Below are 57671 nucleotides of genomic sequence, written 5' to 3' on the forward strand. Positions count from 1 at the left end.
TAGTGCTTGCTGCAAATGGCGAGATCTATAATCATAAAGAATTAAGAAGTCAGTTTCCAAATTATAATTTTCAAACAAAATCTGATTGTGAAGTTATCCTTGCGCTTTATAAAGAAAAAGGAGATAGCTTTTTAGATGAATTAAACGGGATTTTTGGTTTTGCTATTTATGATGCCGAAAACGATGAGTATTTTATTGCTCGCGATCATATGGGAATTATTCCTTTATATATAGGCTGGGATCAAAACGGGACATTTTATGTAGCTTCAGAACTTAAAGCTTTGGAAGGAAAATGTACTAAGATTGAGTTATTTCCTCCCGGGCATTATTTGTCCAGTAAAAAGGAAGGTTTTCAAAAATGGTATGAGCGCGATTGGATGGAGTATGATGCCGTAAAGGATAATGAAACCAGTATTGAAGATTTAAAGGAAGCTCTTGAAAAAGCGGTGCACCGGCAGTTGATGAGTGATGTGCCTTATGGTGTTTTACTTTCAGGTGGCTTAGATTCTTCAATTACTTCTGCGGTTGCCAAATTGTATTCAGAAAAAAGAATAGAAAGCGACGATAAAGACGCGGCCTGGTGGCCAAGATTGCACTCTTTTGCCATTGGGTTAGAGGGTTCGCCAGATCTTGCGGCTGCACAAAAAGTGGCCGATCATTTAGACACGGTGCATCACGAAATAAAATTTACTATACAGGAGGGATTAGATGCGATTAAAGATGTGATTTATCATTTAGAAACTTATGATGTAACCACAATTAGGGCGTCTACTCCTATGTATTTAATGGCTAGAACTATTAAATCTTTAGGAATCAAAATGGTGCTTTCGGGAGAAGGTGCAGATGAAATATTTGGTGGATATCTTTATTTTCATAAAGCTCCCAGTGCAAAAGATTTTCACGAGGAGACCGTTCGAAAATTAGATAAATTACATCAATATGATTGTCTACGGGCTAATAAATCTCTTTGCGCCTGGGGTATAGAAGGGCGTGTTCCATTCCTGGATAAAGAATTTATGGATGTAGCCATGAGAATAAATCCTAAAGATAAAATGATTACTGGGGAACGTATTGAAAAGTGGGTGCTAAGAACAGCATTTGAAGATTATTTGCCCGAAAGCGTTGCCTGGAGACAAAAAGAACAATTTTCTGATGGGGTTGGTTATAGTTGGATAGATACTCTAAAAGAATTGGTTAATGCAGAGGTGAGCGATGAGCAGCTTAAAAATGCACACTTCAAATTTCCAATTCAGCCACCATCTAGTAAAGAAGAATATTATTACCGGTCTATTTTTACCGAACATTTCCCAAGCGATGCCGCAGCACTGTCAGTGCCATCTGTACCTTCTGTAGCTTGTAGTACACCAACCGCTTTAGAATGGGATGAGTCTTTTAAAAATATGAACGATCCATCAGGTAGAGCAGTAGCCAATGTTCATGCTGATAGTTATAAAAAAGGTTAGTAAGGACTAATTTAGAAAATTGAATTTTATTTAAAAGCTACCTAAATCTACGGGTAGCTTTTTTTATGGAGTTTTAATTCCTAGCCTGGTTTGTGAATTGTGTAACCGTAATTTATATGAATTTTCGCCAGAAAATTATGAAAGCTTTGAAAAATAGCTATTAATTCAAGGTTTTGGCCCTGGGTTGTATATAAATTCTGAATAATGATCTTCAACAAAATTATGGCTTACTTATATTTGTTCTAAATAGTCCTATAAACAGGCTTGAAAGTTTGTCCGTAAGTGATTTGGAGTGTATTTTTGCTTGTAAATTTCTATAAAATAATCAAACCAATGGGTGGATTTCTAAATTCAACCATAGCAAGAAAAGTTGCTATGGCCTTATCGGGACTTTTTCTGGTCTTATTTTTAGCTCAGCATTTCAGCATCAATTTTATTTCAGTATTCAGTAAAGACCTGTTTAATGAAATTTCTCATTTTATGGGAACCAACTTTTTTGTGCAGGCTTTGTTGCAGCCGGTCTTAATTTTCGGGGTGATTTTTCACTTTGTAATGGGTTTTATCCTGGAAGCTAAAAACCGTGGGGCAAGAGACATTAAGTATGTGAAGTTTGCCGGAAATGAAAATTCAAGCTGGGTTTCAAGAAACATGATTTACTCAGGACTTGTAGTTTTGGCTTTTTTAGCACTTCACTTTTACGATTTCTGGTTTCCGGAAATGATTCATAAATATATAGAATCGCATCCCGAAGACGCTGCTCGTTATTATGACGAGTTAGTGGCGAAATTCCAAAGCCCGGTTAGAACAATATTATACGTGGTTTCATTTGTATTTTTGGCCCTTCACCTTTATCACGGCTTTTCTTCTACTTTCCAATCTGTTGGATGGAGAAATAAGTACGCCAAAGGACTTAGAGGATTTACCAAAGCTTATGCGATCATCATACCGCTAGGATTTATTTTTATAGCCCTTTTTCACTATATTAATAACCTTTAATACGTAAGATTTATGTCAGTTTTAGATTCAAAAATACCTAAAGGGCCTCTAGCAGAAAAGTGGACCAATCATAAAAATGATATTAACCTGGTAAACCCGGCCAATAAGCGTAATATCGATGTTATCGTTATTGGGACAGGTCTTGCGGGAGGAGCTGCAGCTGCAACTCTTGCCGAATTAGGTTATAATGTAAAAACATTTTGTTACCAGGATTCTCCAAGACGTGCTCACTCTATCGCCGCCCAGGGAGGTATTAATGCCTCTAAGAATTACCAGGGAGATGGAGATTCAGATTACCGCCTATTTTACGATACTGTAAAAGGTGGGGATTACCGTTCTCGTGAAGGAAACGTTTATCGTCTTGCTGAAGTTTCAGGAAATATTATAGATCAATGTGTGGCACAGGGAGTTCCTTTTGCCCGTGAATATGGAGGTTATTTAGATAACCGTTCTTTTGGGGGTGTGCTTGTATCAAGAACTTTCTACGCTAAAGGACAAACAGGCCAACAGTTGTTGCTGGGAGCATATTCAGCAATGAATCGCCAGATTAACCGGGGTAAAATTCAGCCTTTCAACCGTCACGAAATGATGGATTTAGTATTGGTAGATGGTAAAGCTCGCGGAATTATCGCCAGAAATATGATTACCGGTGAGATTGAACGCCATTCGGCTCACGCCGTGGTATTGGCTTCCGGTGGTTATGGGAATGTTTTCTTCCTTTCTACAAACGCAATGGGAAGTAACGTGATGGCTGCGTGGCGAGCTCACCGTAGAGGTGCTTATTTTGCTAACCCCTGTTATACACAAATTCACCCAACCTGTATTCCGGTTTCCGGAGATCATCAGTCAAAATTGACTTTGATGTCTGAATCTCTTAGAAATGATGGACGAATTTGGGTACCGAAGAAAGAAGAAGACGCCAAAGCAATAAGAGAAGGTAAGAAAAAACCAACTGAACTTTCAGAAGAAGAAAGAGATTATTACTTAGAACGTCGTTATCCTGCTTTTGGTAACCTTGTGCCTCGAGATGTGGCGTCAAGGGCAGCTAAAGAGCGTTGCGATGCCGGTTACGGAGTTAATAAAACCGGACAGGCAGTTTATCTGGATTTTGCCAGTGCCATAGAGCGCTACGGAAAAGAGAAAGCTTTTACTTCAGGTAATAAGAATGCTTCCAAAGAAGAAATTACAAAACTTGGGAAAGAAGTTGTAGCTTCTAAATACGGAAACCTCTTCGATATGTATCAGAAAATCGTAGATCAAAATCCGTATGAAACCCCAATGATGATATATCCTGCGGTTCACTATACAATGGGTGGACTTTGGGTAGATTATAACCTGCAAACTACCATTCCTGGTTGTTACGCTGCCGGAGAAGCAAACTTCTCAGATCACGGAGCTAACAGGCTTGGCGCCTCTGCACTAATGCAGGGACTGGCAGATGGTTATTTTGTATTGCCTTATACTATAGGTGATTATTTATCTGATGATATTCGTACCGGAGCTATTTCTACAGATTCTGCTGAATTTGCAGAAACCGAAAAAGCAGTGAAAGAGCGAATTGATAAAATGATGAATGCCGGCGGAACGAAATCTGTAGATTCCTATCACAAGGAATTAGGGCTGATTATGTGGAACAAATGTGGAATGGCTCGTAATGCAGAAGGCTTAAAAGAAGCGATTGAAGAAATTGCTGCTTTAAGAGAAGATTTCTGGAAAAATGTAAAAGTCCCCGGAACTGCCACTTCTAAAAACGCCGAGCTTGAAAAAGCTGGTCGTGTAGCCGATTTCCTTGAACTGGGTGAATTATTCGCTAAAGATGCATTACATAGAGAAGAATCTTGTGGGGGGCATTTTAGAGAGGAATATCAAACCGAAGAAGGTGAAGCTTTAAGGGACGATGAGAACTTTAGGTATGTAGCTGCCTGGGAATATAAAGGAAAACCTGCAGATGCAGTTCTTCATAAAGAAGAATTGATATTTGAAAATATAGAATTGAAAACAAGAAGTTACAAGTAAGTTCATAGTGAATGGTTAATTGTTAATGGAGAAGATAAAATCATTCGAAGATTTAGTCTGCTGGCAAAAAGGTAGGGCTATTCGAATGGAGATTTCTAAACTTATTACACAATTTCCTGCTGAAGAAAAATTTGAATTGGTTTCTCAAATGAGAAGAGCTTCCCGATCAGTTACACATAATTTAGCTGAAGGTTACGGAAGATTTCATTTTAAGGAAAATATCCAATTCTGTAGAATTTCAAGAGGCTCACTTTATGAAATAAAAGATCAATTAATTACTGCATTTGATGAGCAGTATATTGACGAAAAAACATTTGAAAATTTAAAGAAAAAGGTTGAAGAAGGAATAGTTATTTTGAATGGCTATATTAATTATCTGAAAAAAGCAGGTAAATCCTATTAACTTTTAACACTTAACTTTTAACGATATGAAGTTAACACTTAAAATATGGCGTCAGGAAAATGCCACTGCTAAAGGAAAAATGGTAGATTATCATGTAGATGGGATAGACGGAGATATGTCTTTTCTTGAAATGCTGGATATACTTAACGAGCAGTTGGTAGAAAAAGGAGAAGATACCATTCAGTTTGATCACGATTGTCGTGAGGGAATTTGTGGTTCTTGTTCTTTGCAAATTAACGGGGAGCCTCACGGGCCAGATAAGTTAATCGCCACCTGTCAGTTGCATATGCGCTCTTTTAAAGATGGTGATACCATTTATATCGAGCCATTTAGAGCAAAAGCTTTTCCGGTAATAAAAGACCTTATTGTAGATCGTACTGCTTTTGACAGGATTCAACAAGCCTGGGGATATGTTTCGGTAAATACTTCTGGAAATACTGTAGATGCGAATACTATTCCAATTGAAAAAGAAAAAGCCGACGAATCTTTTAACGCGGCAACCTGTATTGGCTGTGGAGCTTGTGTAGCAGCTTGTAAAAATGCGAGTGCTATGTTGTTTACTTCAGCCAAAGTTTCTCAATATGCTTTGCTTCCGCAAGGGCGTGTAGAAGCTACTGAGCGAGTTAAAGCAATGGTTAGACAAATGGACGAAGAAGGATTTGGAAACTGTAGTAATACGGGAGCCTGCGAAATAGAATGTCCGAAAGGAATTTCTCTAGAGAATATCGCGCGTATGAACCGTGAATATCTTGCAGCTAGCGTAAATGGATAAAACTTCCTTAAATACAAATAAATCGATCCCAAATTCTTTTTGAATTTGGGATTTTTTATGCAACTTAATTAAAAATAGCGCAATGCCAGATTTTCAAAATCTACCTTCAAAACTTCCCGCCGGGAAAACCAGTATATTTTCAGTAATGAGCGGACTCGCAAGAAAGCATAAGGCGATAGATATTTCTCAGGGTTTTCCGAATTTTGAAACCGATAATCATTTAAAAGAGCTGGTTTGTAAAGCGATGAAAGATGGCTACAACCAGTATCCGCCAATGAATGGCATTCCTGAACTGAGGGAGCAAATTGTTAGCAAAATTGAAAATCTCTATGGAAAGAAATACGATGAAGCCTCCGAAATTATCTTCACCGCAGGAGCTACCCAGGCCCTATATTGCGCTATAAGCGCATTTGTGCATCCTGGAGATGAAGTAATTGTCTTTAAACCAGCTTACGATTCTTATGAACCAGACATTAAACTGGCTGGTGGGAAACCTGTTTTAATTGAATTAAAAGGAAAAGATTTTAAAATTGACTGGCAGGAAGTTGAAGCAAAAATCACTTCCAAAACCAGGATGATCATAATCAATACACCGCATAATCCAACAGGAACTGTTCTATCAAAAAACGATATGCTCCGTCTGGAGAAATTATTAAGAGATACCAATATTATTCTTTTAAGTGATGAGGTGTACGAGCATCTTATTTTTGATGATGAAAAGCATCAAAGTGCCTCAAAGTTCCCTGGTTTAGCTGAAAGAGCTATTGTTTGTGCTTCCTTCGGGAAAACTTTTCATAACACGGGTTGGAAAATGGGCTATTGCGTAGCGCCTGAAGTATTAATGAAGGAGATCATCAAGTTTCACCAGGCTACGGTTTTTTGCGTAAATCACCCCATGCAAAGGGCTTTTGCAGAATATTTAAAAAATCCGGATCACTATTTGAGCCTTGGAAATTTCTATCAGGAAAAGCGAGATAAGTTTTTGGAATTGATGCAAGACTCAAAATTTAAAGGAACTCCCTCAAAAGGTACCTATTTCCAGGTAATGGACTATTCAGAAATTACCGATGAACACGATGTTGATTTTGCAAAAAGATTAATTACTGAATACGGACTCGCTACGATTCCGGTTTCTGTATTTCAAAAAGATGGAAAAGATCACAAACAGTTACGTTTCTGCTTTGCAAAAACCGATGAAACCCTGGAAAAAGCAGCTGAGATTTTACATAAATTATAGCATCAAGGTTCTCTGAAAAGTATAGCTTCGTCAAGCTGAACTCGTTTCAGCTTCTAAGCTGTTTTTAATTGTCAATATCTTAGATCCCCGATCAAAAATCGAGGCAGGCTCTGAAATAAATTCAGGATGACGATTTAATTTTTTCCAAGTCACTCAAATAATTCAATGACAATAAACCTCCAAAATCAAACTTTTGAACTTCACCCCAGCGGTGCCGCTTTTTGGAAAGAAGAGGAAATCCTCTTAATAAGCGATGTGCATTTAGGAAAGATCTCTCATTTTAGGAAATTTGGAAGTGCCGTGCCTCATAAAGCGATAAAAGCAAATTTTTTAAGGCTGAGCGAAGTAGTAGGAAAGTTTCAGCCTAAAGTCGTCTGTTTTCTAGGCGATCTTTTTCATAGCGATCTGAATAGTGAGTGGAAATTATTCGAAAACTGGCTTAGTTTTGTAGAAGCCGAAGTAGTTTTAATAGCAGGAAATCACGATATAATTTCTCCCTTAAAATATGAAGAGCTGGGCGTGAAAATTCATTCAGAATGGCAGCTTAATGGTTTTTTGCTTACCCATCATCCAGAAAACAGGACAGATTTCTTTAACCTTTGCGGCCATATTCACCCTGGCTATCGATTAAATGGAAAAGGAAAACAAAGCTTGAAATTACCCTGTTTTTTCCGAAGAAAAGATCAGTTGATTTTTCCTGCTTTTGGGGAATTCACCGGGAATTTTATGATGAAGCTAAATGAAGGGGAAAAAGCATACGCAATTACCCAAAATGAAGTAATTTTAATAGAAAACAGCTAAAAATGGAAAAACGTCTTGCGATACTCAATTTTATCTCGGTAATTTTAATTATTGCGGTTAGTTATATCTCCCAAACAGGAATCATTAATGGGAATACTATGGGTAGCCTTAGTGCCGAGTATTATAATCTTTTTACTCCTGCAGGTTATGCTTTTGCCATTTGGGGAATAATCTTTCTTTCGCTTCTAGGCTTTTCCGGTTATCAACTTTTCCAGGCATTTTCAGCGAAAAATAATCTGGAGTTTTTAAAGAATTCCGGTTACTGGTTTTTAACGGCTAACCTGGCCAATGCTGCCTGGGTAATATTTTGGCTCTATGAGTTTACGGGAGTTTCAGTACTGCTCATGTTTTTAATTCTTTTCTCTCTTATAAAAATAATCCTGAAAACCAATATGGAACGCTGGGACGCTCCATTAAAAACCCTTGCTTTTAGCTGGTGGCCTATTTGCCTTTATTCAGGATGGATTGCCGTAGCCAGTATCGCAAATGTTTCGGCTTATCTTTCAAAAATAGATTGGACAGCACCGTTTTTTGGAGAAGAAATTTGGACGGTTATTATTATTGCAGTGGCTGTTTTTCTGAATATCGCTATGATCTGGCGCAGGAATATGCGTGAATTTGCTGCAGTTGGCGTTTGGGCGTTAATCGCTATTTATTTCAGACATTTTGGCGAAATCCCACTTATCGCTTATTCTGCGTTAATAGGTGCGGTTGCTATTTTTTCAAATATTATTTACCACGGCTGGTTGAATAAGGAAACAAACCCGATGTATAAATTAATGAAGCGCGATTAACTCCACTATTTCAAGGGTGAGACTTTGCTAAACCATTCCTTTAATATCGCTTGCCCAACTGGGATAAGTGAAAATCATCTTTTTTAAGGTCTCACAATCTAATTTCCCACACATCGCCATCACAAACATATTGATGATTTCGGAAGCTTCCGGGCCAACTAAATGAGCCCCAAGTACGAGTCCGGTTTTTTTATCCACCAGGGTCTTATAGGCATATATTTTCTCATTGATATGTTTTGCATTAAACCATTCGGGCACTAATTTGTGTTCCAGTTCATAATCGTATCCCTGTTCCTTAGCTTCCTTTTCTGAAAGTCCTACGGAAGCCAGTTTTGGTAGGGTAAATACTACTGTAGGTTGCGGCGGATAATCTGCTATTTTAGGCTCTTTTTTATTCAAAAGATTCGCTGCAACGATCTTTGATTCCTGTGAAGAAAGTGGCGTTAAAGGTAAGCCAGAACTTGCCGAAACATCACCACAGGCATACACGTTCTTGTTAGTGGTATTTTGAAGAAATTCGTTAACGCTAATTCCCTTTTTTGAAAAGTCAATGTTTCCTTTTTCCAAATCCAGATCTTCTATAGATGGAACGCGACCTGCAGTATTAAAAACCATTTCAGCTTTTGCTGAAACCTCTTTTCCGTTTTGATTTGCTTTTACTCTAAAGTTCTTTTGCAGTTTTTCAATTTCATTTACTTCGGCATTAAAAATAAAATCGATTCCCAGGTCTTCTTCCGAAACCTGCTGGATGTAGTTCACCATATCTTCATCGAAGTTGGAAAGCGGTCCTGGAGCAAAATCAATCATGGTTACTTTTACCCCAAAACGAGTTGCGATATGCGCGAATTCCATTCCAATATATCCCGCACCGATAAAAATCATCGTTTCGGGTAATTCTTTTAAATCGAGAAAATCTTCGCTTAAAAGAGCATATTCTTCGCCCGGGATTTTTAATGGCATAGCTTTTTGCCCGGTAGCTATAACGATCTTATCTGCGGTTACCGTTTTACCTTCAACAGAAAGCGTGTTTTCATCTAAAAATTTAGGAGATTGGTGATACATTTTGATGTCCAGGGCAGCCAGATCTTTTTCAGTGGCGGCAGGAATGGCATCTACAAATGTTTCTTTAAAAGTGATAAGATCGCTCCAATTTATTTCAGGCATTTTGGTAATTCCTTTACCCTGCATTTTAGTGGCGCGATCTATAATTTCAGTAAAACCAACTAAAACTTTTTTAGGGTCACAGCCACGATTGGGGCAGGTGCCGCCATACTCTCTGTTATCGGCTATCGCGACTTTCCATCCTGCTTTAGCGCAGTCTTTGGCAACACCTTTTCCGGCGGTCCCGGTTCCTATTACAAATACGTCAAAATGCTCAAATCCCATAATAATTATTTCTAACAGCAAATTACCTAACTTCACTTGTTTTTGCTGTTATGAAAATGGTAAAAGTGGAGTGGAGAAGAAAATCTTTGGTATTAAGAAAGCATAAATCAACTAACGTTAAAAAAATGTTGAGAGGTTGCGGGACAAAATTTCTGCAATTATCTTTGCGCCAATGAGTAAAACTATTATCGCCCAAAGCTTTGCACAATCCTCGCAACAGCAGGAATTGCGGGATTCCCTTGTCTCTTCTGAAAAAAATCGCACTAAAATTCAACTAAAAGGGCTTGTTGGTTCAGCTTTTTCTTTTGTTGCAGCCAATACATTTAAAGAAGCAGAAAAACCCTTTTTACTAATTTTTAACGATAAAGAAGAAGCGGCTTATTATTTAAACGATCTCGAGCAACTGGTAGGAGAAAAAAATGTGCTTTTTTATCCCGGCAGTTACCGCCGTCCCTATCAAATTGAGGAAACAGATAATGCAAATGTATTATTACGAGCCGAAGTTTTAAACCGAATTAATTCGCGTAAAAAACCGGCGATAATCGTTACCTATCCCGATGCTCTTTTTGAAAAAGTAGTTACTCGAAAAGAATTGGATAGAAGCACGCTAAAAATTTCTGTAGAAGATGAACTTTCTATAGATTTTGTAAACGAGGTTTTATTCGAATACAAATTCAAGCGGGTAGATTTTGTAACCGAACCGGGCGAATTCTCAGTACGTGGGGGAATTATAGATGTTTTCTCATTTAGTAACGACGAGCCTTATAGAATTGAATTCTTTGGCGACGAAGTAGACAGCATTAGAAGTTTTGATGTAGAAACCCAGCTTTCTACAGATAAAGTGAAGAAAATTTCGGTGATGCCGAATGTTGAAAATAAACACCTGGATGAAATACGGGATAGTTTTCTAAAATACATTTCAGAAAAAACAGTGGTGTTCGTTAAAAACCTCGATTTACTCACTGCACAAACCGATAAACTTTTTAGTAAGGCAGAAGAAGCTTTTGTTAAGCTTTCTGAAGATGTAAAACACAGCAAACCGAAAGAACTGTTTTGTGACGGGCAGTTAATTAAAAGTCAGCTGGAGCTTTTTTCAGTTGTTGAATTGAGCAACCAGGCATATTTAGAGCCTCAAAAAAGTATAGAATTTCAAACTAAACCCCAGCCTTCTTTCAATAAGCAATTCGATTTATTGATTGATAACTTAATTGAAAATCAGGAAAACGGATATACAAATTATATTTTCTGCGTTAGCGAACAGCAAGCCAAACGCTTCCACGATATCTTCGATGACCAGGAACGTATCGTAAAATACCAAACAATTACTTTGGCTTTATTCCAGGGCTTTATAGATGAAACCGGAAAAAATGTTTGTTATACCGATCATCAGATCTTTGAGCGTTATCATAAGTTTCATCTTAAGAACGGTTACGCTAAAAAACAGGCGATCACGCTTAAGGAACTCGGCAATCTTGAAGTGGGTGATTATGTAACCCATATTGACCACGGAATTGGAAAATTTGGCGGACTTCAGAAAATTGATGTAGAAGGAAAAAAGCAGGAAGCAATCAAGCTTTTCTACGGCGAGCGCGATATTTTATATGTGAGCATACATTCGCTGCATAAAATTTCAAAATATAACGGGAAGGATGGCAAAGAGCCCAAGATCTTTAAATTGGGAAGTAATGCCTGGAAGAAATTAAAGCAAAAGACCAAGGCGCGTGTTAAGCATATCGCCTATAATTTAATTGAACTTTACGCAAAGCGAAGATTACAGAAAGGCTTTGCCTTTGGCCCAGATTCTTACTTGCAACACGAGCTGGAAGCCTCTTTTATGTACGAAGATACTCCAGATCAAAGTACCGCTACCCAGGCGGTAAAAGAAGATATGGAAAACGAGCGCCCTATGGATCGGTTGGTTTGTGGGGATGTTGGTTTCGGGAAAACAGAGGTTGCTATTCGGGCAGCTTTTAAAGCGGTAGATAACGGTAAACAAGTTGCTGTTCTAGTGCCAACCACTATTTTGGCATTTCAACATCATGAAACTTTCTCTGAACGTTTAAAGGATTTTCCGGTAACGGTAGATTATTTAAATAGGTTTAGAACCGCTAAAGAACGGCGTGAAACTTTAGCCGATCTGGAAAACGGAAAAGTGGATATTGTTATTGGTACACACCAATTGGTAAATAAAGCGGTGAAATTCAAAGATCTTGGTTTACTAATCGTAGATGAGGAGCAAAAATTTGGGGTTTCCGTAAAAGATAAGCTAAAGACTATAAAAGAGAATGTAGATACACTTACACTCACCGCAACGCCTATTCCGCGAACACTTCAGTTCAGTTTAATGGCCGCTAGAGATTTATCTACCATCACTACTCCGCCTCCAAATAGATATCCAATTGAAACAAACGTAATTCGTTTTTCCGAAGAAACTATTCGGGATGCAGTTTCTTATGAAATTCAGCGTGGCGGACAGGTTTTCTTTATTCATAACAGAATTGAAAATATTAAAGAAGTGGCAGGGATGATTCAGCGGGTGGTGCCAGATGCTAAAATTGGTGTCGGCCATGGGCAGATGGAAGGCAAGAAGCTGGAAAAACTGATGCTAAGTTTTATCAATGGTGAATTTGATGTTTTGGTGTCTACAACGATAGTAGAAAGCGGACTTGATGTTACCAATGCAAATACGATTTTTATTAATAATGCGAATAATTTTGGGGTTTCAGATCTTCACCAAATGCGAGGTAGAGTAGGGCGAAGCAACAAGAAAGCTTTTTGTTACTTTATCACGCCTCCATATTCTGTAATGACCGAAGATGCCCGTAAAAGAATTAGTGCTTTAGAGCAGTTTTCTGAATTGGGAAGCGGTATAAATATCGCGATGAAGGATTTGGAAATTCGTGGTGCCGGGGATTTACTGGGTGGCGAGCAAAGCGGATTTATCAATGAAATTGGTTTTGATACCTACCAGAAGATTTTAAATGAAGCCATTGAAGAACTAAAAGAAAATGAATTCCAGGAGCTGTATAATGAATCTGAAAATATAGAGGATAAAACCTTTGTAAAAGATGCGCAGATCGATACCGATTTTGAAATTCTTTTCCCTGATGATTATATCAACAACATTACTGAAAGACTTAACTTATATACGCAGTTAAATAAAATCACTTCGGAAGAAGAATTGCAAAAGTTTGAAGCCGAACTTGTAGATCGTTTTGGAGAGCTACCTACCCGGGCAGTAGATTTGCTAAATAGTGTTCGTATAAAATGGATCGCTGCAAGTATAGGTCTTGAAAAGATTATATTAAAACAAGGCAAATTGATAGGCTATTTTATTTCCGATCAGCAATCAAGGTTTTATCAAACCAATACATTCACCAGGGTGCTGCAATATGTACAAACGCATAGGCAAAAATGCACTATGAAAGAGAAGAAAACAAGGAATGGTTTGCGTTTGCTCTTAACTTTCGAAAAAATCAATTCGATAGAAAGCGCTTTAAAAGTTTTGCAGCCCCTGGATTTTAGGGTGAAGGAAGAAGAGGTTGAAGCCCCCTAACCCCCGAAGGAGGAATTAAAAAAATGTTCCCCTCCTTTTTAAGGAGTGGTGGCCGAGAGGCCGGGGTGGTTGAACCCTTCCGTCATTCCTTCGGAATGTCACCTTGCCTTAAAAAGCGAAGGAGCTTTTACGTCATTCTGAACTCGTTTCAGAATCTAAGTTGTTAAATAGTTCTCTTAAACTCATAACCCAATACTTCCCCTAAATTAACCGAATTTATCTTCTTGCCTTTAGAAATCCCATTCTGGTCAAAATCGGGAGTATTCAAGTCCTTTTCTTTAGCGGTTTTAGTGTAATAGTCTTCCTTGGTTGGATGATCAGGATAGGCGGCGTTAAAAATCTTTCCCCAGGCTTCTTTTTTGATGATTTGGTTAATGATTTCAATACAATCTTCCTGCTGAATAAGATTTACCGGCGCTTTTGGATTTTTAATCCCGGTTTTGTTAGCGAGGTGATTTACCGGATGTCTTCCCGGCCCAATTAATCCGCCAAATCGAATAACTGTGGTTTGAAAATGCTCATTTTTCAATAACATTTTTTCTGAAGAAATAAGTTGTTTAGCGGCTTCTGAAGTTCCGTTAGCTTCGTTTTCTTCGGTGTATTCTGGGAAATTTTCTTCGTCTTTGTAGACTGAAGTTGAACTCACAAAAATCACTTTTTCGACTGGAGATTTTTCAAGATAATCTATAATCCTGCCTATTTTTCCTATGAAATCGACTTCTGGATCACTGCGAAGGCCTGGCGGAATGTCTATAATTAGTAATTCAGAATGCGCCAGGAAAGAAGTAAGATCACCCTGAACGCCTTCAGTAAAAATTTTAATTTGATAGGGCGTAATTTCAGCATCACGTAATTGCTGCATTTTTTCCTGGCTGGTCACAGAGCCTTTTACAGTATGTTCTTCCTTTAATTTTTTTGCGAGTGGCAATCCCAGCCAGCCGGTTCCTAATATAGATATGTTCATAAAGCCCCTCCCGGCCTCCCCAAAGGGGAGGTGTTTTTAAGTTTTAAATAAATATTCGTGTATTCGTCAAGCTGTCCCGACGCTTCGGGATGTTTCACCTTCTAATATGAGAGCATTTCTTATCAAGTTAGATCTCCGAATAAATTTCGGAGCAGGCTCTGAAATAAATTCAGGATGACGAACAATCAGCTCAAAGCTACAAAACCAAAGCCTACTCATTGCTTATGGTTTTCTTAAATATTACAGCATCGTTTAGCACAAAAGGTCTCGGAATCATAGCTTTTGGCCTTGGCTTTACATTTAAATCTTGATTTTCCAGCAAATCATAACTGGACTCGTAAAGCGTAAATTCTGGTTTTTTATCCTTTTTTAAACTGAATTCCAATCTTAAGGTATCACGACTGGAAGCGTGATAGGTAAGTAATCTATCATGCCAGCGGCGAGTATGTATATGGAATTTGTTCTGGCCAAGATAAACGCTATCGGCAGTTTTATTATTGACTTTAAAAGTTTCAAAATCGGTGCTTCGATCGGCAAAAAGTTCTATTCGATTTATATTCCGGTTAGGAGCTATTTTTAGTAAATAGGTATTAGAAGTAGCTGTAGAATCAGTTTTTTCCCAGATAATGGAAGGTCCTTTTAGATCTATTTCAGGCGCATTTGTTTTCCAGGTAAAACTCGATCCATATTTACTGCTAAGCGTATTAATTTCTGGAGGAACAATTAGTGGTTCTTCGCCAAAATATTTTTTGGTCCATTCATCGGGCATTTTATCGTAAGAATACCAATTTGTGGTTTTTTTATCGGCATCTAGAAGATAAACAAGCGAGTTTGGTTTAGGGTGTTCTTCGGTGAAATCGGCTTTAAAATGTGCGGTAATTAGAAGAATATTGAAAATTAGAAAGAAGAATACCGCAATTTTTTTATTGCTTTTAAAATAGGCAAAAACTGGTAGCAACAACTGGAATAATAAAACGGTAAGCAAAGCCGAAACAAACAAGATCTTTAAACCTAAAGCTACCGGAAACATTTTTATAAACGGCACTAAAATAAATACTGCCGGAAGACTTAAGAACGCCATTAATAAGGAATTGGGGGATTCCTGACGCATCATAATAAATAGCTGCAGTAAGCCGAAAAAACCTGGTATGATAAAATAGGCGGCGCCTTTTAGAAAGAAAGCGAGCAAAGCACAGAGCAATAGCCACAAAAATAGCGGCACAACAAATAGATTAGCCTTGTTTTCTATATGGCGAAAACGAAAATAGCTAAAAAAGGCGATCAATAAACTAAGTGAAATAAAAGCGGCGATATAATAGTAACCGTTATAGGTAAAACCCTGTTCCATTTCTGAATATTCCGGGTAGCTGTAAAGGAGGAATTTCCAAAGTAGAAAAACCAATAAACCCGAAAATACGAGGCTCACTATAAAAGGAATAATACTTCTTGAAATTTCTTTTAGCTGAAGACGATCCTTAGAAAATCCGTAGTCCAGAATGATAATAAACAGAATAAATGCGAGTATAAGCATTGGAAAAATCCAGGTAAACGGATAACTAATTATTTCCCCGCCGGGAATATTGAAAAATAATACTTCTTCTTCGGATTTAGCTTCGCTTAAATCGGCATCCTTAAAATAATCGAGTAGGGGCATTAAATAACTGCCTTGATGTGCTAAGGTTTCTTTATCTAAGTTTTTAGGGATATCAGTCGCGGTGTGATAATCAAAATGATCGTCTATAAACGCGAAATTATAACCGGGAATATCGCCCTGTTCACGCAAAACCGTAAGATCGGTGTCGTTGGGCAACATTTTATACACGCTGTAGACTAGCGAATTTGTAACGGGAAATTCGGGATTTGCTTTTTTAAAAGAATTTATAAGTCCGGCGTTACCAGAATTTGTTTCCAGGAACATAAAAGAATCGCCGTCGCTACCACGTGCTTCAAAATTAAGTGCCAGTTTCGCATCTTTTGCCCAGGGATGATCTTTTATAAAAAGTTCTGCGCCGTTTAATCCCAGTTCTTCGGCATCGGTAAACAGAATGATGATATCATTTTTGTGCTTCTTATTTTCAGCTAAAAAAGCACGGATTCCTTCTAAAATCGTTCCCACACCACTGCCGGCATCACTGGCGCCAAAAGAAGAATGCGGATTGCTGTCGTAATGCGTCATAATTACCAAAGCTTCCTCATTCCCTGTGCCTTCTATACGTGCAATGATGTTTTGAGGACGCACTAAAGTTCCGTTTTTGGTAAGACTGTAATCTTCGTGAGTTTGGGCTTGTAAACCCATTTGCTGAAGTTCGCTCACTATATAATTTCTAACCCGGCTATGCGCTTCAGTGCCTACGTAATGTGGTTTTTCTGCTATAGCTTCAACGTGCTTAAAGGCGCGTTGGGTAGAAAAAGTAGTTTCAGGGGCATTCTCGGGTTCAATGGTTTTTGGCTGACTGCTGTAAAAGCTGAACCAAACAGCAATGAGAATAAAAATAAGCGAGAAAATTGGAGGTATGTTTTTCAGCATAATTCAGAAAAGACAAAAGTTTTTATAGGATTTAAAGATACTTAAGATTTTAAGGAATAGTAATACCCCGTGGCATCCTTTCAGGATAATTAAATTTTCCCTATATTTAAGTAATTAGGAATCAAAAATTTAGGTTATGGGAATTAAAAGTTTTCAGGGAAAAAGGGCAGAGCCAGAAAAGCCAAAGAGCGCCCCGATGTTAGTTAGGGATTATATGAGTACTTCGCTTATTACCTTTCGGGAACACGAAAATATATTGGATGTTGCCGAAAAACTTACTAAAAACAAGATTTCTGGTGGATGTGTGGTAGATGAAAATAATAAACTGCTGGGGCTTATTTCTGAAGGGGATTGTATGAAACAAATTTCTGATAGTAGATATTATAATATGCCCTTAGATGACGCTACAGTAGGAAAACGTATGACCTGTAATGTTGATACCATAGATGGTAATATGAACGTAATGGATGCTGCCAAGCTTTTTATTGAAAAGCGGTTTCGGCGTTTTCCTATTGTAGAAGATGGAAAACTTATTGGGCAAATTAGTCAGAGTGATGTTTTACGGGCGGCGGTGCGCTTAAAAAGTAACAACTGGCACTTGGGCTAATTACGCTTTACCAGTGCATAAATTCCATTTTCTAAAGGAAGATATCCCTGGTCGTACACAAAATAATAGACTTTACCGGTTTTAGTTGTATAGATGCTGGTAAAATATTCAAAATTGAAACCACGCGTGAGTAATTTATTTTTACTGGTCGTGGTTTTTTCGTTTGGATTGAATTCTTCTAATATTCGATAATTCTTACGAAGCAGGTTGTTTATATTTCTAACCAGGTTTTTCCTGTCTTTGTTGAGGTTATTGTGGTGTGCATTACGGCAATAATCGCTGCAGAATTTCTTATCTACGCGACCCACAATCTTCTCGCCACATTCTAAACAGGATTTTTGCATACTACTCGATAATCGAGGATTAATATTTCCAGGCTTTACTCGAAATTAAATTTTGTTTACACAATAAATATAAATAAAAAGCTGAAGAATTGCTGAATTTCAGCTTTTTGGTCAGTTAGTTTTATTGATTTTTCCGCATTTCACTTTGCCGTATCGGCATACTATCTATAGTATTGAATAGTTTTTTTGTTGAAAGCACTTCGGTTTGAACCAGTTTTTCGCCGCCATCCAAACCAATGAGAACTACCCTGAATTCACTATCTTCAGCTTTGTGTTTTTTATAAAGTTCAGTTGAATTTTCCCAGGTTTTCTTCTTAAAACCCGTGTTGTATTTTTTAGGTAAGATTTGGTAAATTACCAGTTTTCGATCTTTTAAACCGGTTTGATCGTTTTGAAGTTCGGCAAGCTGTTTTTGAAACTTTTCATTGTCATCATCTTCAGCAATAATCAAAACCAGTCGGTCTTTCCATTGGTGCTTAGAAAGATCTTGCGCGTTTAAATTCATAGCAAAAGTGAAAATTAAAATAAATAATCTTATAGATTTTAGCATATTCTAAAATACAAAAATCTACTATACCTTCAATCTAAGCATTTCAGCACGAGCCATAAAAGAATCTTTTAAACGTTCAATTTTTGGATTTATCGTGGAGGCAAAAACAAGATACTGGCATTTTGTAATATGCTGCGGAATTCTAATTAAATCGTTATAATCGCTGTTTTTGGTTAAAAAGTCGGCGTCTTCTACCGCAAGGATCTTTAACTGACTTACATTAATCCCGGTAATTTTAAAGAGCTGAAATAATTTTTTTGGTGTAGCTATAACAATGTCTACGCCATCATAAATATCATCTTTTTGTTTGCTTATATCGGGAGCGTCATGGGCGCTATAAACACGCAAATCCATGTATTTTGTGAATTTGTTGAATTCTTCTTCGAGCGCCAGTGTAGCTTCTTTATCCTGCACAAAAATCAATGCTCTCGGTGCATCTTCAAAAGCGGCGCTTTCCAGTTTTTGAATGGTGCTTATTACCAGCGCTGTGGTTTTTCCTGAACCTTCAGGAGCTACTATAAAAAGATTTCTTCCGCTTTTTATTTTTGGTAAAATTTGTTTCTGAAAAGGAAGTGGCGTTTCAATTTCCAGTCGTTCCAGGGCTTCTTTAAGCGGAATATTCAGTTTTTTAAAAGACATAGCATTTGATTTTTTCGGTCTTTATTCTAGCATTTTTCAGCATAAAATAAGATTTTTCGAAGTTAACAAAGATAGCTTTAAATGTTAGATTCTAGTTTATGTAATAGGATTTTGATGGAGCTGCTTCTTGAATGTTGGTATTACCAATTAATTGTTTCAGATTAATCTCTATAGTTTTTGCTAGGGCTGTCACCGAAATATCAGTAGGTTTATTTTCAAAGGGATCCTGTAATAAAGTCGCTGTCATTTCCAATAAAATAAATGGGAGGGAAATAAAGAACAATACCGGAATTTCAGATACACCGCCTGTGGCAATAAGACTTATAGACAGCAAAACAATAAATAAAAAGATGAAAAAGTGGAGAAAAAGCTTGTATGTAGTAGGGAAAACTGTGTTTTTAATTCGTTCTGCTTTTCCCATAGATTCGGTTAGCCTTACAATGGTTTGGTCTATTTGCATATATTGGTAACTGTCCAGTTTTTTAGCTGAAAAAAGTGCTTTCACATCTTTCGAGTGGAAGTCGAGTAAGGCCAAAGGCAGGTTCTTATGTTTTTTGATTGCTTCGAGTTCTTCTGAAGAGATATAATCTTCAAGATTTTCATGTGGACTTAATTTTCTAAGCGATTGTCCAAGGCTGAAACACCAAGCTATTTGCCTAAGTGTTATTTCGCTTAGAGTTTTGTCATCGGCGGCAAAATGCTTAACCTGCAAAACAAGGCTTCTGGAATCGTTGACGATAGCGCCCCAAATTTTTCGGGCTTCCCACCAACGATCATAAGACTGGCTGAGTTTAAAACCCAAAACAAGGGCAATAGACGTGCCTAAAAACGCGGGGATACTTAATGGAATTGTAGGAAATGTAATTAAGAAGTTCAATCCCCAAACTGTAAAAAGAATAACTAAAATAGTAACAATGCTTATTTTAGTATTTTTTAAAATGAAACTTATTGGTAGTCGCCTGTTTATGATCATAAAAATTTTGTGCTATAAATTTAGAATTAAATCCAGTCTGGATTTTCAATAGTCAGTTTATCTTTTACTTTGCCGGTATGCCTGGTGGTCTCCGGCTCAAAAAGTAAGACCCAGGCTTCTTCCGGCGCTACGGGATTGTGTTCTACTCCTCTTGGAACGATGTACGTTTCGCCTTCATTTAAAGTTATCGTTTTATCACGGAATTCAAGCTGTAAACTTCCCTTAATAACTAAAAACATTTCATCTTCCTCTTTATGATCGTGCCATACAAATTCACCTTTTAATTTTGCTAATTTCACCTGTTGCCCATTGAGTTCGCCTACAATTTTAGGCGTCCAATATTCATTAAAAAGTTCAAATTTATCTTTTAAATTTACTTTCTCAGACTTCATAAGTATAGAATTGACTAATTAAAAATATCAAAATTACATTCGGTTTTTTATCAACTGTGGTAATTTAGCTTCAATGGGAAAGCCTTTAATGCCTTCTTTGAATTTTAGGTAGGTTTCAATTTCAGTATCACTCATTTTGTAGGTTTCTTTTAAACCTTCAATGATAATTTTTAGGTAAAATTCGTGGGGCGGGTTTATTTCATCTTTTAAGTATGCTTCATTGGTAAAAGTAAAAATTGGGCAGTTTCCATATTCGCCCAGGTAGATAATTTTACCATACCAGGAATTGTTTTTCATATCCAGGCTACGATTTTTAATTACGCGTGGGAGGTCTATATCAAAATCGCCGTCAAACTTTATTTCCTGTTTTACCAAATCAACAAACTGCTGCTCGGTAATGAGGTACATTCTACCCAGGGTTTTTGTTTTTTCATCAAAATTTGATCTAATAAATCCGGCTCCACCGCCACTCCATGTTTTGGATTTTTTAGCGAAATAAAGTTCACCGTTAATGGTAATTCCTTTAGATTTTTCGGGAAGGGTTTTGTTGGTGCAACCGGGATAAACACGCTTAGCGTTTGCCGGCCGGCCACCACCAATATAGCAACTAAAGCGTTCTTTGAGTAGGTTGGAGCCGTAACAGGCATACCAAACTTTGGGTTCTTCTTGTGGCATCTTTTTTCTACAAGAAAAGCTTTCTTATAGAGAATCGCAACCTCTAAAGTTATGTTTAAAGAAAGTTTAAGGAGCGTGCTTAGTTGATCTTATATTTAATTCCCACTTGCATTAAAATACTTACATCTTCGCCGGCAATCTGCCATCTATCACTATCTCTTAAAGAGCCTACAGGGTCAGTCCAAAATAATGTAGGTTCTATTTGCAGGGCCAAATTTTCAGTCAGTTTAGAACTGATAATTCCGGAAAAATTAACACTCATAAAATTACTGACAACTGCTGGAGACAAATTGGTTAAATCCTGCCTGAATTCCTGACGGGTATAACCAAACCCAAAATTATAACCAAAATTCCATGTGTTCTCTTCTTTAAGATGTTCTAATAAAATCATGGAAGTTAATGAAGTAACATCGCCATCAATTGGTTCATTAGAAGTTTTCCAGTTTCTTCCTTCTATTCCCGCGTTTAAATATTGAAATTTAAGTTTAAGTCCAAAATAAGAATCAGGTTTTGAATATTTTAAATCAAGATATGAACTAAATGGTAGCGAGTAATCAATATCAATACTGCTATCAGAATTTTCATACATATAAGCAGATCCGGTTCCCAGTCCGAACCCGACTTCTAAATTTTGTGATTTCCCTTCAAGTGAAGCAAATAAAAGAATTAAGGCAATTAAAGTAATATTTTTCATGTTTTTTGATAATGGAGATTTGAATGTATTTAAGCTTGTGTCTTTAGCGTACTAAGAGATAGTATGCTATTCTTTTGAAGTAAGAATTGTAAGGGTTTAAAGAAAACGATAACGTATCCCAAAGCTGCCCCTAAGGATGTCTGCATCAAGTAGAATGGGCGTAGCCTCTATATGGAAGCCGAATTTCTTTTCTTCAAATGGATAAAAGTTAAAACCAATGGGAACAACAATTCCTTCAATAAGGTTAATCCTGGCGCCAAGTCCGCCGTAAAATTCATAATCTTCCTTTTTCAGGAATTTATAGGTTAAAACTGCCTCCAGGGACATTTCTGAAATAAATTGATCGGTACCGAGTCTTAATTCTGGCGTGAGTCGCTCGCTAATTTCGTAACCTACTCCAATAGATGGAAGATTTGACTGATGATAGCTTACATTTAATTGACTGTAAGAATTGGAAATAAAGAAAATGGTAAACGCTAAAAAGAGTAGTTTTTTGTACATAGGTTTTTGATTGATGAATTAAAATTTTTTTTATTCTACGCTAAATCGAAATTTATCATTATCCTGATTTGCCAAGCTTGTGATGATTATAATATTGTTGTAATTGGTTATGTTTAGATAAAAAGATAGTGGGTTTTGCAGATAAGCTGAACCCAGGAAATAATTTCCTTTTTCTTTTAGAACGATCCCAAACTCAGTTTGAATTTGATTATCTATTTCTACAGCTGTCACTTCAATATTATACTTATAAGTAATCGACCCGGTTGTTGAAAAAAGTTCGTCTTCAGATAAAACGATTGGGGAAGGTTGACTAAAGCTATTTTCCAGGTAAAGGTTTAAACTTAAATATGCAGTTTCACTGTCTTCTCTTAACTCCTGAATATCTATTTGCTCTCCATCTTCATTGGGTAGAGTGTTTGGGATCACAGATTTAACCCATAGGGTATCCCCTTGACTAAAAAGATTGCCTTCGTTTTGAATTTCAATTAATCCTGGGGTATTAAATTCAAAACTTTCATAGTTTCTATCTTCTTCAGGTGGACAGCACATGCCGGCGCATAAAAATATCAGGGAGGTGATGAATGTAGTAATTTTCATTTCTATTTGATTGATGAATTAATGAAATTAGAGTGAAGATGATGATTTATTGATAATAATTGCAATAATAATCAATATTGTTTAGAATTCTATTGATTATTGTCTAATTTTTTGATGATTTTAGCGGGATTACCACCCACTAAAACATTTGGTGGAACATCTTTTATCACTACTGCTCCTGCTGCAATCACGCTTCCGTCACCAATACTTACTCCTGGGCAAATAATAGCGCCGCCACCTATCCACAAGCTATTGCCAATAATAACCGGTTTGCCATATTCTAAAAGCGTATCCCGGGTTTTGGCATCTAAGGGATGCGTTGCGGTATAAATGTGTACGTTTGGTGCTAAAAACACGTTGTTTCCAATATTTACTTCCACAACATCCAGGATGCAGCAATTAAAATTCATAAAAACCTGATCACCCATTTTTATGTTATATCCGTAATCACAATAAAATGGAGGCTCTATCCATAGATCTTTACCGGCTTTTTCAAATAAGGAGTAGAAGAGCTTGATTCTTTCATCTGCTTTTTCTTCACCCAGCTTATTCGCTTTTTGAAAAATAAGTCTTGCATTATACCTGTCTTTTGCGATTTCTTTTTCTTCACCCAGGTATAATTGGCCTGAAAGCATTTTTTCTTTTTCGGTCATGGTAAGTCTTAAATGTGAAATTTAATATTACGAAAAATTTCCGATTGCTTGATTCATTTCCAAACGTTTACAAACGCCTTTAAACGTAAACAAATAATTCCCAACCGATTACTACTGAATTTCCGTTCTATGTTTGTCCTGTTGAAATGAACTAACGATTTTCAGCTTTTTAAATTAATACGTTATGAGCACTATTAGAAACAAAGTACAGTTGATCGGGAATGTGGGGAGAGAGCCTGAAATCGTAAATCTGGAATCTGGAAAGAAACTGGCTAAATTCTCGGTAGCTACCAATGAGAGTTACAAAAACGGAAATGGCGAACGTATAACCGATACCCAATGGCACAATATCGTGGCCTGGGGGAAAACCGCAGAGCTGGTAGAGAAATATGTAAATAAGGGAAAAGAAGTTGGGGTAGAAGGAAAGCTTACCAGCAGAAGTTGGGATGATAAAGACGGTACTAAGCGCTATATTACTGAAGTGATTTGCAACGAGCTGCTTTTAATGGGGAAGTAAAGTGATAATTACTTTACCGAAAGTTCTAACCCGGTTCTGAAAAATGTCCAGATGCTGAGGTTCGGTTTAAAGGTGGTTTTTTTATTCAGAAAAGAAACCACCTTTTTTTCTTGCTTTCAATTAGTCAATAAACTAAAAAAGAATTTAAGATTAATTGAATTATTTTGCTTCATCGACTATATCTATCTTATTGCTTCTATCGCATTGGCGAGATATACAAAAGGTGCATTCCAGTTAATCGCGATCTCATTACTGGCATAACTGCAGCGATCATCTATGTAGGAAGTTGCCGGATATTTATGCGTATCAGTATATTTATTTTTGCAGCCTTCTTTGTCTTGTTGCCCTGGGTTTGGGCCTGCGGCCAACAATCCTGGTACGGGATCTTCAATATCATCAGATTCCGAAGGTCTGTGGTGCGGATCTCTTGTAGCTTTTTCGCCAAAACCGGTTAAAAAGGAATAGCCTGTCGCATTTCTTCCTAAAAGGTAATCAAGATTAGCATTGGCAGCATTGAGATATTTCTCATCATCTGTAATTTGAAAAGCATTTAACAGGAGTATCCCCTGGTTTGCGGCGGTTGAATTGCTCCCCCACACAAAATCTGACTCCCTGGTTCCCATAGGAATCGCATAAGCGGAAGTTTTTGAAGATGACACTAAAGCATCGCCCATTTTTGTGATCTGATTTATTATAGCATCAATATCTACAACTTCACTATTTGTATATTTATCCCTGTGCCTTACAAGCGAGTAAAGGGCAAGAGTATTTACATTTGGCCAGGCGGGAATGCCAAAATCAGTTTCTAATGAACTTTCGAGATTGGCGTCTTTATAATAGTTTTCATTTCCGGTGGTAATAAAAAGTTCCGTGGCGGCCCATTGTAATTCGTCCTTAAAATTCTGGTCTCCGTAAGCACCGGTACTTATCTTTGGATTTTTTAATTCTTCCTGGCGGTAAATTGCCTGTGGATTTTCTTTTGCCCATGTATAAGCTTTTTCGCTCATTACCAGCAAAGAATCTGATAATCCGGGTAATTCATTATAGTTTTGAAAAATTCTTGATGCCTGGGCGGTTACTGCGGCAAAATCGAGAGTAGCGGCTGTACCTTTTTGTACTACCCAGCGCTGTAAGGTGGCATCTTTTGGGGCAACTGCACCATGAAAGTTTGCGCTGGTGAGTTTGTGGTAAACACCACCGTCTTCGTCCTGCATCGTCATCATCCATCTTAGGTTGTAAAGTGTTTCATCGAGAAAATCGGGGATGTTGTTTTGACTTTCGGGAATATTCAAATTCAGGGTGTCGAGATAGTTAGGGAAATCTTCGTAAAGGGAAAGCAAAGTTCCCATTGTGATTCCGCTGTTTACAATGTACTTTCCATAATCACCTGCATCATACCAGCCTCCGGGACTTGAAATCGTAGATCCTGCAGGGCGATTCTGTGAGGCGGCAGAATTATGGATTTTCACCTTATCGTCTGGATGCCCTGCTTCTCTCGCCCATTTTCCGGCGTATTCTTCCGGTAAATCGGTAGAAGCTCTTTGATAATAAAAAGCTTTCATGCTTGCCTTCGCTGGTTCATAATGTACATTTTTTGCTATCTCAAAAGGATGGCTGGTGCCAATTCCAGATACGTGTAATACATATTTTCCTGAATTTTCTACAGAAGAAAAGTCAGCTTGTTTTACGGTTTCTTTACTATGGGGCCATTCTTTGGGTTCGCTGAGTTTGCCTGAAAATACCTCAGTTTTTTGATCTGCTGTAAGAATGGAAAAATCGGTTGCTTCTGAAGTAACAATAATAGCCTTTTTTGAAGCTTCAGGATAAAAGCCTATCTGATTTATCCGGATTTTATCTGATCCTGAATCACTTTTATTTACTTGTGCGAAAGCTGAAAAATTCAGAACAAAGCATAGAAAAGAAAACAGGAATATAGTTGAAGACTTCATAAAATTAATTTTTCGTTTTGAATATGGTTGACAACTTTAAATAGCCAGGTTTAAAGTTAATGTTCCTGAAATGTTTTTCCGCATAAGTCTGTACTTTTTAAAAGGGAAAATTTTCACTCGATAGAAAAGATTAAATGCTAAATGGGAATAGATCAGAAATAAATTTCTTTTGCTAACCTGTAAGTATTAGCATGGGCTTCAATAATCACTCTTACCTCTTTAGAATACCCTCCGCCCATACTGCATTGGACTGGAATGTCTAGATCGTGACAGGTTTGCAAAACGAACCTGTCTCTTTCTTTACAGCCATTCACAGTGCAGGAAAGTCGGCCCAGTTTATCGGTTTCCAAAATATCTACACCGCATAGGTAAAAGATGAAATCGGGTTTTTGTTCTTCTATCAAACCCGGTAAGGTATCTTTGAGTATTTTAAGATATGCTTCGTCTTCGCTACCATCAGGCACTTCAATATCGAGATCTGATTTTTCTTTTTTGAAAGGATAATTCCCTTTTCCGTGCATAGAAAAGGTGAAAACTGAAGGGTCGTCCTGAAAGATCTCAGCAGTGCCATTGCCCTGATGAACATCCAGATCTACAATGAGAATTTTTTCCGCTAACTTTTTCTGCTGAAGATACCTTGCGGCTATCGCCTGGTCATTAAGCAAACAAAAGGCTTCTGCGCGATTGGAATAAGCGTGATGAGTGCCACCGGCAATATTAAACGAAATACCATTTTCTATGGAATAATGTACGCCTTTCATTGTGCCATCGGCGATTATCATCTCTCTTTTTACTAAAGCTTCAGAAAGTGGAAATCCACTTTTCCGAATTTCTTTTTTACTAAGGTTTAGATTGCGTAAACGTTCAAAATAATCGGGGTCGTGAACATTTAGAATGTATTTTTCCTCTGGAAATTCGGGTTCAAAAAAATTATCTTCACTACAAGTCCCTTCGTGAAGTAACTGCCTGGGAAGCAATTCATATTTTTCCATTGGGAAACGATGACCTTCAGGCAGGGGATGTTTATAAATGGGATGGTAGGCGATTTTTAGCATTATTATTCAAAGAAACTGGTTACCTCATGAATTTGATGCAAAGATCAATTATTATATTGAATCTGCTGAAAGCTGCTGAATATTTTGAATCAAATCCCCGTCACTGGTAACTCCTTCTATGATTAACTGGAAATCAACTTCAGGTTTTTTAATTTTGATGACTGCGGCCTTACCTTTCTCGAAACTTACTTCCGGGATCCAATCGATAACTCCAAATTCCTGAAAAAATTCATCTGAAGTATTTTCATATTTTGGTACATAGTATTCCTTTTGTTCTGTATAGGCAAGTGGGATATCAAATGATTGAATACGATCAAAAGATATAGAGTTGAGATGGGAGCCAGGTTTGGTATACACTTTTATAGTACCATTTGCTCCCATCATTCCTTCACCCATTCCGGTTTTATTTATTTCAATATAGTCAACTTGGGTTAATGGGAAATTATAAAAGATTGAGGTGTTTAGCATAGGTGAATCGTCCAAATATAGAGTCATTGCTCTGTCTTCACCTATTTTATTTTCTCTGCGATCATCATCCCTTTCTAAGGAATTAAAATTTGTAATTTCTGATAAATATGTTTTAACCGAAAATTCTGGTTTATCAATAACAATTAAATTCTCATTTCGCAATAAATCTGCGAGATAATTAAAAATATTTAAATCTTTTTCAGAAACTACTAAAACACGTCCAAAACTTCTGTAACCTAATTGGCGGGCTCTATCAATAGGCCTTTCAACATTAGTAGAGAGTTGTACTTCGTCTAAAAGTTCTGCGTCAGTATTTAAGCCTTCATAATTGTAAAAGTTTTGAGTTTGCTCGTTACTTGAAGTGTAAATGCCAGGTGCGAGTGGGATTTGAGAAATATCAAAATCTGGAAATTTATTGGGCATAAAATAAATTTTTAGATTTGCCGGCACCAAATTATCATTAGGTTTAATCCTTGAAATTTTCAGTTTTTCACCTTGAATTGGAAAATATTCTTCTAATACGAAAGAGGTAGTGCCTTCATCAATTTCAATAACTTGTGGGATATTGGCTCCAACTCCGTGAACCATATAACGCAAATCTTTTTTATTTCGATCTTTAGGAGAAATTTCTGCCTTAAAGGAGAACCTATCGCCGGCAGTTTCTGATTGTATATTCTCATTCAGGATTTCTCCCCAATTATAACTACTCCATCCCTGTGTTAATAATAAGTTATCCAGCGCTAATTTTTTTTCAGGAGTAATATTGGTAAAGTACCATGCAGCATTTTCTATATTTCCTTTAACATAGGGTTTTAAGTGATTGTAAGATATTATATTATGATTTCTCTGGTGAGCTATAGTATTTTCTGGAAGAATTGAGATGCTTACTTTTCCTTCTTTTTCAGCTACAAAGGGTATATTGATTTCGAGGGAATCTTTTTTAGAATTTGTACTAATATTTTCTGGAGTTTCTATTTTGAAATTTTCGTGGTTAAAATATAAGCGCTCTGCTATAGGCTGCATTTTTTCATTAAAAAGCGTAAAAATATTCATTCCCGGTTCCAGTTCATTTAAATTAAAAACTACTGAAGCGTTGGTAAAGTCTTTAAATGCTATATCAAAACTGTAAAAGTTTTCACTGTCTTGTGCCACCAGGAACAATTTTTCTGATTCATAGTTAGAAAGGCTACGTTCGTTAGTTTTTATTAAAACTTCTAGTTCAGATTCCTTTTCAGAAACAGAAAGTATTAAGCCTTCGTAATCTATTTCCGGAGAAAATGCTACAGGCACTTCATTATCCATATATACAAAGACTGCGCTATATGATTTAGTCTTTTTAGGTATAAACGAGAATTTACCGATTCCAAATTTATTTAGATCAATGATACTCACTAATTGAGCATTTTCATCTTTAATAATAATTTTTCCATTTGCCAGGCCTTTTCCTAGGCTATCTGTTGCGATTACTCCAACATTGTTTATGGTATTGTCTAAGAAATGCCCACTTTCAGGTAAAAATTGAACATCGATCTTATCGGGAAAATCCCGGGATATTTTTTCTTTAGAACTAGAACTAAGAACTTTGAATTTTTCAGAAAAATGATAGGGCTCTTCAAAATTCTTCATGGATCCAGTGAAGGCCGAAATGGTATAATTACCTGCAATAAAAGAGGAATCTATATCTATAACTCCTGAAGTAATTCCATCTTCAATCAGGTACATTTCTTCCCTAATTATACTGTCCTGGTCATTTTTTACAGTAACATATAAATTCGAATTTGAAACCTCTGGCTTATGCGTAGATTCATTTAAAACGTAAGCTGCAAAACCAAGTTGTTCCCCTTTTAGGAAATGGGATTTGTTGAGATGTAAATAGGCTAACTCCTTATTTAGAAGTTTGTAATCTGCTATTTTTTCTACTAGATTCTCCTCGGTGTTTTGGCTATTTGCGTTAGTGAAAACTGCAATAATTAAGAAAAAAGGAAGTATTGATTGTAGAAATTTCTTCATAAATTAAGTTTTGATGATGAATGTTTAAAATCATCTCAAATATTATACCTTATTTAAACTATTATTAATTTATCTCTAATAAGACACTTAATTTATCATTATATATGCTATCAAGATAAGAATTGTCTGATATTTGAATGTGTTTATTTGAAATTCGTAATTTTTTAAAAACAAAAAACCTTTTGGTTTCTAAATTTTTAGAGACCAAAAGGTTGAACACTTAATTTATATTCTTAATCTCTAATTTATCGTAGTCCCGGGTTCTACACCTTCTTCATCTGGATTTACAAAAACCAGTTTTCCTCCTGAATTCTCTGTCATTAAGATCATGCCTTCGCTTTCTACACCACGCAGTTTTCTTGGAGCTAAATTCGCCAAAACGGTAACTTTCTTTCCAATAATTTCCTCCGCTTTGTAATGCTCTGCAATTCCCGAAACCACGGTTCTTTTATCCAAACCGGTATCTACTTTGATTACCATTAATTTCTTGGTTTTGGGCATTTTATGAGCTTCAATAATGGTTCCCACGCGCAAATCCATTTTAGTGAAATCTTCAAAAGTAGCAGTTTCTTTTTGAGGCTCAACTACTTTATCTACGGCAGCATTTGCAGTTTTTGTAGCTTCCAGTTTCTCTAATTGCTGCTGAATTTGCTCATCTTCAATCTTACTAAAAAGCAATTCTGCTTTGCCAATTTGATGCCCTGCCGCAAGTAAAGAATCGCGGGTAGCAATCTTATCCCATTGCGAATATTCTTCCCCGGAAAGTTTGCTTTCAGCATCGGAGAAGTTTAGCATTTTTTGAAGTTTCGCTGAAGAAAATGGTAAAAAAGGTTCGGTTAAAGTAGCTAGCGCTGAAGCTATTTGTAGCGCCACATACATTACTGTTTTTACACGTTCTGCATCGGTTTTAATCACTTTCCAGGGTTCTTCATCGGCTAAATATTTGTTTCCTAAACGAGCCAAATTCATCAATTCTCCTTGCGCTTCCCGGAAACGGTATTTTTCAATTGAACTTGCAATAACCGCGGGATATGCTTTTAGCGTGCTAATAGTTTCCTCGTCAATTTTAGAATAATCATTTGGTTCTGGAACAATTCCGGAGTAATATTTATTAGTAAGTACAATTACACGGTTAATAAAGTTCCCGAAAATTGCTACCAACTCATTATTATTCCTGGCCTGGAAATCTTTCCAGGTAAAATCGTTGTCTTTAGCTTCAGGCGCATTTGCAGTTAAAACATAACGCAAAACATCTTGCTGATCTGGGAAATCTTCCAAATACTCGTGTAACCAAACCGCCCAGTTTTTGGAGGTAGATAATTTTTTTCCTTCCAGGTTAAGAAATTCGTTTGCCGGCACATTTTCGGGCAAAATATAATCACCGTGTGCTTTAAGCATTACCGGGAAAATAATACAGTGAAAAACAATATTGTCTTTTCCTATAAAGTGCACCAGCTTGGTGTTATCATCTTTCCAGTAGGACTCCCAGTCTTTGCCTTCGCGCTCGGCCCATTCTTTGGTAGAAGAAATGTAGCCAATTGGCGCATCAAACCAAACGTAAAGCACTTTGCCTTCTCCGCCTTCAACAGGAACGGGGATTCCCCAGTCTAAATCGCGGGTTACGGCACGAGCGCGCAAACCATCATTTAACCAGGATTTTACCTGTCCATGCACATTGCTTTTCCAGTCGTGGGCGTGACCTTTTACGATCCATTCGTCCAGCCATTCCTGGTATTGATCTAAGGGTAAAAACCAGTGACGAGTTTCTTTTAAAGTGGGTACTTCCCCGGTAATCGCCGATTTTGGATTAATAAGATCTGTGGCGTTTAGCGAAGTTCCGCAGCTTTCACATTGGTCGCCGTAAGCTTCCTCGTTTCCGCATTTTGGGCAGGTTCCGGTTACAAACCTATCGGCTAGAAATTGCCCGGCTTTTTCATCGTAAAGTTGCTGGGTGGTTTCTTCGATAAACTTCCCGTCTTCATACATTTTTTTGAAAAATGCCGAAGCCGTATCGTGATGTACTTTTGCTGAAGTCCTGGAGTAATTATCAAAAGAAACCCCGAAATCCTCAAAAGATTTCCTGATGATTCCGTCGTATTTATCAACGATATCCTGCGGGGTAACTCCTTCTTTTTTAGCTTTTATGGTAATTGGTACTCCGTGCTCATCACTTCCGCAAACAAACGCAACATCATTACCCTGCATTCGCAAATAGCGGGCATAAATATCGGCTGGAACATAAACACCGGCAAGATGGCCAATATGTATGGGGCCGTTGGTGTATGGTAATGCTGCGGTAATAGTGTATCGCTGTGGAGTATTGCTCATTTATCTTAAAATTTATTGAAGGCGCAAAGGTAAGCAACTCCTTAAAAATACGCGTTAAATTCTTGTAAAACAGAAGGCGTCTGAAGGAAATGTTCCGCAATTTAGCCTTTAAATTTAGTTTGAATACCAAAAGCTTTAAATCAATAAATCTTAACCAATGAAAAAATTAAGCTTAATACTTGCAATACTTAGCCTTGTAGCCTGCGGAAGCAGTAATAAAAGCACCACAAATGATAAATTTGTAGCCGAAAATCTTACAAATTATGATGCTGAAGATTTAAATGAAAATTATCCTGATGCAAATATGTATGAAGATTCTGGACTGTTTGAAGAAGGGACTGTAGAGCGTGCATATACTGTAATGTATCCCGATACACCAGATGAATTGCATATTACCTGGAAAACTGAGGGGCGTGAAGAAATATTTGATATTCGATTTTCGGAAAATGGGAAATGGAAATCTGCTGAAGGCATTAAAATTGGAACTCCTTATGAGGCTTTAAAGGAAATCAACGGAGAAAAAATTTCTTTCTATGGATTTGGATGGGACTACGGCGGTGCCGTTATGTGGAACGACGGGAAACTGGAAAATTCTAAATTAAGAGTATTCCTGGCGCCCGACGGCGAAGTAGCCGATAAGTTTTATGGTGACCGTATAATTGAAGCGAGTGATGAAGAGATTGAAAGTTTAGATTTAAAAGTTACCAGTATTATGCTGGTGAATTAGTTTTTTTTACGGGAAATCCCTCTATATAAAAATCTGGAATTAATCCTAAATTCACTTATGGCTCAGCATAACGCTTTGGGGGAATTGGGTGAACGCCTCGCTTTAGAACACCTTTTAAAACAAGGTTATGAAATCCTGGCTGAAAATTATGTTTATAACAAAGCGGAAATAGACATTTTAGCCCGGAAACATAGTACTTTGGTAGTAGTAGAAGTTAAAACAAGAAGCACACCCGATTTTGGGGACCCACAAAGTTTTGTGAAGCCTAAACAAATTCGGCAGCTCGTAAAAGCTGCCGATTTTTATTTAAATGATAATCAGTTAGACCTGGAAGTACGGTTTGATATTGTTGCAATAATAAAAAACAAAGCCGGGATACAGGTAGAGCATCTTGAAGATGCCTTTTTGCATTTTGAGTGAACCAATTTATTCCAAATAAAAAGGCCTCACAGTCCCGTTAACGATCGGGACTGTGAGGCCTATACTTGTATAAAAATACTTCCGAAAAAATATTACCAGATTTTCACTCGATCTTCCGGCGCTAGATACATTTTATCTCCTTCTTTAATATCAAATGCGGTATAAAAAGCATCGATATTTTGAAGTGGTACATATGCTCTGTACATTCCTGGAGAATGAGGATCGGTTTTGATCCTGTTTTTCAAGGCTTCTTCACGCATTTTGGTTCTCCAAACGGTTGCCCAGGACATAAAGAAACGTTGTTCTGGCGTGTAACCATCTATTTTACCAGGATCTCCGTGCTCTTCTAAATGAATTTGTAACCCGTCGTAAGCAGCGTTAACGCCACCAAGGTCACCAATATTTTCACCTAAAGTAAATTGACCGTTGATGAAAACGCTATCTAACACTTCAATATTGCTGTATTGATCGGCAAGGTCTTTTCCAAGCGCTTCAAATTGCTCAAGATCTTCATCTGTCCACCAGTTATTCAGGTTTCCTTCTGAATCAAAACGAGATCCGCTATCGTCAAATCCGTGAGAAATTTCGTGGCCAATTACAGCACCAATTCCGCCATAATTTATAGCAGCATCAGCTTTGTAATCGTAAAACGGTGGCTGAAGAATAGCCGCTGGGAATACGATCTCGTTATAGCTAGGGTTGTAATATGCATTCACGGTTTGCGGAGGCATAAACCATTCGGTTTTGTCTACCGGCTGACCAAGATCGGCCATATTATCGGCTACTCTCCATTTGCTGGAGTTCATCATATTTTGAAAATATGATCCGCCATCTTCACTGCTTGAAATTTCAAGATCGCTATAGTCTTTCCATTCATCAGGATACCCTACTTTAATAGTGGTGGTTCCTAATTTCTCTTTAGCTTTTTCTTTAGTGTCTTCACTCATCCAGCTAAGATTATTTATCCTGTTCTCATAAGCTTTCACCAAGTTTCCAATCATTTCCTGGGCTTTTTCTTTAGCTTCAGCAGGGAAATGTTTGTCTACATATAATTTACCTAATGCTTCTCCTAAAGTACCATTTACAGTTTGTAAAGCACGTTCTTTTCTAGGACGCTGCTCTTGTGCACCTTGTAAAGTCTTGCTGTAAAACTCCCAATTTGCAGTTTCAATTTCTGTAGAAAGAGTGCTGGTAGCATCGTTAAAAATGCTCCATTTTAGGTAATCTTTCCAGTCGTTAACAGAATTTTCAGCAAACACATTCTGAAGTGATTCCATATATTTTGGTTGAGAAACGATAATGGTATCAAGATCTATAGCGCCAATTTTTTCAAAATAAGTGCTCCACTTGATGGCAGGCACCATGTTTTCAAGTTCGGTTACAGTTTTTGGGTTGTAAGTTTTGCGGGCATCACGACGTTCAACCTTATCCAATTGAGGTTGTGCCAGGCTGGTTTCAAAAGCAAGAATTCGCTCTGCAGCGTCTGCAGCTTCCTCTTCAGAATAATCTATATACTGAAGCATTCTTGTGATGTGCTCTTTGTATTTTTCTCTTTTCTCTTTTGAATCTGAATCATCAGCTACGTAGTAATCGCGATCTGGTAATCCTAAACCGGCGGGGTAAAGATAAGCAGCGTTCATATTGCTGTCTTTAGCATCAGATCTAACTCCGAAAGAGAAAAATCCTGCGCCACCGTATTGTTGCATTTCGGTAAGGAATTCCTGTAAATCTTCTTTATTTTCAATAGCGTCTACTTTAGCCAAATATGGTTTTACGGGCTCAACGCCTTTTTCATTTCTGGCAACGGTATCCATAATGGTTTTGTAAAGATGAACCGCTTTTGCCTGATCGCTAGAAGGATCTAAGCTATCGTTTGCTGAAGCACCTTCAAGTAAAGCCAGGGCATCCTCATCGGTACGTTCACGAAGTTCCATAAAACTTCCCCAGGTAGTCTGGTCTGAAGGGATTTCGGTAGAATCTACCCATTTCCCATTTACATATCTAAAGAAATCTTCTTTAGCGCTCACGGTGGTATCCATATACGCCAGGTTAATCCCGTGAATTTCTTCTTTTTCAGTTTGTTCTTTTTCGTTATCCTGGCAACTGCTTAAAGTAGCAGCTCCTAAAACCGATAGGAACATTACTTTGGTTAATTTTTTCATGTGTGGTTTAAATTGTTATGAAATTTCCGGCTAAAGTACTAAAAAGATGAATATTTAGCTGAAATTATTTAGGCTAAGAAATAGCTGAATAATAGAACCAAATTTTCGATTTCTGGAAACGAAATTGTTAAAGGCAAACTTTTTGAAGTTATTGCTCTTTTAATTCTGAAATAAGGTTATCGTCAAATTTCTTTTTGATTGCGGTCACTTCTTCTACATTTTTATTAGGAATAGCTATAGAAAGTACGTAGTGAGCAATTTTCCAGCCTTCTTTAGTCTTTTGTAAAACACCAGACCCACGGCAAATTCCCATTTGCGTATCAAGAAGTTCATCAAACCAGGCGGTTTTGCTGTTTTCTTCGGTATAAATATTTCGTTCTAAAGTTGTAAAACTCCAGGCTTTTCCCCGGTCAAAATAAGGCTTTGAGAATTCTCGAAAATCATCATTCTGCCAGTTTTCGGTAGCATCGGTGCCTATAAAAACGCCTTCTGCAGTCATAAGACTAAAGTACTTCTCAAAATTGGCTTCAGCGGCAGCCTTGTGCCATTGAGTTAAAACCTTGTCTATCTTAGGTTTTTCCTGAGCTGCTATATTTAAACTGAAAACCAGGAAAAGGAGCGCGATAATTTTTTTCATTTTGAAGAATTTTCATTGAAGATATCAATTTTTCTGCACTCAGGATTCACACAAGAGCTATTGTATTTATGTCTGGGGAAGAGAATCTATAGAAATGGTATCTCTCTCGGCCTTAAATTCATCTAATTCATCTTCAAAATCTTCCAGTGTTTTTAAGAAAAGTTCATTAAGCTGAATCTTGAAATTATTGAATTCATCTGGGATTTCCTGGGCAACTTCAATTATTGCATCAGCATCTAATTGTCTACGGTGAGAAAGTTGGTCCAAAACTTTTGCTTTGGTGACTAATACATTAGCCCGAGCTCTAACAGCATTTGAACTTAAAGAATCTGGAATGCTGGTATTAAGTGACTCCATTACCTGGGCGATAGGGCGGGAGCTTTCTATAGTTTGCTGCAACGTAGCATTTTTAAGTTGGTCTACTTCGTTTTGTGCGGCAATATAAGCCAACCATTCTATGGCATGTTTTCGGGCTTCGGGGAGTAAAATGACTTCTTCGTTAGTGGCTTCAATTTGTTGATTTAAGGCAATAGAATCTAATTGCCTCGCTGCTGTGTCCTTATTTTGAGTTTTTTCCTCACAAGACCACAGGATGAGTATAACTATTATAAAAACCAATTTCTTCATACATGACAAAGTTAACCTAAAATAAGCCAGTTTTAATAATTTTCCAGACTTGAAGTATATGCTCAGTAAAAGATTTCTAATAAAAGTAAAGGTTTCGCCGATTTCATTGCGAAAACCTCTATGTAAATAAATATATTTGCGGAAAAATCAATACGATGGCCGGGAAAATTTTAATTATTGGTGCTTGTGGACAAATTGGAACCGAGTTAACGCTGAAATTACGTGATCTCTACGGAAACGATCGGGTAGTGGCTAGTGATATTAGGGAAGGAAATGAGGAATTAATGAATTCCGGACCTTTTGAAATTGCCGATGCGACTGATGCTCCAGTAATTGAATCCATTATTGATAAATACGGAATCTCAGAGGTTTACCTTATGGCCGCCATGCTTAGCGCAACTGCCGAAAAAGCCCCGATGAAAGCGTGGAATCTTAATATGGATTCGCTTTTTCATATTTTAAACTTTGCAAAAGATAAAAAGATTGAGAAGGTATTTTGGCCTTCCAGTATTGCAGTTTTTGGCCCTACAACTCCTAAAAACGATACCCCACAAACTACTATTATGGAACCTTCTACGGTTTACGGGATTAGTAAGCAAACCGGGGAAAGATGGTGTGAATATTTTCACGATAAATATGGGGTAGATGTAAGAAGTTTGCGTTATCCCGGCATTATAAGTTATAAAACTCTTCCCGGTGGCGGAACTACAGATTACGCGATAGAAATTTTTCACGAAGCGCTTAAGAATAAAGCCTACACTTCATTTTTAGCTGAAGACACCGGTCTGCCAATGATGTATATGGACGATGCGATTAAAGCTACCGTAGATATTATGGAAGCTCCTTCAGAAAAAATAAAGGTGCGATCTTCTTATAATCTTTCGGCTTTGAGTTTTACCCCAAAGGTTCTTGCCGAGGCTATTCAGAAGGAAATTCCTGACTTCAATATCTCCTACGACCCAGATTTTAGACAAAAAATAGCCGATTCCTGGCCATCTAGCATAGATGATTCTGAAGCCAGAAAAGACTGGCAATGGAAACACGATTTTGACATGCAAAGCTTGGTTAAGGAAATGCTTGCCGGAGTTTCTGAACAACTGAATACCGCGAAATAACTCGATAATCGAGACTCGATATAGCCCCGTTAGCTTGTTGACGTATGGTTTATTTCTTTTTTTTCTTCATTTTATTAAGCCAGATTATGGTTCCGGTAATTGGTAAACTGGTGGCGATTAAGCAGGCCAGAAAATAAAGAATTTTTGAAAAAGTCCCGAATATTTCTCCTGTGTGAATTGGCTTTATTAATGAAGCTACCTGAACGTTCGCAGGTTTTTCTGAAAAAAGTTCTTTTTTAAGTATTTTCCCGTCTCTATCTATCACCAACATATCGTAAGTGTTAGGTGACCAGTTGCCAGATTCATATTTTCTAATGGAAAAAACACCGTTTTCGTCCTGCGGAAATGAAATTGAAGTCTCCCCGGGATAATCCAGGTTTTGATTAGAAATATTAATGATCTCTGCAAGTTCCAGGGTTTTAGAATCGGCATTGGTTTCTGAAGCAATTTTAGGTCCGCCGCGACCACCAAAAACCTGGGTTCCCAGAACCTGACTACCGAGGTCTTTATACCAATCAAAAGACCAGAATAGTCCGGTTAGCGTCATTACAATTAATAATAGGCAGGAATAGAAACCAAGGGTATTATGCAGATCGTGGTTAATCCTTTTCCAGTTAGCAGACCATTTAATTTTAAAGCCCGGTTTTAAGGTTTTCCACTTTATTTTTTTCTTCGGAAACCAAAGTACCACTCCGCTTATAGATAGAAATAGAAAGATAATGGTTGCAATTCCCACGATAGGTCTTCCAATAGCAGAATCGAATAACAACCAGCGATGCATTCTAAACATAGTAAAGAAAAATTCATCTGCAGGATTTTCACCTAGTTGTTGGTAATCCCCGGTATATTGATTTACATAAAAAGTGGTGCCACGTCTATCTTCCGACGAAGTTTTTACCTTGAATTCATAAGCTTTATTGGGATTTTTAGGTAACGTGAGCCCGGTAACCGCTCCTTCTTTTTCAAGGTTTTGCTGCAAATTTTCAATAGCAATTAGTTTACCTTGTTGCGGGTCTACTTTTAATTCTTCAGCAAAAAGCGATTTTATTTCGGTTTGGAAGGTTAAGATAGTTCCGCTTAGGCAAACTAAGAAAAGGATAATCCCGCTGCCAAGCCCTAACCATAAATGCAGATCGTTTAATAATTTTCTAAAAGTATATTTTTTCTTTTTTTGCTTCTTCTTTGTCATGGATTTTGGTATAAAACTTAAAATAAGACTGACCGGAAAAAAAATTCCGGTCAGCCCTTTTTGGCAAATTCAAATATTTATTAGGTGATTAAAATGCTCCTATAAAATGGCTTCCTTCAACGTTTACCAGTTCGGCTCCTTTAGTTACCTCACCGGTTTGGGTATCTATTACATAAATATTTCCGTTTTCTCCTACGGGAGCTTCGGTTACATAAATTTCATCGCCATCTACTACAAATCCCTGGTATTGGAATAGGTAGAAATCTTCGCTATATGGGATTTCATTTATTTTTTGTGCAGTTTTTGCTTCTAAATCTACCAGGGCGAAGTATCCCTGGGCTCCAGCTACACCTTCAGCAGAACCTGCGTGACGATAAGCTACAACCGCTTTTCCGCTTGCGGTAGGTCTCCAGGCAAGAATATAAGCGTCTTCAACACCTAATGCTTCGTCTAAATTAAACACGTATGAATCATCATACTGATTATTGGCGCCTATTTTTAAGATATGAGAACCGTTTGGATCTCCCTGGTTTGCCTGGTAAACACTTCCATTTACTAAGAACGCGTTAATGCTACGGTATCCGTTGGTGTTTCCTTTTCCAACTTCAGAAGTAATAATAGTTGGGTTTTCTAAAGAAGGGTAGTCCAAAACGATGGTTTTAGAACCTAAAACTTCACCATTTCTATCTGTTTCTCCGGTTTCCGGATCTACTTTACTTATACGGGCGCCAATGTATAATTTATCTCCTGTAGCATTTAAGGTTGGCATATCAATCCTGCCAATGTAATATCCTTGAGCTTCCAGTTCTTCGCTTAGTTGAAGACTTGATTCTTTAAATTCTTTTATTACCGAATTTTGTAAATCTAAGGTGACAATCCCCATAGTAGCTTGGGTACGAAGATAATTATCCTCATCATCAAACTGGTGCTCGGTATCTACATATACAGCGGCTCCTGTTTGGTCTCCGTCAAATAATTTAATCCATCTTGGAGCAGAACCTACATAAGGAGCAATGCTAATTTCGCTTCCGGTTTTTTCAAAATTTTGACCTCCATTTACATTGTATTTTGTGTAATTTCCTCCAGTATCGCCGGCGTAGCTAATATTGAATATTGTGCTGCCGTCTTCAGAAGATTGCAACCTTGCAGTTCTGTTAGAAGGTACTATAAATCCGTTATCAAAAGGTTCTATAGATACGTTTGGATCTTTAGCGTCTTCACTACTTATGGAGTAGATTAGTGTGCCTCCATTACCATCTCCAGGATTTTCTCCCATTCTGGCTGCAGCAACGGTAATCCATCTACCCTCTTCGTTTTCACCTGGTTCCTGGCCTGGGTCTATAGGAGAATCATCGCTACTACAAGAAGTCAGTAAGCCTGTTGCCATGGCTATTGTTGCAAAAGTTTTAATGCTGAAAAAATTACGTTTCATACTATTATTTTTAATAATTGGTTAAAATTTATTGATTGAATAATTTAATTTTAGGTAAAAGGCCCTTCCCGGTTTTTGCACCGATAAATTGTCGTAAACAGGTTTGTCAAAGATGTTTTTTATATCAAAACTCATTACAAAATTTTGGTTGGGGAAGGTGTAACTAAGGCCAATATCCTGCGCTAATTGCTGAGGTACCTTAAAGAAATCGTCTCCTACAGTGTTGGATCCCTGCGGAACCAGATATGAAAATTCATCGGTAAAGTACATGGTGTAGAATAGGTTTAGCCGGGAGTTTTTCTGAATTAAATTTTTAATTGAATAGCGTAAGTTTCCATTCATAGTAAAAAATGGAGTGTTGGGGACGTCTATTTCTACGCCCCGGTTTTCAATTTTTAAATCGAATCGGGATATATTAAAATTGAGTCCGAAATTATTATTATAGGTATAACCCAACTGTGCGTCTATACCTTTTGAAGTACCGCTACCCTGGTTTACATACACAATTAATTCTTCATCTACATTTAGGGAAGTCTCTATAGGTAAACCAATTCTATCTTTAATATTTCTGGTAAAAAAATTTGTTGAAGCATTAAATTGATGCTTATTGAAGTTAAATGAGCCTAGTTTAACTCCTAAATTATAATTGTTACTTTGCTCGGGATTAATGCTTGCGTTGGCTACCACATTATCACCATCGTTACCAAATATTTCGGTTTCGTTTGGCAGTCGCACTGCTTTTTCTGCAGAAGCCAATAAGGTGATAGTAGAGCTAAGCTCGTAAGAAGCTGCAAAACCATAGCCTTCATATTTTTTGTTACTGCTTATAACATCATCTACAATTTCCCTGCTTCCATCTGGATTTCTTTGAATTTCGGGATCTACACTTATGCTTTTCTGTTGATAATATTTTCCGAATAAATTGGTTTTTAATCTGTCATTAAAAGCATTTAATTCATAAGTTATCGAAAGTATGTTTTTGTGTAAATCTCTTGTTCCTACAAAGGTATTTTCTAATACAGATTGTAGTTCGTCCCTATCTTCTCTATCAATTCCGCTATAAACGTGGTTAGCTAAAATTGTGTGGTTATCGCTAATAGCGTAGGCCAAACCAGTTCTAATGGAGGCCACGTTACGATTAATTTTTGCAAGCGTTGGACCGCCTTCTTGCTGCGAGCCCCAGGTATATTTGTATTCGTTTCCTCTAAAATCTATCGCTCTTTCGCCGTTCCAGCTATAAGCCCAGGGCACCGTATCATTCACCTGGCGATTTCGCTTTCCATAATATCCGGTTACAGTTACATCTAAACCTGGAGTAATTAAATCTTCTTTTTGATAAGTTAAATTGGCAAGGGCCGCGTCAGATTCAAGAAATCTTCCTTCGTATGGCATGATGGTCATGAATGCGCCATGTTGCACTTCTTTGTAATCATCAGAACCTGTAAAACCTACAAAAAACTGGTCGGCCCATGTTACATCTGTATATCCTACCTGAACCGTACCCCCGGTAGACCTGTAGGCATCGTTAAAACGTCTCGCGGTAATTGGGGTTTGCTGGCCACCTAAACCGGTTACTACAATACTTCGGCCTGAAACTTCATAATCATTATCAGAATAGTTATGAAAGGCAGAGGCTTTTACGGTTAAACCAGAATTATCAAACCTGTACAACCCATTTACATTGGTTTGAAAAGTATTGAATGAGCCGTATGACACAGAAGCGTTAATATTTTCACTCGACTGTTTATTAAGCACAATATTGATAGCACCGCCCAGGGCATCGTCGGCTAAATGGCCGGGAACAACGCCTTTGTAAACTTCAATTCGCTCGATCATTGATGGCGGAATGCTGTTTAGGTTATAGGACGAACCAAATGTGAAAATTGGAATTCCATCTATAAAAATACGTACGGCACTTCCCGATAATCCATTTAAACTGTATTCTGCACGGGAGCCTAAGCCACCATTTTGCCGAATTTTTACTCCAACCGTAGTGTTTAGTAATTCGTTTGTCTGAATATTTCTAATACTTGCCTCGCCGGTTTCTAAAACATTAAGGGCAAAACCTTTTTTCTCCATTTTGGTTTTAAAAGATTCTGCCCTGAGATGTACCTCGCCTAGTTCGTTTTCAGCGGTATTTATTTTTATGTTGTGTTTTAAATTTGTGGGATTTACAGCTATTTGATGATGGGCTATAAAATTACCTTTACGAATTTCCAGTAAAAAAACTCCGCGCTGTAAATTCTTTATTTGATATTTTCCTTCGGAATCTGATTGCGTGCTTTTACTCTGATTGAGATTGGAAGCTGTAATATTTGCGCCCTTTAGTACTTCCCCGTTTTCATCTTCAATTATTCCAGAAATATCGAAGTTTTTATCTTCCTTTTGCTGAGCATATATGGTGAAAATACTGGCTGAAAGCAACAGTAAAATAAAGCTTGTTGTAAATTTTGGGATCACAATTTAAATTTATTATTCTTATTTAAACTAATTTTAAATAACTTGCGACAAATTTATATTTTGAAGTGGTAAGCCTGTTTCGGTTTTGGAAATAAAAATTACGGAAAACGTATTATGTATATTGAGTCTAAATTAAAAGAGTTTGAAAAAACCTTATTTTCTATAGATGTATCAGAAGAAAGTCATCAAAATATTTTACAGCAAGAGGTTGTGAAATATTCTATTCAGTGGCTCAAAACAAACAGTAAAATTCAGTTTACAAAAGGATTATTTATTATAGAAGCTAACTTTGATAATATCAGAGAATTAACCGATATTTTTAGCATTAGCGGGGAGTATATTCAAATATCCTATTTAGGGAAGGGAGATTCGCAGTTAATTTCCTCTAAGGAAGAAAAACCTGTAGGAATGGGATGTGTTAATTGCTGTTATGACCGTGATACAGTTACAACCATTAAAATGCCAGCGAATATCCCAACGCATTATCAGGCGCTTTTCCTTTCAAAAGAATATTACTTAAAACTCTTTACTAACGAAGGCTGGGTTGTTGAAAATTCTTTTCACAGGAAAGTAAAAAATGGAGAATTTTTAAAATTTGGAGCTTATAAATTTCCTATAGATTATAATTTATATCATATTTTAAATGAGATCACAAAAAACGATTGGAATACCGATTTTAAAAAATATTATCTTGAATTAAGGCTTAAAGAATTGTTTCTCTCTTTACATTTTTGCCAGCAGGAATTGTGCAATGGAGTAGTAAAAGGAATTAGCGAAGAAAACCAGGAGAAAATAAGAACCGCTCACGCTTATTTAATAGAAAACTTTAAAAATCCCCCAACTATAAAATTACTGGCCAGGAAAGTACTTTTAAATGAGCTTCAGCTCAAGAAAGACTTTAAAAAAATGTATGGAAAAACAATTAGGAGTTACATAATCGAGTTAAAAATGGAGAAAGCTAAGGAGCTTTTAGGTAAATATACAGTAAGCGAAATGGCTGGAATTGTGGGATATAAAAGTGTGCCTCATTTTATAAATACTTTTAAAAAATGCTATGGTTATACCCCAAAACAAGGTTTGAATCAGTAAAAATTTAGGCATAAAAAAAGCCGCTATCATAGCGGCTTTTCAAGTTCTTGAAATAGGATAATATATATTATTCTATAACGCGTACTTCAGCAGCGTTAACTCCTTTTCTACCTTCTACTTCAACGTACTCAACTTTATCACCTTCGTTCAAGCTCTCGCCATCTAAACCAGTAATGTGTACGAAGATGTCTCTTCCTGTTTCGTCGTTGGTAATGAATCCGTATCCTTTTGATTCATTGAAAAATTTAACTGTACCTTCCATTGTAATAATAAAATAAATAATTAATAAAGGACAAAGTTAGTACAATATTATTGAAGACAATGCAAGAATATTAATTTTCTTTTGAAAGTATTCTAAAACAGATACTTAATCTAAACCTTTATCACGCATTCTATCCATGTTCTTTTTAGTGAGAGTGTAGTCCTCAAGGCGTTTTCCTTTCCATCTCACATACAGGAAAATTGGCATTAAAATAAATGCGCTGGCCAGAACTGCAAGTCCAATTATTTGGTCGCCCAGCAATACATCTTCATAAGTACGGTAATAAAAACCTACACCAATAGCAATTAATATTAAGACTACTAAAATCTTTAAAATGGTATTCATAGTTAAACGGTTACTTCAATTAATTTTTGGCGATAGGCGGTTAGCATCTTGGATTTAGAGATGAAACCTATATATTTTTCATCTTCTACCACCGGAAGATTCCAGGCATTTGTTTCCTGAAATTTGCTCATTATATCTTTTGGGCGATCTTTTCTTAGATCTATTATTTCGGGAGCTCGTTGCATTATATCGCTCACTTTTACTTCATTGTACATCTTTTGATCAAACATTATTGGCCGAATATCATCTAAGAGAATGATTCCTAAAAAGTTACGATTTTCATCAATAACCGGAAAAAGATTTCTAGAGGATTTTATGACACCCTCGTGAATAACATCACCAAGATTCATATCAATATTAAGGGTTACAAAGTTCTTTTCTATAATTTGCTGAATATTCAATAGGGTTAATACGGCCTGATCTTTATTATGAGTTAGCAACTCTCCACGTTGAGCAAGTTCCATGGTATAAACAGAATGCGGCTGAAACCTACTGGTTACTACAAAAGATATGGCTGCCGTGATCATTAAGGGGACAAAAAGTTCGTAGCCGCCGGTAAGTTCAGCAATTAGGAAAATTGCGGTAAGCGGTGCGTGCATTACCCCTGCCATAACCCCGGCCATTCCCACTAAAGTGAAATTGCTCACTGAAATAGGATTTTTTAGTAACCCAAGATTATTGACAATAAGGGCGAAACAATGCCCCATGGCGCTTCCCATAAATAAAACGGGAGCAAAAATACCTCCGATTCCTCCTGCGCCAAGGGTGAGTGAAGTGGCTATAATTTTAAAAATCACAAGACCTGCCAGTAAAACAATTACTACCCAAATATTATCTAAATAAGCATCAAAAAGATTGGTTTGCAGGGCAAACATATAATTTTCCTGAAGTAAATTGTTGATTACGTCGTAACCTTCACCGTATAGCGGTGGTATAAAGAATATGAGAACACCTAAACCAAGACCACCGGCAAGCAATCTAAGAAAGCCAGACTTTATTTTCCGGAATAATTCAGCGAATTTAAAGTAAACTTTTCCGAAGTAAATTGAGCAAACTGCAGCCAGTACACCTAATAGCACATAAAAAGGAACTTCAGATATATCAAACTGATCGCTTAATTGGTAATGTAAAATGATATCGTTCCCAAAAAAGAAATAGGAGGTAAGGATTGCAGAAACCGAAGCAATTAACAACGGAATCATAGAAACTAAGGTAAGATCCAGGCTAAATATTTCTATAGCAAAAATGATGGCAGCAATTGGTGCTTTAAATAAAGAGGACATCGCGCCTGCAGCCGCACAACCTATTAAAAGCGTGCGCGTGGCCTGGTTCATTTTAAATAGACGCGATAAATTAGAGCTTAAAGAAGCACCTGTTGCAACGGTGGGGGCTTCCAATCCTACCGATCCTCCAAATCCTACAGTAAGTGGTGCTGTAATTAAGGAAGCATAAGATTGAAATCTACGCATAATTCCCTGTCTTTTAGAAATAGCGTGCAAAACCGTGGGGATACCATTTCCTATATCCTTTTTCACCACAAATTTTATAATAAAAATGGTAAGTGCAATTCCTAAAATTGGAAAGATAAAATAGAACGCATTATGATAGGTTACAATAAATTCGTCTTCCAGTAAACGCTGAATATAATGAGTGAGATTCTTAATGCTTACTGCTACAAGACCCGCCAGGAAACCAATAAGCGAACTTAAAACCATCAAAAATTGTTGATGGCTAAGATGCCTGGTGCTCCAGTCTGAAAACTGGGTTAAAAGTGCTGTAACTTTACTGCTCACTCAAATTTTGTTTGAAGTGAAGATAAAAAAATCCCGAAGTGAAAACGGGATTTTTTATCAATTATAATTTTACTCGATAATCGAGATTTAAATGCATAGCCTTTATAATTATATGGATAATTTGGAATTGAAAAACTTTTTCGCATACATATCTTTTGGGGCCCGCTTTAAGCTATTTTAATTTTACCTGAAGATGAAGTTCTTTAAGTTGAGTTTCATCCAGTTTTGCGGGTGCATCTATCATTACATCCCTACCATTATTGTTTTTAGGGAAAGCAATAAAATCTCTAATGCTTTCCTGTCCACCTAAGATGGCTACTAACCTATCAAATCCGAAAGCGATCCCACCGTGTGGTGGTGCTCCATATTGAAAGGCATCCATTAAAAAGCCGAATTGTGCTTTAGCTTCTTCTGGAGTAAAACCAAGATAATCAAACATTTTAGCCTGGGTTTCCTTATCATGAATTCTAATAGAACCACCGCCAATTTCGTTTCCGTTCAATACTAAATCATAGGCATTGGCACGAACTTCTCCCGGTTTTGTTGCTAAAAGTTCAAAATCTTCTTTTTTCGGGGAAGTAAATGGGTGGTGCATCGCGTGAAAACGATTGGTTTCTTCATCCCATTCTAAAAGTGGGAAATCTACCACCCAAAGCGGAGCGAATTCATCAGCTTTTCTCAAGCCTAATTCGTTTCCTAAATGCATTCTCAATGCACTTAACTGAGTTCTGGTTTTGTTAGCATCACCGGCCATAACCAAAATAAGGTCTCCCGGTTTTGCATTAGTTTCTTCTGCCCAGGTTTTTAGATCTTCTTCTGAATAAAATTTATCTACTGAAGATTTTAAAGTTCCATCTTCATTATATTTTGCCCAAACAAGTCCATTGGCACCTACCTGTGGTCTTTTAACCCAGGAGATTAATTTGTCTATTTCCTTTCTTGTGAAAGAAGCCGCTTTCGGAACCGCAATTCCCACAACTAATTCCTGCTGATCGAAAACATTAAAACCTTTGTTTTTAGCGAGATCGTTTAGTTCGGCAAACTCCATCCCAAATCGAATATCTGGCTTGTCGTTACCGTATTTTTTCATCGCTTCAGCGTAGGTCATTCTCGGAAATTTCTCAACTTCCACGTCGTTGATTTCTTTCAATAAATGACGAGTCAAGCCTTCAAAAATATTTAAAATATCTTCCTGTTCTACGAAAGCCATTTCGCAGTCTATTTGTGTGAATTCTGGCTGCCTGTCGGCTCTAAGATCTTCATCTCTAAAACATTTTACGATCTGGAAATATTTATCCATACCGCCAACCATAAGCAATTGCTTAAAGGTTTGTGGAGATTGTGGCAGAGCATAAAACTGACCTTCGTTCATTCTGCTTGGTACTACAAAATCACGTGCACCTTCAGGAGTAGATTTTATTAAATAAGGAGTTTCCACTTCAATAAAATCCTGGTCAGAAAGATAATTTCTCACTTCCATTCCAACCTTATGACGAAATTTCAGTTTATTTTTTACCGGATTTCTTCTAATATCGAGATAGCGATATTTCATTCTTAGATCTTCACCTCCATCGGTTTCGTCTTCAATAGTGAAGGGAGGAGTAAGGGAAGTATTAAGGATATTAACTTTAGCAACTAAAACCTCAATCTCACCGGTTGGAATATTCGTATTTTTAGATTCTCGCTCTATAACTTCGCCGGTTATCTGAATCACGAATTCCCGCCCCAGTTTTTGGGCTTTTTCCATAAGTTCTTTTGAAGAACGCTCTTCATCAAAAATAAGCTGGGTGATGCCGTAACGATCGCGCAAATCTACCCAAACCATGAAACCTTTGTCTCTTATTTTTTGAACCCAGCCTGAAAGTTTTACTTCCTGGCCAATTGAAGCTGCATTTAATTCCCCGCAGTTATGACTTCTATACATATTATTCCTGAAATTTTAAGTAGCGCAAAAGTAAGAAGTTCTTATGGGTTTCCAGATAAAATAGGCTTAGAAAATGCTTGCTATAATTAGCCTGTTAGCTGAAATATTAAGAATTAAATATTTGTATTGTAGTATTTTAGATGTTCAGTGTTAACTTAATGTTATGTGATTGTTGCTTTAAAGTAAACTTTTGATTATATTTGGAAAGTAAGATTAAAGAAAAAGACTATGAAAAAGATTAAAAACATATTAATGGCTGCTATTTTTACTTTTGGTGCAGCTGCTTTGGCGCAGGAAAATCCAGAGCCAAAATTTGAAAAAGATGGAGACCTTATAAAAGGTACTTTTTATTTTGAAGATGGTTCTGTTCAACAAATAGGAACTTATAAAGATGGAAAGCTTCACGGTGAATGGATTTCTTATGATACCAATGGTAAAAAGCAAAGCATTGCTACCTATACTGAAGGTGAGAAAACCGGAAAATGGTTCTTTTGGTCTTCAGATAAATTAACTGAAGTAGATTACGATAATAACAAAATCGCCGGTGTTAATACCTGGAAAAGCGATGGTACTTTAGCTGATAACTAGAAGTTAATCTCAAAAATATGCAAAAAGGCTGTTTGAAAAGACGGCCTTTTTTATGATCTCAAGTTTAATCCTGCTTCACTGCTATTGCATCTACAGGATCTTCGAATGCAATAAAGAGCACACAGGGAGCATCTCCACATTTTGCTGAATGAGCTTTATTTGCAGGTCCGTAAGCATAGGAGCCTTCTTTTAAAGTTTTGGTTTGCTCTCCCTCATAAGTTACTTCTAACTTACCCGAAATAAGGATCATTCGTTCTGGCGAAGTGTGGGTGTGAGCCGGTATTTCGGCATAAGCCGGAATTTTAAAGAAGATATCTGCATTTTTTTCAGCAGGATTTCCATGTAAAACGGCAACGTTACAACCATCTGGCATAAATTCAGGGCAGGGACCCCATTCCAGTTCTTTATCACTTTTTGTGAAATTTATTGAATTTTCAGAAGTTTCCTGGGCGTAAATTCCGAAGGATAAAAGGAAAGTTAGTAATAAACAATAATGTTTTGGTTTGAAAAACTGTTCTTGAATTTTCATTATTTCTCGGTTTTTAGATTAATTCTTTTTAAAAAATGAATTAAGCCTTTTTAAGGTAGTTGAAATAAACCGAGGTCAAAATGAGGGTAATTCTGTAAACTTGAGAAATAAAAAACCCCGAAGCATAAACTTCGGGGTTTTGATTTTAAGCTTTCGCTTCCAGCTTTCTTTGTTTTCGCTCCTTGCGTTTATCGGCGGTTTTTACTTTGGCTCTGTTTACCAGGTAAAACATTACCGGTACCACAACTAAGGTAAGGAAGGTAGCAAATACCAACCCGAAGATCACCGTCCAGGCCAATGGCCCCCAGAAGATCACGTTGTCTCCCCCAATAAATAATTTTGGATCGTAATCTATAAACAAACTGAAGAAATCGATATTTAAACCTACAGCTAACGGGATTAAACCGAGCACGGTGGTAATTGCAGTAAGCAATACCGGCCTTAATCTCGATCTTCCTCCTCTTACAATACAGTCAAAATATTGCTCCCTGGTTAGCAATTCATCGTCATCTAAATTAAACTTACGCTTTTCCCTATCAATAAGAATTTGCGTATAATCTATAAGAACGATAGCATTATTTACCACAATTCCTGCCAGGGAGATAATTCCCATCATCGTCATAATAATGATAAAATCCATTTGGAAGATAATCAAGCCCAGGAAAACACCAACCAAACTCAATACTACTGCCATAACAATAATAATTGGTTTAGAAAGTGAATTAAATTGCGCAACGAGAATAAGCAAAATACCGCCCATAGCGATTAATAGGGCTTTAAGCAAAAAGGCCATATTTTCTTCCTGTTCTTCCTGCTCGCCGGTAAATTCTAAAGTAATATCCTTCGGAAGATCATAGGTTCTAAGCGCTGTTTTTAGCTGGCCGACAATTTCATTTCCGTTGTAACCTTGCAGCACGTTAGAATAAAGGGTGATTACCCTTTTTAAGTCTTTCCTTTTAATAGAACTAAAAGAGGAAGCTGATTCTGTTGTGACCAAAGATGAAATTGGAACCTGTACGATTTCTCCGGTATTTTGATCTTTAAAGGTAATTGGCTGATTAAAAAGTACATTTTCGTTATATCTAAACTCATCAGCAAACCTAAGGTTGATCTCATAATCGTCATCACCTTCTTTATAGGTTGAAACCTCTTCACCATATATTGCGCGCCTTAAAGTTTGCCCCACCTGGGAAGTTGAAACTCCAAGTTGCCCGGCTTTTCTTCGGTCTACTTTTACACTTAATTCCGGTTTAGATTTATTTACATCTATTTTGAGTTCTTCAATTCCGGCGATGCTAAGGTCGTTCACATAAGATCTTAAATTTTCTGCTTCTAAAAGCATTTTTTCGTAATCTTCACCTTTAAGCTCCATATTTATCGGGTAGCCGGTTGGCGGTCCAGCCGCATCCTTTTCTACTACAATAGAAGCACCCGGAAATCCATGTACGGCTTCCCTAACTTCAGATAAAACTTCACTACTGCTCACGCCGCGTCTTTCGGTAAATTCCCGCATAGACAAGGTTATCTTTGCTTTGTGTGGCATTTCATTTTGCTGGCCCCCATCGGTTTGTGGGTTTCCTGCACCTTCCCCTACTTGAGAAATTGCAGATTCTACCATAAAGTTGTAGCCGTCCTCATCTTCATATTGCTTAATAGCGTCAAAAACGCGTTGCTCTACCTGTTTGGTTAGGTCATTAGTTTTGTGAATATCGGTTCCTTCAGGGTATTCAATATAGGTGATTACCTGGTTAGGTTCGTTTTCAGGAAAAAACAAAACTTTTGGTTGTATTAAGGCAATCAGTACAAAAGAAAGAAACAATAAGAGTAAAGTTCCGAAGAAAAATACATAAGCTTTTTTTCCGCGAAGCGCATACTTTAAAGTCTTTTCGTAAACATTTTCCATTTTTTTAAGGGCGGTATGCTGGAAATAATCTACCCCTCTTGAAATAAAATATTTATAGGCCCAAAGTAAAATAGCCGCGAGAATTAAAATATTTCCAAAAGCTCTTAATACACCTGCATCTACAACAAATCCTACTATTAGTAATAAGGCTCCAAATCCGGCAAGTATCGAACTTATTTTTATAAGTTTCTTCTTCGTAAATTCTTCCTCTTCAGTTTTCATAAACTGGGAAGTCAACATAGAGTTGATAATTAATGCTACAAAGAGGGAAGAGCCTAAAACAATAGAAAGTGTGATTGGGAAGATTACCATAAACTTACCTACGATTCCCGGCCAGAGTCCTAATGGAAAAAATGCGGCCAATGTAGTTGCCGTAGAAGCAATAATTGGCCAGGCTATTTCACCCATACCTTGTTTTGCTGCCTGTTTTCTCGGCATACCTTCGTCCATTAATGTATAGACGTTTTCTACTACCACAATCCCGTTATCTACAAGCATTCCCAGTCCCATAACCAGTGCAAATAATACCATGGTATTTAGGGTGTATCCCATACTGGAGAGAATAATGTAGGAAAGGAACATGGATAAAGGAATTGCAATCCCTACGAATAATGCATTTCTGAATCCCAGGAAAAACATTAAAACCAGAACGACCAGAATTACCCCAAATATGATGTTATTCACCAGGTCGTCTACCTGGTTTCGGGTATTTGTTGAAAGGTCGTTGGTAAGGCTAATGCCTAAGCTCTCTGGAAGATATTCTTCCTGTTCTTTTTTTACAATTTCCTTAATTTGATCTACGGCCTCGATCATGTTTTTACCGGCACGTTTTTTAACGTCCAGCATTACCACAGGATTACCGTATTCCCTGGCAAAAGTGGTAGCATCTTTTTCCCTAAAATTGATTTTTGCAATATCTCTTAGGAAAATATTACCGCCATCTCTTTTTACCACTACATTTTGAAGTTCTTTAGGATCTTCAATTTCTCCAATTATCCTTATGTTTTTTTGAACACCGCTGGTGATAACATTTCCACCTGAAATAGTTCGGTTTTCAGCGCTTACTGCATTTACAATATCAGTAAAACTTACCTGTGAGGCAGTCATCTTATAAATGTCTACCGCGATCTCCACTTCCATTTCTTCAGCACCACGAATACTGGCTTCTTTAATTTGCGGAAGTAATTCTATGCGTTCCTGTAAATACTCGCCATATTCCTTTAACTGCTGAACGGTATAATCTCCAGTGAGGTTAATATTTAAAATGGGTTGTTCTTCAGAAATATTAAGGTCGAAGACGTTTGGTTCTACTTTTGCACCATTATCTAAAGTTGGCCAGGTAGTTTCGGCTTTTACCAAATCTACCTTGTCCTTTACCTTGGTTTTGGCACTTTCAACCTCTACATCTTCTTCAAATTCCACAATAACCAGGGAATAATCCTGAAAGGTTGAAGAGGAAATTTCCTTTACGCCTGCAATATCATTAAATTCTTCTTCAAGGGGTTCGGTAATAAATTTCTCTACATCCTCTGCAGAGTTTCCTGGGTTTACAGAGCTTACGTATATCTTGGTCTCTACCACCTCTGGGAAAGTTTCCCTTGGCATATTGTAGTAAGACATAAGACCACCAATCATAACAATGGCGATAATTACATATACCGTCATTTTATTATTAATCGCCCAGGACGAAAGCTTAAATTCTCTATCTAAATTCATTGTAGCTTAGTTTCTTATTTTAACTTCCTGACCATCACGAAGGTTCTTAGCTCCTTCAACGATAAGCGTTTGTCCAGATTCAAGACCTTTGGTTATTTCTATTAGGTCATTGTAAGAATAACCGGTTTCTACAATTTGTCTCTGTGCAGTACCAATATTATCGTCTCCTTCTTTTTCCTGAAGAACAAACACCACGCTTTCTCCCTGTGCATTTTTAAGCAATGCATTTTCTGGAATAATTACAGCGCTTTCTGCGGTATAGTCATTTAGTTTAATGGTGGCAATCTGGTTTGGTTTTACCATTCCGTTTTCATTTGGAATTGCTACTTCTATATTGAAGGAGCGATTGTTGGCATTTATAGTATTTCCAACTCTTCTTATTTCACCTTCAATTTCCCGGTTTACAGATCCAATTTCTACAATCACTTCGGTTCCTTTTCTAACATTATTTAAATAAGATTCTGGTACCGCAGCCTCTACATACATGTTCTTTAGACTTACTAAGCGAAATAACTGACTTTGCCCGGGGCTTACTACTTCTCCCTGCTCGGTAAGAATTTCGTCTACGATCCCGCTAAAGGGAGCTCTAACAATAGTTTTGTCTAATTGAGACTTTAATCTGTTTACCGAATTTTGCATAGACTCGTAATTGGTCTTAGCTTCTAAATACTGCATTTCTGAACCTATGTTCTGTTCCCAAAGGCGTTCCTGCCGCTCAAAAGTAGTTTTTGCTAAAGTAGCCTGAGTCTCTAATTGTGCTAATTCGCTGGAAAGTCCGCCATCATCAATTTTAGCGAGCACCTGTCCTTTGTTTACTTCCTGACCTTCTTCCACTCGTAGATCCTGGAGAATTCCAGAAAATTCAGAATAAATTAGAATGTTTTCATCGGTGGCAACATCTCCCTGAACTTCAGCATAATGTTTAAAGAGCGTATCATTAACTTTTTGAGTCACTACAAGATCTAAACGCCGGGTTTTATCTAAACGGTCTATGGCCTGGTCTAGCTTGTCTAATTTTTGAGTGAGATCGCTTTGCTCTTTGCTTAGTTCAGCTTTTTTGGCTCTAATCTCGGTAAGATTTTCATTTTCTATAAGTTCGTCTATAGATTTTTCCCCTTTGTTATTTCCACACGATAGAATTAATAGCGGAATACTTATTAAAATAGCTAACTTTTTCATTGTTGATATTTGATGGGTATATTTAGTCTTCATTGTTATATTTTCTGGTATCCAAAAGGTTTTCTAACTCAACCTTTGCGGTAATTACATTTAACATAGATTGTAAGAAATCCTGTTGCGCCTGGTAAAGTTGACGCTGGGCTTCACTTAGCTCAAAACTGCTGGCAATTCCTTCAAAAAACTTAATCTGGTTTTTATTTTCAATTCTTTCGGCTAGTTCCAGGTTTTTCTTTTGCGCCTGGTAATTTTCAAGACTAAACTCGTAATCACTTTTAGCTGAATTGATTTGACGTTTTACTTCGTTTTCGGTTTGTTCCAGTTCTACCATCGCCTGTTCATAGGCAATTTGTTTTTGCTGAGTTCTGGAATTTCTCATTCCGCTGCTAAAAATGGGTATGTTTAAACTTACTCCTAATATAGACTGATCAAAATACTCCTGATCACTATCAAAAAAAGTGAATTGCTGGCTGAAGCCCTGAACACCATAATTTAGAAATCCGCTTAGCGAAGGGAGTGCTTTAGATTTTTCCAGCTTCACTTCAATTTCGCGAGATTCAGCGGTGTTGGCGGCAATTCTGTAATCTATATTTTCTTCAACAGGAATTTCTTCTTGCAATAGTTCCAAATCGAAGTATTGCATTGCCAAGGCATCTAATTCTTCGGTTAGGTTAACAGGTTTTTCTACTGGTATCCCAAGTGTAAGATTGAACATTTCGTAGGCAATATCGCGCATTCGCTGGCTTCGGCTCAAGTTGTTTTTTAAGTTGAGCAAAGTGATTTCTAACTGTTCTACATCTTCTTCTTCAGCGAGACCATTTTTAAAGATCTCATTGGTCTCATCATAATTCTTCTGAACGTTTTCTACATTCTTGTTAAGAATTGCTACGTTTTCTTCCGCAAGCAAAACATTTCCGTAGGCATTTATTACCGCTTTTTTTATTTCAAGATCGGTTTTTGTTTTTGCATTTTCAGAAATTTGAAGCAAGGTTTTAGCCGATTGAATTCCTACAATATAAGAACCATCAAAAATAAGTTGGTTCCAGGTAGCGGTGGCATTTACATTGTGCTTTGTGCCAAAAGTAACCGGGACAAATTCGCCGGGTTCCCCTCCCGCAATTTCTGCCGGAAGCAAGGTAACGGGCAATTTTAAATTGTTTTGATAATCTCCAGTAGCGCTAATTTGTGGTAATCCCTGCGCAATAATCTCCCATTTTTGTTTTAACGCAATTTCAATGTCTTTTTGCGAATTTATTGAGGAGTAATTATTCTCCAGGGCGTATTTTATAGCTTCTTCTAGTGTAAAGCTGTAATCCTCCTGGGTTTCCTGGGCTATGCTGTTTAGCGAGATCAGCAAAATTAACAGGTATCTAAATTTCATTTCCTTGTTTATTAGATTTTAATAATTCATCTAGTGTATTAAGTCCTTTTGCAGTGCAAATTGAATTGAGGTGGTATTTTAAAAAATAATCCATCAATTTTGCATTGCTATATTCGTCTTCCGGGAACAGGTTTTTATCTTTTATTCCCAACATCCCAACAAAGTAAATTCGACTGACAAAAGAAATGGGGATATCCCCCTTATAATGTCCAGTAGTAATGCCACGCTCGAGGTTGTCTATAAGAATTCGCTGAACAATTTCAAATTGCTTTTCACGCAGCGGGAAATAAACCTCTGGGTAATATTTCTTTAGTTGAAATTGAGGAGAGCTTTTCTCATTTTTCAACATTTGCATCGCGTATTTTTTCATCTCATAAGTCTCAACAATAGGATTTAATTTCCTGGAGCTAAGAATGGCAATACCATGTTCTATTTCCTTTATTAAATAGTCTACTGTTGCTTTTACAAGTTTGGTCTTAGTGCTAAAATGTGCATAAATGGTCTTCTTGGATATTGCCATTTTCTGGGCGATATCATCCATTGTTACACTTTTAAATCCCAGACTTAAGAAAAGATCTGTAGCATTTTTTATAATATCTTCTTTCACTCGTTTTATAATTTCGTGCAAAACTACAATACGGAAACGTATAAAACAATAAAAGTTTCCTTAGTTTATATTAATTTAACTTGTTAATAGAATTTCAAGTACTTTCATTTATGTATTTTAGCCGGAAAATTTTTTAGTATGCAGTCTATTTCTCAATACAGGGAAGCTTTTCAGGAGTATTTAGATCTTAAAGTCCAGGTAAAAGAGCCTGAAAATCTTTATGAACCTATGAAGTATATTCTTAGCCTTGGCGGAAAACGCTTAAGACCTGTGTTGGTGCTTATGGCTACTGATATTTTTGAAGCCGATTACAGCAAAGCTTTAGATGCAGCACTGGCGATTGAAATTTTTCATAATTTTTCCCTGGTTCATGATGATATCATGGACGATGCCCCTTTACGCCGTGGGAAGGAGACTGTGCACGAACGCTGGGATATAAATACCGGGATTTTATCTGGAGACGCTATGCTTATAAATGCATACCAGCTTTTTGAAAATTATGACGGAGATACCTTTAAAGAACTGGCACGTTTATTTACTAAAACGGCCATCCAGGTTTGCGAAGGCCAACAATATGATATAGATTTTGAAACCCGTGACGATGTTTCTATCGAGGATTATTTAAAAATGATAGAATACAAAACTGCGGTTTTAGTAGGTGCTTCCTTGCAAATGGGTGCAATTGTAGCTGGTACTTCTATGGAATGTAAAAAATCGGTTTATGAATTTGGTCGCTTGTTAGGCATTGCTTTTCAACTTCAAGACGATTATTTAGATGCTTTTGGAGATCCTGAGACCTTCGGAAAACAATCTGGGGGCGATATTATTGAAAATAAAAAAACCTTTCTTTATCTTAAATCTCTTGAGGCTTCAGGAAAAAGTGAAGCCCGGCAATTAGAACATTTATATACCATAAATCCGGCTGAAACTTCAGGAAAAATTGAAGCAGTAAAAACACTCTTTGAAAACAGTGGCGCTGCAGAGTTAACAAGGCAGGAGATTGAGAAATACACCAATAAAGCATTTGATGTTCTTGATAAAATTGAAACTCCTGAAGAGAAAAAACTTCCATTAAGACAATTTGGTGAAATGCTAATGAATCGTAAGGTCTAAAAATTGGTACTTTTCAAATTGAGAAATTCTTAATATTTAGGTGTTTACACGCTTAGATTTGCAATCAATACACAATTTTGGTGGTATCCTGAAGTTTCTACTATGTTAAACTTCTTATAATTCATAGGATAAATATATCGTTTGCTACAGGCTGTTTTTTCTAAAAATTGTATTTTTGCTATGTTTTACACTCAAAAGAAACATTAGTTTCAACTTATGGATAGATTTTCATTTCTAAACGCTGCACATACGGCATACTTCGCCGAACTTTACGACCAATATCTTCAGTACCCCGATAGTGTAGAGCCCAGTTGGAGGGCTTTTTTTCAAGGTTTTGACTTTGGAATGCAACAAAACGGAGTTTCTGCGGAAACTATGGAGGAAGCTCCTGTAAATTTTCAGGATGGAGAAATCCCGGAACACGTAGTTAAAGAATTTAAGGTAATTCGTCTTATAGATGGTTACCGAACTCGCGGGCACTTGTTTACAAAAACAAACCCGGTTAGAGAAAGACGTAAATATCGCCCAACGCTAGAAATAGATAATTTTGGATTGGAAGAAGGCGATTTAGATACTAAATTCAACGCCGGAGATATGTTGGGGATTGGC

Annotated in this window: 50 protein-coding genes (2 of these 50 only partly in view); 18 read left to right on the plus strand and 32 right to left on the minus strand. The window is 37.2% G+C overall.

Annotated elements, in window-relative coordinates; genetic code table 11:
* The 8 genes from asnB to FG27_RS10440 all read left to right on the plus strand — a co-directional run.
* A protein-coding gene (gene asnB / locus FG27_RS10405) for an asparagine synthase B (RefSeq protein ID WP_037318767.1) crosses the window boundary here: on the plus strand, positions 1-1463 show its 3' portion. The gene continues 208 nt to the left of window position 1, outside the view; 1463 of the gene's 1671 nt are visible here — the last part of the coding sequence; its start codon lies beyond the left edge, outside the window; the stop codon is at positions 1461-1463.
* Positions 1464-1796: 333 nt separating this feature from the next.
* Complete coding sequence (locus tag FG27_RS10410; protein WP_037318771.1) at positions 1797-2459, plus strand: succinate dehydrogenase cytochrome b subunit; 663 nt, start codon at positions 1797-1799, stop codon at positions 2457-2459.
* Positions 2460-2471: 12 nt separating this feature from the next.
* Positions 2472-4475, plus strand: coding sequence for a fumarate reductase/succinate dehydrogenase flavoprotein subunit (locus tag FG27_RS10415; RefSeq protein WP_037318774.1), 2004 nt, complete (start codon positions 2472-2474; stop codon positions 4473-4475).
* Positions 4476-4500: 25 nt separating this feature from the next.
* The gene (locus FG27_RS10420; RefSeq protein WP_037318777.1) at positions 4501-4878 is read left to right on the plus strand and encodes a four helix bundle protein; all 378 of its coding nucleotides are present in this window, start codon (positions 4501-4503) and stop codon (positions 4876-4878) included.
* Between the two features lie 25 nt (positions 4879-4903).
* The gene (locus FG27_RS10425) at positions 4904-5650 is read left to right on the plus strand and encodes a succinate dehydrogenase/fumarate reductase iron-sulfur subunit (RefSeq protein ID WP_037318779.1); all 747 of its coding nucleotides are present in this window, start codon (positions 4904-4906) and stop codon (positions 5648-5650) included.
* A gap of 82 nt (positions 5651-5732) precedes the next feature.
* The gene (locus tag FG27_RS10430; protein ID WP_037318781.1) at positions 5733-6887 is read left to right on the plus strand and encodes a methionine aminotransferase; all 1155 of its coding nucleotides are present in this window, start codon (positions 5733-5735) and stop codon (positions 6885-6887) included.
* A 165-nt stretch (positions 6888-7052) separates the two neighbouring features.
* A complete protein-coding gene (gene pdeM / locus FG27_RS10435) occupies positions 7053-7688 on the plus strand; it encodes a ligase-associated DNA damage response endonuclease PdeM (RefSeq protein ID WP_037318783.1) in 636 nt (211 codons plus the stop codon).
* A 2-nt stretch (positions 7689-7690) separates the two neighbouring features.
* Positions 7691-8482 (plus strand): hypothetical protein, encoded by a 792-nt coding sequence (locus tag FG27_RS10440; protein WP_037318784.1) that lies wholly within the window; start codon positions 7691-7693, stop codon positions 8480-8482.
* 27 nt (positions 8483-8509) lie between these two features.
* Here the strand turns inward: FG27_RS10440 and FG27_RS10445 are convergent, their stop codons facing one another.
* The gene (locus FG27_RS10445; protein WP_037322169.1) at positions 8510-9868 is read right to left on the minus strand and encodes an NAD(P)/FAD-dependent oxidoreductase; all 1359 of its coding nucleotides are present in this window, start codon (positions 9866-9868) and stop codon (positions 8510-8512) included.
* A gap of 172 nt (positions 9869-10040) precedes the next feature.
* On the opposite strand from FG27_RS10445, the gene mfd reads away from it, so the two are divergent.
* Positions 10041-13424: a transcription-repair coupling factor gene (gene mfd / locus FG27_RS10450; RefSeq protein WP_037318786.1), complete on the plus strand. Its 3384-nt coding sequence runs from the start codon at positions 10041-10043 to the stop codon at positions 13422-13424.
* A gap of 163 nt (positions 13425-13587) precedes the next feature.
* On the opposite strand, the gene FG27_RS10455 is transcribed toward mfd, so the two are convergent.
* Positions 13588-14388, minus strand: coding sequence for an NAD(P)H-binding protein (locus tag FG27_RS10455; protein ID WP_037318788.1), 801 nt, complete (start codon positions 14386-14388; stop codon positions 13588-13590).
* 211 nt (positions 14389-14599) lie between these two features.
* A complete protein-coding gene (locus tag FG27_RS10460; RefSeq protein ID WP_037318791.1) occupies positions 14600-16915 on the minus strand; it encodes a M28 family peptidase in 2316 nt (771 codons plus the stop codon).
* 136 nt (positions 16916-17051) lie between these two features.
* Between FG27_RS10460 and FG27_RS10465 the strand changes: the two genes are divergently transcribed.
* Entirely contained in the window at positions 17052-17522 is a 471-nt protein-coding gene (locus FG27_RS10465; protein WP_037318793.1) for a CBS domain-containing protein, read from the plus strand.
* Here FG27_RS10465 and FG27_RS10470 read toward each other — a convergent pair.
* The 10 genes from FG27_RS10470 to FG27_RS10515 form a co-directional block, all read right to left on the minus strand.
* Entirely contained in the window at positions 17519-17866 is a 348-nt protein-coding gene (locus FG27_RS10470; RefSeq protein WP_037318796.1) for a hypothetical protein, read from the minus strand. The genes FG27_RS10465 and FG27_RS10470 overlap by 4 nt on opposite strands.
* Positions 17867-17987: 121 nt before the next feature.
* A complete protein-coding gene (locus FG27_RS10475) occupies positions 17988-18416 on the minus strand; it encodes a DUF4174 domain-containing protein (protein ID WP_037318799.1) in 429 nt (142 codons plus the stop codon).
* Positions 18417-18437: 21 nt separating this feature from the next.
* Positions 18438-19055 carry a DEAD/DEAH box helicase gene (locus tag FG27_RS10480; protein ID WP_037318802.1) on the minus strand — a complete coding sequence of 206 codons (618 nt, stop codon included), beginning with the start codon at positions 19053-19055 and terminating at the stop codon, positions 18438-18440.
* Between the two features lie 91 nt (positions 19056-19146).
* Complete coding sequence (locus tag FG27_RS10485) at positions 19147-20028, minus strand: bestrophin family protein (protein ID WP_037318804.1); 882 nt, start codon at positions 20026-20028, stop codon at positions 19147-19149.
* A gap of 26 nt (positions 20029-20054) precedes the next feature.
* Positions 20055-20420 carry a cupin domain-containing protein gene (locus FG27_RS10490; RefSeq protein WP_037318806.1) on the minus strand — a complete coding sequence of 122 codons (366 nt, stop codon included), beginning with the start codon at positions 20418-20420 and terminating at the stop codon, positions 20055-20057.
* A 33-nt stretch (positions 20421-20453) separates the two neighbouring features.
* On the minus strand, positions 20454-21095 hold the full coding sequence (locus tag FG27_RS10495; protein ID WP_037318808.1) for a hypothetical protein: 642 nt from the start codon (positions 21093-21095) through the stop codon (positions 20454-20456).
* 79 nt (positions 21096-21174) lie between these two features.
* A complete protein-coding gene (locus FG27_RS10500; protein WP_037318811.1) occupies positions 21175-21789 on the minus strand; it encodes a hypothetical protein in 615 nt (204 codons plus the stop codon).
* 96 nt (positions 21790-21885) lie between these two features.
* Positions 21886-22290, minus strand: coding sequence for a hypothetical protein (locus FG27_RS10505; RefSeq protein ID WP_037318813.1), 405 nt, complete (start codon positions 22288-22290; stop codon positions 21886-21888).
* A 30-nt stretch (positions 22291-22320) separates the two neighbouring features.
* Positions 22321-22887, minus strand: a complete 567-nt coding sequence (locus FG27_RS10510; RefSeq protein WP_156101223.1) for a hypothetical protein — start codon at positions 22885-22887, stop codon at positions 22321-22323.
* Positions 22888-22976: 89 nt separating this feature from the next.
* On the minus strand, positions 22977-23540 hold the full coding sequence (locus tag FG27_RS10515) for a sugar O-acetyltransferase (RefSeq protein WP_037318817.1): 564 nt from the start codon (positions 23538-23540) through the stop codon (positions 22977-22979).
* A 184-nt stretch (positions 23541-23724) separates the two neighbouring features.
* Here FG27_RS10515 and FG27_RS10520 point away from each other — a divergent pair, with 184 nt between their 5' ends.
* A complete protein-coding gene (locus FG27_RS10520; RefSeq protein ID WP_037318819.1) occupies positions 23725-24057 on the plus strand; it encodes a single-stranded DNA-binding protein in 333 nt (110 codons plus the stop codon).
* Positions 24058-24239: 182 nt separating this feature from the next.
* Here FG27_RS10520 and FG27_RS10525 read toward each other — a convergent pair whose 3' ends face one another.
* From FG27_RS10525 to metG, 4 genes are all read right to left on the minus strand, one after another.
* Entirely contained in the window at positions 24240-26006 is a 1767-nt protein-coding gene (locus FG27_RS10525) for a glycoside hydrolase family 9 protein (protein ID WP_081912612.1), read from the minus strand.
* Positions 26007-26158: 152 nt separating this feature from the next.
* Positions 26159-27061, minus strand: coding sequence for a histone deacetylase (locus tag FG27_RS10530; RefSeq protein WP_037318822.1), 903 nt, complete (start codon positions 27059-27061; stop codon positions 26159-26161).
* A gap of 51 nt (positions 27062-27112) precedes the next feature.
* Entirely contained in the window at positions 27113-29539 is a 2427-nt protein-coding gene (locus FG27_RS10535) for a hypothetical protein (RefSeq protein WP_037318823.1), read from the minus strand.
* A 240-nt stretch (positions 29540-29779) separates the two neighbouring features.
* Positions 29780-31867 (minus strand): methionine--tRNA ligase, encoded by a 2088-nt coding sequence (metG, locus tag FG27_RS10540; RefSeq protein WP_037318826.1) that lies wholly within the window; start codon positions 31865-31867, stop codon positions 29780-29782.
* Between the two features lie 157 nt (positions 31868-32024).
* On the opposite strand from metG, the gene FG27_RS10545 reads away from it, so the two are divergent.
* Positions 32025-32594 carry a hypothetical protein gene (locus tag FG27_RS10545; RefSeq protein ID WP_037318829.1) on the plus strand — a complete coding sequence of 190 codons (570 nt, stop codon included), beginning with the start codon at positions 32025-32027 and terminating at the stop codon, positions 32592-32594.
* 57 nt (positions 32595-32651) lie between these two features.
* A complete protein-coding gene (locus FG27_RS10550) occupies positions 32652-33014 on the plus strand; it encodes a YraN family protein (protein ID WP_037318831.1) in 363 nt (120 codons plus the stop codon).
* 92 nt (positions 33015-33106) lie between these two features.
* On the opposite strand, the gene FG27_RS10555 is transcribed toward FG27_RS10550, so the two are convergent.
* From FG27_RS10555 to FG27_RS10565, 3 genes are all read right to left on the minus strand, one after another.
* On the minus strand, positions 33107-35176 hold the full coding sequence (locus FG27_RS10555; protein ID WP_037318834.1) for a M13 family metallopeptidase: 2070 nt from the start codon (positions 35174-35176) through the stop codon (positions 33107-33109).
* Between the two features lie 148 nt (positions 35177-35324).
* Entirely contained in the window at positions 35325-35813 is a 489-nt protein-coding gene (locus FG27_RS10560; protein WP_037318837.1) for a nuclear transport factor 2 family protein, read from the minus strand.
* A gap of 66 nt (positions 35814-35879) precedes the next feature.
* Entirely contained in the window at positions 35880-36440 is a 561-nt protein-coding gene (locus FG27_RS10565) for a hypothetical protein (RefSeq protein WP_037318840.1), read from the minus strand.
* Between the two features lie 155 nt (positions 36441-36595).
* On the opposite strand from FG27_RS10565, the gene FG27_RS10570 reads away from it, so the two are divergent.
* Complete coding sequence (locus FG27_RS10570) at positions 36596-37555, plus strand: NAD-dependent epimerase/dehydratase family protein (protein WP_037318842.1); 960 nt, start codon at positions 36596-36598, stop codon at positions 37553-37555.
* 49 nt (positions 37556-37604) lie between these two features.
* Here the strand turns inward: FG27_RS10570 and FG27_RS10575 are convergent, their stop codons facing one another.
* From FG27_RS10575 to FG27_RS10585, 3 genes are all read right to left on the minus strand, one after another.
* Complete coding sequence (locus FG27_RS10575) at positions 37605-38744, minus strand: PepSY domain-containing protein (RefSeq protein WP_037318844.1); 1140 nt, start codon at positions 38742-38744, stop codon at positions 37605-37607.
* An 88-nt stretch (positions 38745-38832) separates the two neighbouring features.
* Positions 38833-40176 (minus strand): hypothetical protein, encoded by a 1344-nt coding sequence (locus FG27_RS10580; RefSeq protein WP_037318846.1) that lies wholly within the window; start codon positions 40174-40176, stop codon positions 38833-38835.
* Between the two features lie 21 nt (positions 40177-40197).
* The gene (locus FG27_RS10585; RefSeq protein WP_231563308.1) at positions 40198-42636 is read right to left on the minus strand and encodes a TonB-dependent receptor; all 2439 of its coding nucleotides are present in this window, start codon (positions 42634-42636) and stop codon (positions 40198-40200) included.
* 114 nt (positions 42637-42750) lie between these two features.
* Here FG27_RS10585 and FG27_RS18680 point away from each other — a divergent pair, with 114 nt between their 5' ends.
* Positions 42751-43725, plus strand: coding sequence for a helix-turn-helix transcriptional regulator (locus tag FG27_RS18680; protein ID WP_051935822.1), 975 nt, complete (start codon positions 42751-42753; stop codon positions 43723-43725).
* A gap of 67 nt (positions 43726-43792) precedes the next feature.
* On the opposite strand, the gene FG27_RS10595 is transcribed toward FG27_RS18680, so the two are convergent.
* The 4 genes from FG27_RS10595 to aspS form a co-directional block, all read right to left on the minus strand.
* The gene (locus FG27_RS10595; protein WP_037318850.1) at positions 43793-43987 is read right to left on the minus strand and encodes a cold-shock protein; all 195 of its coding nucleotides are present in this window, start codon (positions 43985-43987) and stop codon (positions 43793-43795) included.
* Positions 43988-44092: 105 nt separating this feature from the next.
* Positions 44093-44332 carry a hypothetical protein gene (locus FG27_RS10600; RefSeq protein WP_037318852.1) on the minus strand — a complete coding sequence of 80 codons (240 nt, stop codon included), beginning with the start codon at positions 44330-44332 and terminating at the stop codon, positions 44093-44095.
* Positions 44333-44334: 2 nt separating this feature from the next.
* Complete coding sequence (locus FG27_RS10605) at positions 44335-46125, minus strand: chloride channel protein (protein WP_037318855.1); 1791 nt, start codon at positions 46123-46125, stop codon at positions 44335-44337.
* 172 nt (positions 46126-46297) lie between these two features.
* Positions 46298-48049, minus strand: coding sequence for an aspartate--tRNA ligase (gene aspS / locus FG27_RS10610; RefSeq protein WP_037318859.1), 1752 nt, complete (start codon positions 48047-48049; stop codon positions 46298-46300).
* 228 nt (positions 48050-48277) lie between these two features.
* On the opposite strand from aspS, the gene FG27_RS10615 reads away from it, so the two are divergent.
* Positions 48278-48637 carry a toxin-antitoxin system YwqK family antitoxin gene (locus FG27_RS10615; protein WP_037318861.1) on the plus strand — a complete coding sequence of 120 codons (360 nt, stop codon included), beginning with the start codon at positions 48278-48280 and terminating at the stop codon, positions 48635-48637.
* A 64-nt stretch (positions 48638-48701) separates the two neighbouring features.
* On the opposite strand, the gene FG27_RS10620 is transcribed toward FG27_RS10615, so the two are convergent.
* The 5 genes from FG27_RS10620 to FG27_RS10640 form a co-directional block, all read right to left on the minus strand.
* A complete protein-coding gene (locus FG27_RS10620) occupies positions 48702-49166 on the minus strand; it encodes a cupin domain-containing protein (protein WP_037318863.1) in 465 nt (154 codons plus the stop codon).
* Between the two features lie 145 nt (positions 49167-49311).
* Entirely contained in the window at positions 49312-52785 is a 3474-nt protein-coding gene (locus tag FG27_RS10625) for an efflux RND transporter permease subunit (protein WP_037318865.1), read from the minus strand.
* A 6-nt stretch (positions 52786-52791) separates the two neighbouring features.
* Positions 52792-53964 (minus strand): efflux RND transporter periplasmic adaptor subunit, encoded by a 1173-nt coding sequence (locus FG27_RS10630; protein WP_037322174.1) that lies wholly within the window; start codon positions 53962-53964, stop codon positions 52792-52794.
* Between the two features lie 22 nt (positions 53965-53986).
* A complete protein-coding gene (locus tag FG27_RS10635) occupies positions 53987-55342 on the minus strand; it encodes a TolC family protein (protein WP_037318867.1) in 1356 nt (451 codons plus the stop codon).
* A complete protein-coding gene (locus FG27_RS10640; protein ID WP_037322176.1) occupies positions 55332-55949 on the minus strand; it encodes a TetR/AcrR family transcriptional regulator in 618 nt (205 codons plus the stop codon). Before FG27_RS10640 ends, FG27_RS10635 begins: the two co-directional genes overlap by 11 nt.
* A 138-nt stretch (positions 55950-56087) precedes the next feature.
* Here FG27_RS10640 and FG27_RS10645 point away from each other — a divergent pair, with 138 nt between their 5' ends.
* Complete coding sequence (locus FG27_RS10645; protein ID WP_037318868.1) at positions 56088-57062, plus strand: polyprenyl synthetase family protein; 975 nt, start codon at positions 56088-56090, stop codon at positions 57060-57062.
* A gap of 216 nt (positions 57063-57278) precedes the next feature.
* Positions 57279-57671, plus strand: partial view of a 2-oxoglutarate dehydrogenase E1 component gene (locus FG27_RS10650; protein ID WP_037318870.1) — the 5' portion only. The gene runs 2376 nt beyond the window's last position; 393 of the gene's 2769 nt are visible here — the first part of the coding sequence; its start codon is at positions 57279-57281; its stop codon lies beyond the right edge, outside the window.

The organism is Salegentibacter sp. Hel_I_6 (genome assembly GCF_000745315.1).
Lineage (GTDB): Bacteria > Bacteroidota > Bacteroidia > Flavobacteriales > Flavobacteriaceae > Salegentibacter.

What these genes read in the sequence shown, in the direction of transcription:
- FG27_RS18680 (WP_051935822.1), top strand. Translation starts at nt 42,751, where the DNA reads ATGTATATTGAGTCTAAATTAAAAGAGTTTGAAAAAACCTTATTTTCT.
- FG27_RS10490 (WP_037318806.1), bottom strand. Translation starts at nt 20,420, where the DNA reads ATGAAGTCTGAGAAAGTAAATTTAAAAGATAAATTTGAACTTTTTAAT.
- FG27_RS10575 (WP_037318844.1), bottom strand. Translation starts at nt 38,744, where the DNA reads ATGACAAAGAAGAAGCAAAAAAAGAAAAAATATACTTTTAGAAAATTA.
- FG27_RS10635 (WP_037318867.1), bottom strand. Translation starts at nt 55,342, where the DNA reads ATGAAATTTAGATACCTGTTAATTTTGCTGATCTCGCTAAACAGCATA.
- FG27_RS10470 (WP_037318796.1), bottom strand. Translation starts at nt 17,866, where the DNA reads ATGCAAAAATCCTGTTTAGAATGTGGCGAGAAGATTGTGGGTCGCGTA.
- FG27_RS10480 (WP_037318802.1), bottom strand. Translation starts at nt 19,055, where the DNA reads ATGTCTTTTAAAAAACTGAATATTCCGCTTAAAGAAGCCCTGGAACGA.
- FG27_RS10495 (WP_037318808.1), bottom strand. Translation starts at nt 21,095, where the DNA reads ATGCCACAAGAAGAACCCAAAGTTTGGTATGCCTGTTACGGCTCCAAC.
- FG27_RS10410 (WP_037318771.1), top strand. Translation starts at nt 1,797, where the DNA reads ATGGGTGGATTTCTAAATTCAACCATAGCAAGAAAAGTTGCTATGGCC.
- FG27_RS10505 (WP_037318813.1), bottom strand. Translation starts at nt 22,290, where the DNA reads ATGTACAAAAAACTACTCTTTTTAGCGTTTACCATTTTCTTTATTTCC.
- FG27_RS10600 (WP_037318852.1), bottom strand. Translation starts at nt 44,332, where the DNA reads ATGAATACCATTTTAAAGATTTTAGTAGTCTTAATATTAATTGCTATT.
- FG27_RS10570 (WP_037318842.1), top strand. Translation starts at nt 36,596, where the DNA reads ATGGCCGGGAAAATTTTAATTATTGGTGCTTGTGGACAAATTGGAACC.
- FG27_RS10555 (WP_037318834.1), bottom strand. Translation starts at nt 35,176, where the DNA reads ATGAAAAAATTAACCAAAGTAATGTTCCTATCGGTTTTAGGAGCTGCT.
- metG (WP_037318826.1), bottom strand. Translation starts at nt 31,867, where the DNA reads ATGAGCAATACTCCACAGCGATACACTATTACCGCAGCATTACCATAC.
- FG27_RS10595 (WP_037318850.1), bottom strand. Translation starts at nt 43,987, where the DNA reads ATGGAAGGTACAGTTAAATTTTTCAATGAATCAAAAGGATACGGATTC.
- FG27_RS10645 (WP_037318868.1), top strand. Translation starts at nt 56,088, where the DNA reads ATGCAGTCTATTTCTCAATACAGGGAAGCTTTTCAGGAGTATTTAGAT.
- FG27_RS10510 (WP_156101223.1), bottom strand. Translation starts at nt 22,887, where the DNA reads ATGAAAATTACTACATTCATCACCTCCCTGATATTTTTATGCGCCGGC.
- FG27_RS10550 (WP_037318831.1), top strand. Translation starts at nt 32,652, where the DNA reads ATGGCTCAGCATAACGCTTTGGGGGAATTGGGTGAACGCCTCGCTTTA.
- FG27_RS10525 (WP_081912612.1), bottom strand. Translation starts at nt 26,006, where the DNA reads ATGAAGTCTTCAACTATATTCCTGTTTTCTTTTCTATGCTTTGTTCTG.
- aspS (WP_037318859.1), bottom strand. Translation starts at nt 48,049, where the DNA reads ATGTATAGAAGTCATAACTGCGGGGAATTAAATGCAGCTTCAATTGGC.
- FG27_RS10500 (WP_037318811.1), bottom strand. Translation starts at nt 21,789, where the DNA reads ATGAAAAATATTACTTTAATTGCCTTAATTCTTTTATTTGCTTCACTT.
- pdeM (WP_037318783.1), top strand. Translation starts at nt 7,053, where the DNA reads ATGACAATAAACCTCCAAAATCAAACTTTTGAACTTCACCCCAGCGGT.
- FG27_RS10515 (WP_037318817.1), bottom strand. Translation starts at nt 23,540, where the DNA reads ATGACCGAAAAAGAAAAAATGCTTTCAGGCCAATTATACCTGGGTGAA.
- FG27_RS10420 (WP_037318777.1), top strand. Translation starts at nt 4,501, where the DNA reads ATGGAGAAGATAAAATCATTCGAAGATTTAGTCTGCTGGCAAAAAGGT.
- FG27_RS10615 (WP_037318861.1), top strand. Translation starts at nt 48,278, where the DNA reads ATGAAAAAGATTAAAAACATATTAATGGCTGCTATTTTTACTTTTGGT.
- FG27_RS10440 (WP_037318784.1), top strand. Translation starts at nt 7,691, where the DNA reads ATGGAAAAACGTCTTGCGATACTCAATTTTATCTCGGTAATTTTAATT.
- FG27_RS10580 (WP_037318846.1), bottom strand. Translation starts at nt 40,176, where the DNA reads ATGAAACGTAATTTTTTCAGCATTAAAACTTTTGCAACAATAGCCATG.
- FG27_RS10425 (WP_037318779.1), top strand. Translation starts at nt 4,904, where the DNA reads ATGAAGTTAACACTTAAAATATGGCGTCAGGAAAATGCCACTGCTAAA.
- FG27_RS10460 (WP_037318791.1), bottom strand. Translation starts at nt 16,915, where the DNA reads ATGCTGAAAAACATACCTCCAATTTTCTCGCTTATTTTTATTCTCATT.
- FG27_RS10545 (WP_037318829.1), top strand. Translation starts at nt 32,025, where the DNA reads ATGAAAAAATTAAGCTTAATACTTGCAATACTTAGCCTTGTAGCCTGC.
- FG27_RS10430 (WP_037318781.1), top strand. Translation starts at nt 5,733, where the DNA reads ATGCCAGATTTTCAAAATCTACCTTCAAAACTTCCCGCCGGGAAAACC.
- FG27_RS10465 (WP_037318793.1), top strand. Translation starts at nt 17,052, where the DNA reads ATGGGAATTAAAAGTTTTCAGGGAAAAAGGGCAGAGCCAGAAAAGCCA.
- FG27_RS10560 (WP_037318837.1), bottom strand. Translation starts at nt 35,813, where the DNA reads ATGAAAAAAATTATCGCGCTCCTTTTCCTGGTTTTCAGTTTAAATATA.
- FG27_RS10415 (WP_037318774.1), top strand. Translation starts at nt 2,472, where the DNA reads ATGTCAGTTTTAGATTCAAAAATACCTAAAGGGCCTCTAGCAGAAAAG.
- FG27_RS10485 (WP_037318804.1), bottom strand. Translation starts at nt 20,028, where the DNA reads ATGATCATAAACAGGCGACTACCAATAAGTTTCATTTTAAAAAATACT.
- mfd (WP_037318786.1), top strand. Translation starts at nt 10,041, where the DNA reads ATGAGTAAAACTATTATCGCCCAAAGCTTTGCACAATCCTCGCAACAG.
- FG27_RS10625 (WP_037318865.1), bottom strand. Translation starts at nt 52,785, where the DNA reads ATGAATTTAGATAGAGAATTTAAGCTTTCGTCCTGGGCGATTAATAAT.
- FG27_RS10520 (WP_037318819.1), top strand. Translation starts at nt 23,725, where the DNA reads ATGAGCACTATTAGAAACAAAGTACAGTTGATCGGGAATGTGGGGAGA.
- FG27_RS10445 (WP_037322169.1), bottom strand. Translation starts at nt 9,868, where the DNA reads ATGGGATTTGAGCATTTTGACGTATTTGTAATAGGAACCGGGACCGCC.
- FG27_RS10475 (WP_037318799.1), bottom strand. Translation starts at nt 18,416, where the DNA reads ATGCTAAAATCTATAAGATTATTTATTTTAATTTTCACTTTTGCTATG.
- FG27_RS10530 (WP_037318822.1), bottom strand. Translation starts at nt 27,061, where the DNA reads ATGCTAAAAATCGCCTACCATCCCATTTATAAACATCCCCTGCCTGAA.
- FG27_RS10565 (WP_037318840.1), bottom strand. Translation starts at nt 36,440, where the DNA reads ATGAAGAAATTGGTTTTTATAATAGTTATACTCATCCTGTGGTCTTGT.
- FG27_RS10455 (WP_037318788.1), bottom strand. Translation starts at nt 14,388, where the DNA reads ATGAACATATCTATATTAGGAACCGGCTGGCTGGGATTGCCACTCGCA.
- FG27_RS10535 (WP_037318823.1), bottom strand. Translation starts at nt 29,539, where the DNA reads ATGAAGAAATTTCTACAATCAATACTTCCTTTTTTCTTAATTATTGCA.
- FG27_RS10630 (WP_037322174.1), bottom strand. Translation starts at nt 53,964, where the DNA reads ATGAAAAAGTTAGCTATTTTAATAAGTATTCCGCTATTAATTCTATCG.
- FG27_RS10620 (WP_037318863.1), bottom strand. Translation starts at nt 49,166, where the DNA reads ATGAAAATTCAAGAACAGTTTTTCAAACCAAAACATTATTGTTTATTA.